At 30.1% G+C, this 57,671-nt stretch carries 50 protein-coding genes, 2 tRNA genes, 3 rRNA genes and 1 other annotated feature (2 of these 56 only partly in view); of the genes, 32 read left to right on the top strand and 23 right to left on the bottom strand.

What is annotated here, in order from left to right:
- On the bottom strand, positions 1-670 hold the 5' portion of the coding sequence (argF, locus tag ACZ41D_RS01405) for an ornithine carbamoyltransferase (protein ID WP_464152147.1). Its footprint begins 377 nt before the window's first position; only the first 670 of its 1,047 coding nucleotides appear in the window; its start codon is at positions 668-670; the stop codon falls past the left edge of the window.
- Positions 671-792: 122 nt separating this feature from the next.
- Positions 793-2,277, bottom strand: coding sequence for a sodium:solute symporter family transporter (locus tag ACZ41D_RS01400; protein WP_464152146.1), 1,485 nt, complete (start codon positions 2,275-2,277; stop codon positions 793-795).
- Positions 2,278-2,737: 460 nt separating this feature from the next.
- Here ACZ41D_RS01400 and ACZ41D_RS01395 point away from each other — a divergent pair, with 460 nt between their 5' ends.
- On the top strand, positions 2,738-3,220 hold the full coding sequence (locus ACZ41D_RS01395) for an Lrp/AsnC family transcriptional regulator (protein ID WP_464152145.1): 483 nt from the start codon (positions 2,738-2,740) through the stop codon (positions 3,218-3,220).
- Between the two features lie 683 nt (positions 3,221-3,903).
- Entirely contained in the window at positions 3,904-4,509 is a 606-nt protein-coding gene (yyaC, locus tag ACZ41D_RS01390; RefSeq protein ID WP_464152144.1) for a spore protease YyaC, read from the top strand.
- A gap of 121 nt (positions 4,510-4,630) precedes the next feature.
- Here the strand turns inward: yyaC and ACZ41D_RS01385 are convergent, their stop codons facing one another.
- From ACZ41D_RS01385 to rpmH, 20 genes are all read right to left on the bottom strand, one after another.
- Positions 4,631-4,912 carry a YkuS family protein gene (locus ACZ41D_RS01385; RefSeq protein WP_464152143.1) on the bottom strand — a complete coding sequence of 94 codons (282 nt, stop codon included), beginning with the start codon at positions 4,910-4,912 and terminating at the stop codon, positions 4,631-4,633.
- A 93-nt stretch (positions 4,913-5,005) separates the two neighbouring features.
- A complete protein-coding gene (locus ACZ41D_RS01380) occupies positions 5,006-5,890 on the bottom strand; it encodes a diacylglycerol/lipid kinase family protein (RefSeq protein ID WP_464152142.1) in 885 nt (294 codons plus the stop codon).
- A gap of 75 nt (positions 5,891-5,965) precedes the next feature.
- Entirely contained in the window at positions 5,966-6,478 is a 513-nt protein-coding gene (locus tag ACZ41D_RS01375) for a DUF4446 family protein (RefSeq protein WP_464152141.1), read from the bottom strand.
- Between the two features lie 143 nt (positions 6,479-6,621).
- Positions 6,622-7,764, bottom strand: a complete 1,143-nt coding sequence (locus ACZ41D_RS01370; protein ID WP_464152140.1) for an aminotransferase class V-fold PLP-dependent enzyme — start codon at positions 7,762-7,764, stop codon at positions 6,622-6,624.
- A 203-nt stretch (positions 7,765-7,967) separates the two neighbouring features.
- Positions 7,968-8,750, bottom strand: coding sequence for a formate/nitrite transporter family protein (locus ACZ41D_RS01365; protein ID WP_464152139.1), 783 nt, complete (start codon positions 8,748-8,750; stop codon positions 7,968-7,970).
- 148 nt (positions 8,751-8,898) lie between these two features.
- Positions 8,899-10,650 (bottom strand): NADH-dependent [FeFe] hydrogenase, group A6, encoded by a 1,752-nt coding sequence (locus tag ACZ41D_RS01360; RefSeq protein ID WP_464152138.1) that lies wholly within the window; start codon positions 10,648-10,650, stop codon positions 8,899-8,901.
- Between the two features lie 22 nt (positions 10,651-10,672).
- Positions 10,673-12,493 carry an NADH-quinone oxidoreductase subunit NuoF gene (gene nuoF / locus ACZ41D_RS01355; RefSeq protein WP_464152137.1) on the bottom strand — a complete coding sequence of 607 codons (1,821 nt, stop codon included), beginning with the start codon at positions 12,491-12,493 and terminating at the stop codon, positions 10,673-10,675.
- Positions 12,494-12,620: 127 nt separating this feature from the next.
- Entirely contained in the window at positions 12,621-12,986 is a 366-nt protein-coding gene (locus tag ACZ41D_RS01350) for a (2Fe-2S) ferredoxin domain-containing protein (RefSeq protein ID WP_464152136.1), read from the bottom strand.
- Positions 12,987-13,000: 14 nt separating this feature from the next.
- Positions 13,001-13,489, bottom strand: a complete 489-nt coding sequence (gene nuoE / locus ACZ41D_RS01345) for an NADH-quinone oxidoreductase subunit NuoE (RefSeq protein WP_464152135.1) — start codon at positions 13,487-13,489, stop codon at positions 13,001-13,003.
- 824 nt (positions 13,490-14,313) lie between these two features.
- Positions 14,314-15,189, bottom strand: a complete 876-nt coding sequence (locus ACZ41D_RS01340; protein ID WP_464152134.1) for a ParB/RepB/Spo0J family partition protein — start codon at positions 15,187-15,189, stop codon at positions 14,314-14,316.
- Positions 15,190-15,194: 5 nt separating this feature from the next.
- Positions 15,195-15,962, bottom strand: coding sequence for a ParA family protein (locus tag ACZ41D_RS01335; RefSeq protein ID WP_464152133.1), 768 nt, complete (start codon positions 15,960-15,962; stop codon positions 15,195-15,197).
- 230 nt (positions 15,963-16,192) lie between these two features.
- Positions 16,193-16,996, bottom strand: a complete 804-nt coding sequence (noc, locus tag ACZ41D_RS01330) for a nucleoid occlusion protein (protein WP_464152132.1) — start codon at positions 16,994-16,996, stop codon at positions 16,193-16,195.
- A 138-nt stretch (positions 16,997-17,134) separates the two neighbouring features.
- Complete coding sequence (gene rsmG, locus ACZ41D_RS01325) at positions 17,135-17,851, bottom strand: 16S rRNA (guanine(527)-N(7))-methyltransferase RsmG (protein ID WP_464152131.1); 717 nt, start codon at positions 17,849-17,851, stop codon at positions 17,135-17,137.
- Positions 17,841-19,754 (bottom strand): tRNA uridine-5-carboxymethylaminomethyl(34) synthesis enzyme MnmG, encoded by a 1,914-nt coding sequence (gene mnmG / locus ACZ41D_RS01320; protein WP_464152130.1) that lies wholly within the window; start codon positions 19,752-19,754, stop codon positions 17,841-17,843. Before mnmG ends, rsmG begins: the two co-directional genes overlap by 11 nt.
- A gap of 20 nt (positions 19,755-19,774) precedes the next feature.
- A complete protein-coding gene (mnmE, locus tag ACZ41D_RS01315) occupies positions 19,775-21,157 on the bottom strand; it encodes a tRNA uridine-5-carboxymethylaminomethyl(34) synthesis GTPase MnmE (RefSeq protein WP_464152129.1) in 1,383 nt (460 codons plus the stop codon).
- Between the two features lie 148 nt (positions 21,158-21,305).
- Positions 21,306-21,932: an RNA-binding cell elongation regulator Jag/EloR gene (jag, locus tag ACZ41D_RS01310; protein ID WP_464152128.1), complete on the bottom strand. Its 627-nt coding sequence runs from the start codon at positions 21,930-21,932 to the stop codon at positions 21,306-21,308.
- 2 nt (positions 21,933-21,934) lie between these two features.
- Positions 21,935-22,654: a YidC/Oxa1 family membrane protein insertase gene (locus tag ACZ41D_RS01305; RefSeq protein ID WP_464152127.1), complete on the bottom strand. Its 720-nt coding sequence runs from the start codon at positions 22,652-22,654 to the stop codon at positions 21,935-21,937.
- Between the two features lie 15 nt (positions 22,655-22,669).
- Positions 22,670-22,879, bottom strand: coding sequence for a membrane protein insertion efficiency factor YidD (gene yidD, locus ACZ41D_RS01300; RefSeq protein WP_464152126.1), 210 nt, complete (start codon positions 22,877-22,879; stop codon positions 22,670-22,672).
- Between the two features lies 1 nt (position 22,880).
- On the bottom strand, positions 22,881-23,225 hold the full coding sequence (gene rnpA, locus ACZ41D_RS01295; protein WP_464152125.1) for a ribonuclease P protein component: 345 nt from the start codon (positions 23,223-23,225) through the stop codon (positions 22,881-22,883).
- 51 nt (positions 23,226-23,276) lie between these two features.
- On the bottom strand, positions 23,277-23,411 hold the full coding sequence (rpmH, locus tag ACZ41D_RS01290; protein ID WP_464152124.1) for a 50S ribosomal protein L34: 135 nt from the start codon (positions 23,409-23,411) through the stop codon (positions 23,277-23,279).
- Between the two features lie 603 nt (positions 23,412-24,014).
- Between rpmH and dnaA the strand changes: the two genes are divergently transcribed.
- The 20 genes from dnaA to ACZ41D_RS01190 all read left to right on the top strand — a co-directional run bounded on the left by dnaA (position 24,015) and on the right by ACZ41D_RS01190 (position 48,108).
- On the top strand, positions 24,015-25,352 hold the full coding sequence (gene dnaA, locus ACZ41D_RS01285; RefSeq protein WP_464152123.1) for a chromosomal replication initiator protein DnaA: 1,338 nt from the start codon (positions 24,015-24,017) through the stop codon (positions 25,350-25,352).
- Positions 25,353-25,597: 245 nt separating this feature from the next.
- The gene (gene dnaN, locus ACZ41D_RS01280) at positions 25,598-26,704 is read left to right on the top strand and encodes a DNA polymerase III subunit beta (RefSeq protein WP_464152122.1); all 1,107 of its coding nucleotides are present in this window, start codon (positions 25,598-25,600) and stop codon (positions 26,702-26,704) included.
- A gap of 60 nt (positions 26,705-26,764) precedes the next feature.
- A complete protein-coding gene (locus ACZ41D_RS01275; protein ID WP_464152121.1) occupies positions 26,765-26,977 on the top strand; it encodes an RNA-binding S4 domain-containing protein in 213 nt (70 codons plus the stop codon).
- A gap of 87 nt (positions 26,978-27,064) precedes the next feature.
- Positions 27,065-28,174 (top strand): DNA replication/repair protein RecF, encoded by a 1,110-nt coding sequence (gene recF / locus ACZ41D_RS01270; protein WP_464152120.1) that lies wholly within the window; start codon positions 27,065-27,067, stop codon positions 28,172-28,174.
- 12 nt (positions 28,175-28,186) lie between these two features.
- Entirely contained in the window at positions 28,187-28,483 is a 297-nt protein-coding gene (gene remB, locus ACZ41D_RS01265) for an extracellular matrix regulator RemB (protein ID WP_464152119.1), read from the top strand.
- 20 nt (positions 28,484-28,503) lie between these two features.
- Positions 28,504-30,408 (top strand): DNA topoisomerase (ATP-hydrolyzing) subunit B, encoded by a 1,905-nt coding sequence (gene gyrB, locus ACZ41D_RS01260; protein ID WP_464152118.1) that lies wholly within the window; start codon positions 28,504-28,506, stop codon positions 30,406-30,408.
- A 39-nt stretch (positions 30,409-30,447) separates the two neighbouring features.
- Positions 30,448-32,877 (top strand): DNA gyrase subunit A, encoded by a 2,430-nt coding sequence (gene gyrA / locus ACZ41D_RS01255; RefSeq protein WP_464152117.1) that lies wholly within the window; start codon positions 30,448-30,450, stop codon positions 32,875-32,877.
- Positions 32,878-33,076: 199 nt separating this feature from the next.
- Positions 33,077-33,394: an STAS domain-containing protein gene (locus ACZ41D_RS01250; protein WP_464152116.1), complete on the top strand. Its 318-nt coding sequence runs from the start codon at positions 33,077-33,079 to the stop codon at positions 33,392-33,394.
- A 7-nt stretch (positions 33,395-33,401) separates the two neighbouring features.
- The gene (locus ACZ41D_RS01245; protein ID WP_464152115.1) at positions 33,402-33,830 is read left to right on the top strand and encodes an ATP-binding protein; all 429 of its coding nucleotides are present in this window, start codon (positions 33,402-33,404) and stop codon (positions 33,828-33,830) included.
- A 6-nt stretch (positions 33,831-33,836) separates the two neighbouring features.
- Complete coding sequence (locus ACZ41D_RS01240; RefSeq protein ID WP_464152114.1) at positions 33,837-34,625, top strand: SigB/SigF/SigG family RNA polymerase sigma factor; 789 nt, start codon at positions 33,837-33,839, stop codon at positions 34,623-34,625.
- 231 nt (positions 34,626-34,856) lie between these two features.
- A 16S ribosomal RNA gene (locus ACZ41D_RS01235) occupies positions 34,857-36,387 on the top strand.
- 173 nt (positions 36,388-36,560) lie between these two features.
- A 23S ribosomal RNA gene (locus ACZ41D_RS01230) occupies positions 36,561-39,501 on the top strand.
- A gap of 43 nt (positions 39,502-39,544) precedes the next feature.
- Positions 39,545-39,661: ribosomal RNA gene (gene rrf / locus ACZ41D_RS01225) — 5S ribosomal RNA — on the top strand.
- Together the 16S, 23S and 5S rRNA genes form the textbook arrangement of a ribosomal RNA operon.
- 251 nt (positions 39,662-39,912) lie before the next feature.
- Complete coding sequence (locus tag ACZ41D_RS01220) at positions 39,913-40,170, top strand: TM1266 family iron-only hydrogenase system putative regulator (RefSeq protein ID WP_464152113.1); 258 nt, start codon at positions 39,913-39,915, stop codon at positions 40,168-40,170.
- Complete coding sequence (hydE, locus tag ACZ41D_RS01215; RefSeq protein WP_464152112.1) at positions 40,170-41,201, top strand: [FeFe] hydrogenase H-cluster radical SAM maturase HydE; 1,032 nt, start codon at positions 40,170-40,172, stop codon at positions 41,199-41,201. Before ACZ41D_RS01220 ends, hydE begins: the two co-directional genes overlap by 1 nt.
- 22 nt (positions 41,202-41,223) lie before the next feature.
- Positions 41,224-42,429, top strand: coding sequence for a [FeFe] hydrogenase H-cluster maturation GTPase HydF (gene hydF / locus ACZ41D_RS01210; RefSeq protein ID WP_464152111.1), 1,206 nt, complete (start codon positions 41,224-41,226; stop codon positions 42,427-42,429).
- Positions 42,430-42,466: 37 nt separating this feature from the next.
- On the top strand, positions 42,467-43,297 hold the full coding sequence (locus ACZ41D_RS01205) for a deoxyribonuclease IV (protein ID WP_464152110.1): 831 nt from the start codon (positions 42,467-42,469) through the stop codon (positions 43,295-43,297).
- A gap of 86 nt (positions 43,298-43,383) precedes the next feature.
- A complete protein-coding gene (locus ACZ41D_RS01200) occupies positions 43,384-43,908 on the top strand; it encodes a 3H domain-containing protein (protein WP_464152109.1) in 525 nt (174 codons plus the stop codon).
- A 109-nt stretch (positions 43,909-44,017) separates the two neighbouring features.
- Positions 44,018-45,031 carry a PTS sugar transporter subunit IIC gene (locus tag ACZ41D_RS01195; protein WP_464152108.1) on the top strand — a complete coding sequence of 338 codons (1,014 nt, stop codon included), beginning with the start codon at positions 44,018-44,020 and terminating at the stop codon, positions 45,029-45,031.
- 296 nt (positions 45,032-45,327) lie between these two features.
- Positions 45,328-48,108, top strand: a complete 2,781-nt coding sequence (locus tag ACZ41D_RS01190) for a UPF0182 family membrane protein (protein ID WP_464152107.1) — start codon at positions 45,328-45,330, stop codon at positions 48,106-48,108.
- A 36-nt stretch (positions 48,109-48,144) separates the two neighbouring features.
- On the opposite strand, the gene ACZ41D_RS01185 is transcribed toward ACZ41D_RS01190, so the two are convergent.
- Positions 48,145-48,345: a hypothetical protein gene (locus ACZ41D_RS01185; RefSeq protein ID WP_464152106.1), complete on the bottom strand. Its 201-nt coding sequence runs from the start codon at positions 48,343-48,345 to the stop codon at positions 48,145-48,147.
- 130 nt (positions 48,346-48,475) lie between these two features.
- Positions 48,476-48,674 (top strand) — a binding site (T-box leader).
- 67 nt (positions 48,675-48,741) lie between these two features.
- Here ACZ41D_RS01185 and serS point away from each other — a divergent pair.
- The 10 genes from serS to ACZ41D_RS01135 all read left to right on the top strand — a co-directional run.
- The gene (gene serS / locus ACZ41D_RS01180; RefSeq protein WP_464152105.1) at positions 48,742-50,013 is read left to right on the top strand and encodes a serine--tRNA ligase; all 1,272 of its coding nucleotides are present in this window, start codon (positions 48,742-48,744) and stop codon (positions 50,011-50,013) included.
- Between the two features lie 182 nt (positions 50,014-50,195).
- Positions 50,196-51,746: a M1 family metallopeptidase gene (locus ACZ41D_RS01175; protein ID WP_464152104.1), complete on the top strand. Its 1,551-nt coding sequence runs from the start codon at positions 50,196-50,198 to the stop codon at positions 51,744-51,746.
- Positions 51,747-51,774: 28 nt separating this feature from the next.
- Positions 51,775-52,977, top strand: coding sequence for a D-alanyl-D-alanine carboxypeptidase family protein (locus ACZ41D_RS01170; RefSeq protein ID WP_464152103.1), 1,203 nt, complete (start codon positions 51,775-51,777; stop codon positions 52,975-52,977).
- A gap of 23 nt (positions 52,978-53,000) precedes the next feature.
- Positions 53,001-53,077, top strand: a tRNA-Arg gene (locus ACZ41D_RS01165).
- Between the two features lie 22 nt (positions 53,078-53,099).
- Complete coding sequence (gene tadA / locus ACZ41D_RS01160; RefSeq protein ID WP_464152102.1) at positions 53,100-53,561, top strand: tRNA adenosine(34) deaminase TadA; 462 nt, start codon at positions 53,100-53,102, stop codon at positions 53,559-53,561.
- 44 nt (positions 53,562-53,605) lie between these two features.
- Positions 53,606-53,700, top strand: a tRNA-Ser gene (locus ACZ41D_RS01155).
- Between the two features lie 1,009 nt (positions 53,701-54,709).
- Positions 54,710-56,203, top strand: coding sequence for a spore germination protein (locus ACZ41D_RS01150; RefSeq protein ID WP_464153101.1), 1,494 nt, complete (start codon positions 54,710-54,712; stop codon positions 56,201-56,203).
- Between the two features lie 19 nt (positions 56,204-56,222).
- Positions 56,223-57,416, top strand: a complete 1,194-nt coding sequence (locus ACZ41D_RS01145; protein WP_464152101.1) for a Ger(x)C family spore germination protein — start codon at positions 56,223-56,225, stop codon at positions 57,414-57,416.
- Positions 57,416-57,622 carry a hypothetical protein gene (locus tag ACZ41D_RS01140; protein WP_464152100.1) on the top strand — a complete coding sequence of 69 codons (207 nt, stop codon included), beginning with the start codon at positions 57,416-57,418 and terminating at the stop codon, positions 57,620-57,622. Before ACZ41D_RS01145 ends, ACZ41D_RS01140 begins: the two co-directional genes overlap by 1 nt.
- Before the next feature lie 10 nt (positions 57,623-57,632).
- On the top strand, positions 57,633-57,671 hold the 5' portion of the coding sequence (locus ACZ41D_RS01135) for a GerAB/ArcD/ProY family transporter (protein WP_464152099.1). Its footprint extends 1,050 nt past the window's final position; only the first 39 of its 1,089 coding nucleotides appear in the window; the start codon lies at positions 57,633-57,635; the stop codon falls past the right edge of the window.

Raw genomic sequence — 57,671 nt, 5'->3', positions numbered from 1 at the left:
CATAAGAAGCACCAGTTTCAGCACAGTTTTTGTCAGCAAGTTTCAACCATTCTTCCTGCATTTGATACTTTTTGGGTCCTATTTGTTTAAAATTCATACCGTACTTGGTACATGTCAACAATAATGAACGGCACACATCTGTAGCATCACCCATAAAAGCTACTGTTAAATCAGATAATTCTTTGCCTTCTGGTAAATGTTCTTTCATTGTAAAAATATCAGCTAACATTTGAGTTGGATGATATACAGTATCTAATCCATTAATAACTGGTACAGTTGACATTTTAGTTAATGCTTTAGTAGTTTCTCCACTGTTAGTACGAGCCATTATAATATCACACATTCTTGATAATACACGTGCAGTATCATCAATTGATTCCTTTGCTCCTAAGTGAATATCCCTAGGTGATAAAAATAATGCATGCCCACCTAATAATGTTGCAGCTGTTTCAAAAGATACTCTAGTACGTGTTGAACCAGCTTCAAAGATCATTGCTACTGATTTATTCTTAAATAATTGTGGAATAGCATTATCTTTTCTTGCTTCCTTTAAATATTTCATTAGTTCTAGCATGTCATCCATTTCTTTTCTCGTAAAATCATTCATAGTAACCATATGTTTCATGTTTTCTTTGTTTAGATTAGTCGCACTTGATGATGGTAGTTTCATTAAAAATCTCCTCCTATTATCTTTTAAAATATTGTTTATTATGTCTTATAATCATACGTTTAATCATACGTTTTTAAAAAATTATATAATTATTACTAATTTAAATTTGATATTTTTCTGTTTTATTTTTCTATATACAATGTTTCTAGTGGCGTTGCTTTATTCTTATTTCTAGTAATATACGAAACTGTAACTATTAGAAAATAGTTAACCAGAGCTGGAACAATAGTGTAAAACTCCCATGGTTCAGGTATGACCGAAAGCTGAGATACACATCCTATTACATTGACTAAGAGCCCTCCAACCATACCAGCTATAATTCCATAAGTATTTACTTTTTTGGATTTTAAAGCCATAACAAAAGGAAAAAATAGCACTCCAAATTGTAGTGTAAATGCAAATATAGTTAAATCATATATATTGTTGCTAGCCAATCCACAAATCCCAGCTAAAATGCCAACCATGATTACAAATAGTCTTGTAACTTTCAATATCCTATCATCATTGTTAGTGTTTTTCTTACCTTTTGATATCACAATGGGCTTGTAAATATCATTTGAAAAAAGAACTGCTGTAGCAAAAAGCGATGTGCTAGCACTTGACAAAATAGCTGATATAAGGGAAGAAACAAAAATACCCAAGCCTACAGGCCCTAAAAGCAGTTTTGCTAAAAATGGAATCAACAACTCACTATCTTCTATAAATAAATTAGCTTCTAAAACTCCTTCATTAACTAAAGTTATACCAACAAGTGCAAGGATAATTGGTATAAACCCTATAGTCCAATATAATCCACCGGCAATTATCATTCCATTTTTTGCTGTCTTTTCATCCTTAGCCATAAAAGCTCTTTGTGCAATATCTGGACTTGGTATATTTCCTAAACCCATTCCTACCCACATAGCAATATATCCAACCCAAGGTCTAAAACCTTTTTCAGAAGGCAAGAAATTCCAGTATCCTTTTGGTGTATTATTTATAACAGTTTCTATACCTCCTACAGTATTAATTCCAATAATTAAAATTGAAACTAAACCAATCAAAATAATTATCATTTGAATAAAATCTGTCCAGACTACTGCTACGATACCACCCATATAGGTAAATGTTACAACAACGAGTATAGACACTATATAACTCAAAGTAAAATTAATGTCAAACAGAACATTAAGTATTTTACTAATTGCTAAGAATTGTACAGCTGTCCATATAACATAAGTTGGTATCATTACAGCAGACGCTAAATAACCTGTAATTGGGCCAAACCTATAATTATAGAGTTCTCCAATTGATCTAATTTTAAGTTTCCTTAAAATTTTCACAAAAAAAACACCAATAAGAATCAATGCTAATCCTGCAGCAAAAGGATCTTCTATTACACCAAAAATTCCATTATTATAGGCTGAACCTGTTGCACCAATTATTGTGCCTCCTCCCCAAAATGTCGCAAAAACAGTGCCAACTATAAGAAATAGAGGAGCTCCTCTTCCTGCTATCAAATAATCATCTGAATTTGATACTTTTTTACTTGCTATTTTCCCCACTATAATTATTCCAATAAAAAATAATCCAATAATAATAAGTGGGATAAGGTTATCAGAATTCACAAAATCTGTCCTTTCAATTTTTATAACTAGCTTTTTATAATAACGCGCGTTAACATTATAAAAACATTATACTATCATGTGTATATTACGTCAAGAAAAAATGTAAATTTTATATTAATAATATGTAAATTTTATATTTTTAAAGTCAAAATCGGACATATTAATATGGTATTTGCAGCTATTCTTTATTATTTTATTGGATTCATGTGTTAAATTATTCTACATATTACCCATATAAAATCAATAAATTACAGTATTACATTATTAATATATTTGTTTATTAATATTATTGTAAATTTTATATTTAATTATGTTGTAAATGTTACATTGTTATGTCCAAAATTATATTTTATATGTAAATATCGGTCATGTTTAATATCATTTATGATTAATACTTGTCTATTTAATGCAAAAGTGATAAACTAAATATATAATTTAATAATAGAAGGAGATAGTTAGTATGACTAAAAAAATAAAGTCTTATGACAAAATTGATTTTAAAATTATAAATGAATTATGCAAAAATGCCAGAGCTTCTGCTGCTAAAATTGCAAAAGCTATTAATGTCAATGAAAGAACTGTAAGAAGAAGAATTGATAAACTTATTGAAACTAATGCTATTCGTATTACTACTATAGTAGAGCCTAGTGTATTTGGCTACAACTCAATAGCTGATATAAATCTTAAAGTAGATGAATCAGTTTTCGACGACTTCGTAGAATCATGTAAAAAAAACCCAAATGTATGCTATATTGCTTTTGGTTGGGGAGAAGCTAATTTAGCAATAGAAACAAGATTTTTGGATAATGAAGAAATGTATAATTTTATTAATCATACTCTTCCTGAAACTGAAGGAGTTGAAGTAGTCAATTTCTTTATTATACCAAAAATAATTTATAACATTGACGAATGGCTCCCTGTCGAAAGTGATTTTAAAGATTGATTGTATAATAATTTTAATTCAAAATTTTTACAATATCTTATATAGTTAAATGTATTTAATCTTAAAACAGACTTATAAAAAAATCAGTCCAAAACTAAAAGAATTATCTTCTTTGCATACATGATAGCTTTTATCCTCATTCGAATTTTAGATCAGGCTCATTAAATCCTATACGTCCATTTCTTCCTATGTCAAGCACTAGAAAATCTATCCCTCCTACTTCTTCTATTTTTCATATTTTTCACATTCCTTTTCTATACTTTCTAACTTTCCATTAGAAATGTTTATATGTTGTATAATATACTAATTTTTATTTATTATATCCATTAAATAACTATATTATTTTGGTAAAATATATATTTAAATCTCCTTTTAATTACCTGTCCCTTTATGTCATTTTTTTCTTTTATAAAAATTAATTATTCAGTTATCTCATGTATTAAAACCATTATCATTGGAAAAAATTATTGTTATAGCAATATATAATTTATAGGAATTTTTCATAATTACTATAGGATTTAATAAAATATTTTATTATTCAATTTTCTCTCATAATGTTTTAATATCTAGAATACAAAATATAATAGAACTATTTTTAATATACTATAATATAAAATCTTTAAGTTTTATATATTTTTGAATATGTAATAATTCAGTAATTTCTAGTAATTTAGGAGGTATATATGCTTTCTCTAAATGATAAAATATGTCACTCTATTAGCCATAATTGTGATTTTGCATCAATTAAATTTGGAAACATTTTATCAAAATACTTAAATGCTTACTATGATTATTTAAAAAATGATTTAGTCATTCTGTGTATTGGTACAGACAGGTCTACTGGTGATTGTCTTGGTCCATTAGTAGGTCATAAACTTTCTTATTCCGTAAAAAAATATGACCATGTCCACATTTTTGGAACTTTAGCAACACCAGTACACGCTAAAAACCTAGAAACATCAATTAATACAATACATACATTATTTAAAAATCCGTTTATAGTTGCAATAGACGCTTGTTTAGGTGATATAGAAAGAATAGGATATATTAATATTGGACTAGGTCCATTAAAACCTGGAACAGGAGTAAAAAAAACTCTCCCTGAGGTAGGCGATATATATATTACCGGAGTAGTAAATATGGGAGGTTTTATGGAATATGTAACATTACAAAATACACGTCTTTATACTGTTATGAAAATGGCCGATATAATTTCCTTTGGTTTCTTATCATCTTTAAGAAATTTATTTAAAAATTATGATATAGAAAAACATAATAATAAACATTAATTAAAAATTTTATGATATAATATATTTACTCAAAGACCTGTTCCTTTATTAAAATAGAACCAAACTGCCCCCAAATAGCAGCTCGTATACGAGCTGCTATTTGGGTTATCAATACATATTCTTAAAATAGTCTTTCATAAATTCTATTTTTTATAATTGTATCAATTTCACTTGCGTCCTTACCATTAGCATTTATAAGCAATGCCCCTCTATTAATATCAACTTCTTCTCCGCTTATCATATCAATAATTTGATTTTGGTATAAAGTTTCATATTCTCCAGACATATAAATTATAGCCTCTACATTGCTACCTACTTCCATATCCACTACATCATACCCTAAGTCAATCAGTTGTGATTTTAAACTGTCTAATCCTCTTTGAATAGCTATTTTTTTTATCAAAAAAACACCTCCAATGAAATACAATATTATCAATTTAATAAAATTAAATAAATCTAAATAATATTATTTTCATCAGAAGTGTTTTTTACTCTTTTAAGATACAATTACATTTAGACCTCTTTTTAATATAGAAAATTTAGAGTTAACTTTAAAATCATATATTTCACCATCAACATTTAAATATGCTCTGTCTAAAGAGATAATTTCCACATTTTTAGTTTTGTGAATTTCTACATATTTTTTAAATTTTAAATGCTTTCCTTTAAATACCAAAGGAAATAAGAAAAACAGTTTTAACTTTGAAATGTTTTTAATTATGCATACATGAAAAAGCCCGTCATCCATAGACGCCATAGGGCAAATTTTCATTCCACCGCCATAATATTTCCCATTACCTACAGCCAATAATAATATATCTCTTTCTAATTCTTTATTATCAATCTTTATTTTTAGCTTTTTCCCTTTATAAGTTAACAAAGTTTTAAGTAACCCTATAGTATATGCAAATTTACCTTTAATAACTTTTTTGATTGCCTCAGTATTTTTTACAATTTCAGAATCAAAACCAACACTAGCTAAATTAATAAAGAATTTTTCATTTGCAAATCCTATATCTATTGCACTAATTTTATTATTTAAAATAACATTTAATGCCTCTCTAGGATTAAAAGGTATATTTAATGTCCGTGCTAAATCATTACCAGTTCCAGCAGGAATGATTCCAAGTGTACCTTTCCCTAGCATCACCAATCCAGAAGCCACTTCATTTATAGTACCATCTCCACCTATTGCAACTATTGTTGAAAAACCTTCTTTAATACCAGATATTGAAATATTTATTGCATCCTTTGGTTTTTTTGTTTTTACTATCTTATATTTTTTTTTACTTTTCTCCATAACTTCATTGATTATTGGTATTACTTCTTCAGCTTTGCCTTTCCCGGCAATTGGATTTATGATGAAAAGTATCTTGTCCATTTTATCTCCTTTTCTATTTTTAAATAAAATTTATATTTGAATCTGCAAAAATATCGTTAATTACTTATTTATCCATTAAAATTTATGAATGTAATTATTTTTAGCTCTATCAATAGCTTGAATTTCTTCGACAGATAAAGAATATTTTGATTTTCCATTAATTATAGGTTTACCATATGTAGTTGATTCATCACGTCCATAAATACTAGTCAAAACAAATCCATCTAAATTGTCATTTAGTAGTGCAACAGAAAAACTCAAATCACTTCCCATATCACTAAACGCATTATATCTAATAATTCCAACTTTTGTTATAGCTAAAGAAAGTTTTCTGTCTAAATCTTTGCAATATTTATTTATATCTTCTAACTTTCTTTTTACTTCCTTAACATCTTCTAAATGTTGCATAAGTATTCCTTCAAGTGAATCATGATCTGTCCCTTCAATTAATTTATTATATCTTTTATTAATAGAAGAAACTCTAATTTGTAATATTATTATAAAAAATAAAAATAGTAGAACTAGTATAATAAGTGCTAAAATTATTTCTATGTTATTTTTAAGTATAAATTGTTTAATAAATTCCATGATTTTCCTCCTTTTATCTTTGTACTGCTTTGGATTACTTAAATATACCAGAAAATTGCATAATTAAATTTTTAACTTTAAAATAATTATGCAATTTCCTCATATTATAAATAAAAAAACTCAATAATAAGACAAATTTTAATTTACATATCTTTAGAAATTGCTTTGATAGCCTTTATTGCTCTTTCTATATCTTCATGAGTATTAAATAATCCTATACTAAACCTTACAGTTCCTTGTTCAAATGTTCCAATTGTTTTATGAGCTAATGGTGCACAATGTAAACCAGGTCTAACTGCAATATCAAACTCCTGATCTAATATATAGCTTATCTCAGAAGAATCTTCTTCTCCTATATTTAAAGAAACAACTGGAGCTTGTTTTTTTATATCACATGGACCATATAGTTTTACATTCGGTATTTTCTTTAATTCATCCATAAAATGCTTAGTTAATTCTTCTTCATGTGCTCTTATTTCATGTATTCCTCTCTCTAAAATATATTTAACCCCTGAACCAAGCCCAACTATACCAGGCGTATTTGGTGTACCACTTTCAAACCTATCAGGCAAAATATCAGGCTGCTCTAAAAGATTAGATTGGCTTCCAGTTCCACCTTCTTTTAACGGTTTTATATCGAGTCCATCTTTTATATAAATTCCACCCGTACCTTGCGGCCCTAAAAGACTTTTATGCCCCGGAAATGCTAATATGTCTATATTCATTGCTTTAACATCAATATCATATACTCCTGCACTTTGAGCAGCATCAACCATATATATAATACCTTTCTCTTTAGCTATATATCCTATTTCATCTATTGGAAATATTGTCCCTGTTAAATTTGAGGCATGAGTTGTGACTATTAACTTAGTATTACTTTTAATACTTTTTTTGATATCTTCAATATTTATGGTTCCATCTTTACTACATTGAATAATAGTAACCTCAATTCCTGATTCTTCTAAAGTTTTCAAAGGCCTTAATACAGAATTATGCTCCATACTCGATGTTATTACATGATCTCCTGGGTTTAATATTCCTTTTAATCCTAAGTTTAGACTATCTGTACAATTAGATGTAAAAATTATATTCATTGGATCATCAATATTAAATAACTTACTAAGTAATTCCCTTGTATTAAACAAAGCCCTACCTGCTTTAAGAGCCAACTTATGTCCTGATCTTCCCGGATTTGCACCGTACTCCTTCATCGCTTGTAATATTGAATCGTAAACTATATCTGGTTTTGGAAAAGATGTAGCTGCATTATCTAAATAAATCAACTTTTTACCCCCTTATGAAAGTTTACAACCTTCTAGAAATTAAATCATTTAAACTAAAATCTTAATGACTACTTTTTTATTATAGCACATTATATAAAAATGATAGATCGGTATTAAAATTTTTTATCTTCTCTTATTTATTATATGATAACTATGTATCTATCTTAACCAAAAAATAAAATAGAAGCTTATAAGCTTCTATTTTATTTTTTCTCTGAAGGAGCTAAGTAACATAAATAATAAACTAATGGAACAACAATCCCTCCTCCTATTATATTACCTATAGTTACTGGTATTAAATTGTTAAACCAAATTTGCCCCCAAGTAATATTAGCTCCCAGCATCTTGCCTAAAGGAATAAAAAACATATTCGCAACACTATGCTCATATCCCACTAGAACAAAAAGCATTATTGGAAACCAACAAGCAAATATTTTAGATATTATATCTTTAGCACCTGTTGAAATCCATACTGCAAGTACAACAACCATATTACACAGTGCTCCTCTAATTATTGCTTGTTCAATAGAAATAGAAACTTTTCCTTTTGCAATTCCTATCGCCAATTCACTTGCTTGTCCTGTAACTAATCCAGATTTTGATACAAAATATGCTAGAAGTAATGATCCTATAAAATTACCTAAATATACAAAACACCAATTCTTTGTTAACTCTTTCAATGATATTTTCTTGTTCATTAGAGCTAAAGTCATTAAATTATTCCCTGTAAACAACTCTCCTCCTGCAATAACAACTAGCATAAGACCAACAGGGAAAACCATTGCACCAAAAAATTTCATCATCCCAACATCGATGTTTTTCATTGTTTGCATTATAGTTATATCAGCATGTGCTCCAAAACCTATAAATATTCCAGCAAAAATTCCTAATAAAATCATTTTATAAATTGGTAATCTTGCTTTATTAATTGCTGAATTCACCGTAGATTGAGCTATTTCTGCTGGTAAAAGCATCCTCTTATCCATATTTATCCCCTTTCTTATAAAAAGAATAAAGTATTTTTATATCTTTGTAATATAATACTAGATCTATTACTCTAATTCAACTATGAAATAAAAGGATTCTAATGAAACATTAGAATCCTTTTATTTAAATATCTATTTTTATAAATATTTATTTTTCTATAGGATAAATTTCTCTTTTTACATAATGAGTATGAAGAAGTTCGTGTGCTTTATGACTGTTTGGCTCACCAAAGTATTCATCATATACTTTTTTAATCATTGGATTTTTATGAGATTTTCTTATTGTTTTTGCTTCATCTTCTTCATACAAAGCTTTAGCTCTTTCAGTTTTTACATCAACTTTCATCCTTACATCATCACTTACATGAGGCTGTCCACCACCAGTTACACATCCTCCAGGACATCCCATAATCTCTATAAAATGATATTCTTTTTCTCCAGATTTAACTTTTTCTAATAATTCTTTAGCATATCCTGTACTATGAGCAACAGCAACTTTAACCTTTGTTCCTGCCAAATCAATTTCAGCCTCTTTTATTCCTTCAATTCCTCTTACTTGCTCAAATTCAATTTTTTCTAATTCCTTTCCAGTTACAACTTCCGCAACTGTTCTTAATGCTGCTTCCATAACCCCACCAGTAGCACCAAATATAACTCCAGCTCCTGTCGATTCTCCTAATACTTCATCAAAGTCTTCATTTGGAAGATTAACAAAGTCCAATCCTGCCTGCTTTATCATTTTAGCTAATTCTCTCGTTGTCAATACAACATCAACATCTGGATAGCCACTTGAAGCTAGTTCTTCTCTTTGTGCTTCAAATTTTTTTGCAGTACATGGCATTATAGAAACAACGTAGATATCTTTAGGATCTATGTTATTCTTTTCTGCATAGTAACTTTTAACTACTGCGCCCATCATTTCATGTGGTGATTTGCAAGTTGATAAATTATCTAAAAATTCAGGATAATAATGTTCACAGTATTTTATCCATCCAGGTGAACACGAAGTAATCATAGGTAATTTACCATTGTTTTTCAATCTTCCTAATAATTCATAACCTTCTTCCATTATCGTAAGATCAGCAGCAAAATCTGTGTCAAATACTTTATCAAATCCAAGTCTTCTAAGAGCTGCTACCATCTTACCAGTAACTCTTGTTCCTATTGGTAACCCAAATTCCTCTCCAAGAGCAGCCCTAACTGCAGGAGCAGTCTGAACTACTACATGTTTATTTGGATCATCTAATGCTTCCCATACATAGTCTATTGACTCTTTTTCTTTTAATGCACCAACTGGGCAAACAGCTATACATTGACCACAATTTATACAAGGTGAATCAGCGAGACTTAAATCAAAAACAGGTCCAATTGTCGTAGCAAAGCCTCTATCTCTAAACCCTATTACTCCTACTTTTTGTACTTTTTCACATACATTAACACATCTTCCACAAAGAATACATTTCGATTGATCTCTTACAATAGAAGGTGAAATATCATCTACAGTTGTATGAGTTTTTTCCCCTTCATACCTTATTTCCTTTACCCCTAAATCTTCTGATAATTTTTGAAGTTCACAACTTCCACTTCTTGAACACATTGTACATTCTCTATTATGGTTAGATAAAAGCAATTCTAAATTTATTTTCCTAGCTTCTCTTACTCTTTTAGTATTAGTTCTTACAACCATCCCTTCTGAAACAGGTAGTACACACGAAGCCTTAAGTGTTCTTTGTTTTTCAACCTCAACTAAGCACATTCTACAAGCTCCAACTTCATTTATTCCAGCCAAATAACATAATGTTGGAATTTTTATTCCTATTTCCCTAGCTGCCTCTAAAACTGTATAATTTTCTGGTACTTGTATAGTTTGACCATCTATAGTAATAGTAACTTTTCTCAACTCTTACACCCCTTCCTTAATTTTATTCCTTGATAATCGCGTCAAATGGACATTTGCTCATACAAACACCACATTTTATACATTTATTTATATCAATAACATGAGGTTTTTTAATTTCACCTGATATAGCTCCTGCTGGACAATTTTTAGCACATAATCCGCATCCTTTACATAAATCTGATTTGATTTTGTAAGTTAGTAGTTTGTGACAATGTCCTGCAGGACATTTCTTATCATAAATATGAGCTTCATATTCATCCCTAAAATATTGTATGGTTGACAATACTGGATTTGGGGCAGTTTGTCCTAAGCCACAAAGTGCCGAATCTTTTATAGTATTAGCTAGTTCTTCAAGTTTCTCTATGTCTCCAGGTTCACCTTTACCCTCAGTTATTCTCTCTAGTATTTCTAACATTCTCTTTGTTCCAACTCTACAAGCTGTACATTTACCACATGACTCGTCTACAGTAAAATCAAGGAAAAATCTAGCTATATCCACCATACAATTATCTTCATCCATTACTATCATTCCACCTGACCCCATTATTGACCCAAGTTTAGATAATGATTCATAATCAACAGGGGTATCTAAATATTCTTTTGGTATACATCCACCTGATGGTCCTCCAGTTTGAACAGCTTTAAATTCTTTTCCGTTAGGTATTCCACCGCCTATATCATAAATAATTTCTCTTAAAGTAGTACCCATTGGTATTTCTACTAATCCTGTGTTTTCTATTTTTCCTCCAAGAGCAAATACTTTTGTTCCTGGTGATTTTTCTGTTCCGATACTTCTAAACCATTCAACACCATTTTGGAATATAGCAGGAATATTTGCATATGTTTCAACATTATTTATCAAGGTTGGTTTTCCCCAAACTCCTTTATTAGCTGGGAATGGTGGTTTATTTCTAGGCATTCCCCTTTCGCCTTCAATAGAAGCAATTAAAGCAGTTTCTTCACCACATACAAATGCTCCAGCTCCTAACCTTATTTCTATGTCAAAATTAAAACCTAAACCAAATATATTTTCCCCTAATAAATTATACTCTCTAGCTTGATTTATTGCAGTTTCTAATCTTTTAACAGCAACAGGATACTCTGCTCTTATGTATATGTATCCTTGATTTGCACCTACTGCATATCCTGCTAATGCCATTGCTTCAAGAACCGAATGTGGATCCCCTTCTAATATACTCCTGTCCATAAATGCACCCGGATCCCCTTCGTCTGCATTACATATTACATATTTTTGATCTCCTTCAGCCTTAGCAGTGAATTCCCATTTCAGACCTGTTGGGAATCCAGCTCCACCTCTTCCTCTTAACCCTGAATCTTTAACAACTTTAATTACTTCTTCAGGAGTCATTTCTGTAACAGCTTTTCCTAGTGCTTCGTATCCATTATATGCAATATATTCATCTATTTGTTCAGGATCAATTACTCCACAATTTCTTAAAGCAATCCTAGTCTGTTTACTATAAAAGTCAACTTGGTTTACTGATATAATTTTATCCTCTTCAATCGCTTCTTTATATAATAATCTTTTAACTATTCTACCTTTTAATAAATGCTCTTCAACTATTTCATCAATATCACTTAATTTAACATGGCTATAGAAGGCACCTTCTGGATAAACCACAATGTTTGGACCAACTTCACACAACCCAAAACATCCAGTCATTACTACTTTAATCTCATTTTCTAAGCCCTTTTCTTTTATTTTATCTTCCAAAGCATTTTTTATTTCTATCGAATTGGAAGATTGACATCCAGTACCACCACATACGAGTACGTGGGCTCTATAAATATTCATTTCTTTAACCTCCTTTACAAAGTACATATTATAAGTGCAGTTTTAAGTAAATCTTATTCTTTCAATAATTTATTTAACATTTTATTTCTGTGTAAGAATATAAATGTTTCACGTGAAACATTTATATGTTTATGGAAACGATTTCATAATATAATTACTCATAAGCCCCTATAGTAAATTCTTTAACAACTCTACCATTAACAATATGTTCAGCAATTATTCTTCTTGCTTTCTCAGGATCTACATGAACATAAGTTACTTTTTCTTCCCCAGGTTTATACACTTCAACAATAGGTTCAAATTTACACATTCCAATGCAACCAGTTTGCCCTACTACTACACCATCTAATCCTCTTTTGTCTACTTCTTCAAGCAAAGTTGTCAAAACAGGTCTAGCTCCAGCTGCAATTCCACAAGTAGCCATACCCACAACTATCCTAGTCCCTTCAGTTTCTTTCCTTAATGCCATCTTTTTTAAAGTTCTTTCTCTTATCTCTCTTAATTCTTCTAAGGATTTCATTTTGACACCCCCATCTATTCTTTATATTTACTTAATATGCCATCCACATCTGATGGTTTTAATTTACCATAAACGTCTTCATTAACTGTCATCACAGGTGCCAATCCACAAGCACCTAGACACCTAGTAGCTTGTAAAGAATATAATCTATCTTCAGTAGTTTGTCCAACATCAATATTGAGTTTTTCTTTAACTCTCTCTAAGATCTCTTTTGAACCTTTAACATAACAAGCAGTACCTAAACATACACCAATTCTATATTTTCCCTTTGGAATTAGTGAAAATTGGGAATAAAATGTTGCAACCCCATATACTTCTGATAAAGAAATATTTAGAGTTTCAGAAATCATTTTTTGAATCTCAATAGGAAGATAACCAAATAAATCCTGTGCTTCGTGCAAAATTGGCATTAAAGCACCTTTTTTATCCTTATGTTCGTCCATAAATCGTTTAAATTTTTCAACATTTTCTTTATTACCTTCCCAATCAAATTTGAAACCCATATGTTAACCTCCTTTAATATTAAAATTTAGCCTTTTAGAAAACCTTAAAATAACTTAATTAAATAATTCTATTTATGTAAGTAAGCAGGATTTTCCTTTCTTTTGTTAATAACTTACTATCCTCTATATCTAGATCTAATATAGTCGAAAGGATAACCTGCAAGATAACACATTATGTTTTTATCTTTTAATTTGCAAATAAATTATTAACAATTCGTTAAATATATATTGTTAATAATTTAACTATCAATATAAAATAACATTGAGGACTGTTAAATTTTTCCTGCTAAAACACTTGAATTATACCCCTTAATTTATATAAATTATATATTCACTAGTATGATATGTCAATAAAATATATTGCAGTCTAAAATATAATAAAATACAAAAACAAATTTAATAAATGTTTATATTTTCTATTTTTTTGCCAAACAATTAACTATATATTAATTCAATTTAAACATTTTTTAATAAAATGTAATGATTTTTGTTATTTTTTCGAAACAAATCAATTATAAAACTAATGTTAACAAATTAATTATACTAAAAGTTATTCTACTCAATTTTTTTGAACAAAGAAATTTCATAATAAAATATAATATTAAATTTTACTAATTTTAGTTTTATATTTCTTTTTTGATATTTATTTCCTTACGTGATTAATTAAAATTAAAAAAGTTAAAAATAATGCATAAATAACTCACTTAAAACTTTATATTTAAAGATATAATAATTAAAATATTGAATTGTTTCACAATATATAATTCCTATAATTTACTTTCAAGTTTTGATCCTAAATAAAAAGTAATGTTTCATGTGAAAAATTACTTTTTATTTAGAATTTCAATTATTTTCTGTAAATCATCATTACTATAATATTCTATTTCAATTATTCCTTTATTTTTCCTTTTTGTTACTTGGACTTTAGTTCCCAATGATTTACTCAATATTTCTTCTATCTCCAACAAAGCAGCGTCTTTAGTTTGTTTAATTTTACTTTTAGTAGTTTTTTTCTTTTTAGATAAAATATCTTTAACAATCTTTTCAGTCTGTCTAACATTTAATCCTCTTTTAATAATCCTTTCAGCCACATCTAATTGTATATTCTTATCTTTAATACTTAAAAGTGCTCTACCATGACCAGGTGAAATTATGCCTTCTTTTATATAATCTATGATTTTTTCATTTAATTTTAATAATCTAATAGTATTAGCAATATAAGTTCTGCTTTTTCCGATAACTTCGGCAATTTTTTCTTGTGTTATATTATACTTATCCATCATATTTTTATAAGCAAAAGCTTCTTCAATTGGATTTAAGTCTTCTCTTTGTATATTTTCAATAAGTGCTACTTCAATTGCAGCATTTTTTTTATAATCTCTTATTAAACAGGGTATCTTCTTTAAACCAATTTCTTTTGAAGCTCTCCACCTTCGTTCACCAGCAACTATTTGATATCCTTTTCCATGTTTTCTTACAATTATAGGTTGAATAATCCCATATTTTTTTATAGATTCTTTAAGTTCATTCAAGGAATCATCATCAAAGTTTGTCCTTGGCTGTTCAGTATTAGGTTCTATCATATAAGTATCTATTTCAATAACATTATCAGAATTAACAAAAACATCATTTTTATCTATAATATCATCATCAGGTATTAAAGCGGATAATCCCTTACCCAGTCCCCTCTTTTTAGTCATTCTCATCATTCCTCCTCGTATTCGATGAATTCTTTAGCAAGCTCTAAATAAGCTTCAGCACCTTTAGATTTAGGATCATAATCAATTATAGATAAACCATGGCTTGGTGCCTCTGCCAATCTAACATTTCTTGGAATAATTGTAGTATATACCTTCCCTCTAAAAAATTTCTTTACTTCATCAACAACCTGAATTGATAAATTAGTTCTTCCATCAAACATACTCAAAACTACTCCTTCGATTTCAAGGAAAGGATTTAAATTTTTTTTAACCAACTTAATCGTATCCATAAGCTGACTAACTCCTTCTAAAGCATAGTACTCACATTGAATAGGAATAATAACACTATCTGCAGCAACTAGTGAATTGATTGTAAGTAATCCTAAAGATGGAGGACAGTCAATAAATATATAATCAAATTTAGGCTTAACATTAGTCAGTATTTTCCTTAATATTATCTCCCTTTCTTCTTTTTTAGTTAATTCAATCTCTGCTCCAGCTAATTCAACATTTGAAGGTACCAAAAATAAGCCACTAATATTTGTTTTTAAAATAATTTTATTTATATCAACATTATTAATCAAAGAATCATATATAGATTCATCAATAGCATTTTTATTAAAACCAAATCCACTAGTCGTATTTCCTTGAGGATCAATATCGATAACTAAAACTTTTTTTCCTAGTTTAGCCAAACAAGCACTTAAATTTACATTAGTAGTCGTTTTACCCACTCCGCCTTTTTGATTAAAAATGGCTATTATTTTAGACATCTATCAGCCCTCCTCCAATATTATTATAATCTATATTTCTTTAATAGTACAAATTATTCCTTCAAAACTAAATATTTTTATGAATCAAAATTGTCAAACAAATTCAAACTTAATATGAAAATACATTTCTTCACTTTAGTTACATTTCACAAGTTCATATCAAAATTTAAATTCAAAAAAACAAAAAAAAGAGGAAATATTTCCTCTTAACTATTATAAATGAAAACAACTTATTTGATATTAGACTTAGGGATTTTAACAACTACTTCAACAAATTCACCCATATCTCTCTGCTCATATTTCGCATTTACCCCACTATCTTTTATAGCATTATAAGCGTTCCTTAATGTATTTAAATATATCTTAAAATTAATAAGACTTTTTATATTTTGCTTTTTTTCTTGTACTTTATCAGCAACTAAATCATTTAACATATCCTTTATAAGTTTTTCTGTCTTTTTAACTGTCAAATCATTTTTAATTATTTTTTCCAAAACAACATGCTGTAATTCTTCATCTGGTAGCTTTAACAAAGCTCTAGCATGTCTTTCGGTAAGATTATTTTCAATAAGAGCTTTTTTTATGTCCTTGGGTAATCTTAATATTCTAAGCTTATTAGCAATTGTTGACTGATTTTTACCTAACTTTTCAGCCAATTGTTGTTGAGTAAATCCATGGTCATTAATCAAATTATAATATCCTTCAGCTTCTTCAATAAAATTCAAATCTTCTCTTTGAAGATTTTCAATAAGTGCAATTACTGCAGAATCTCTGTCTTTAAAATCTACAACTATGGCAGGGATTGAATCTATTTTAGCCATTTCAGTTGCTCTTAATCTTCTTTCACCTGACACTAATTCAAAACTCTCTTCATTTATTTGCCTCACACTAATCGGTTGAATAACCCCATAAGTTTTTATTGATTGACTCAATTCTTCAAGAGCTCTTAAATCAAATTTTTTTCTAGGCTGATAAGGATTAGGTTTTATATTTTTAACTGGTATATACTTTACTTCATTATTAAAGTTTTTCATAATACCATTCCTCTCCCAATGGACTTAGACCTTTTATAACTTGTCCATTAATTAATTTCTCTAAAAAATCTTTTCTTCCTTCTTTAAATATTAATTTTTTTTATTTTCGTACTACAAAAAACACTAAAATAACATACATTATAAAGGTTTCTTTTTAGGTTTACCAGAACTTCTAGGGTATTTTGTAGATGTTTGTCTTATTTTTTTTATAATTATCAACCTATGTTTTATATCAGTATTAGGTATCAAAATATCCAAACTATCAGTTAATACTCCACCCAATATTTTTATAGCATTATTCGCTTGTTTTAACTCATCGTCAGTATTAATACTCTTCATTGCTATAAAATATCCTCCAACTTTTACAAAAGGAAGGCAATACTCACATAAAATATTTAATGGTGCAACTGCTCTAGATACTGATATATCGAATTTTTCCCTATACTCTGACATTTTACCAAATTCCTCAGCTCTCCCATGTACAGCAAACACACTAGTTAATCCTATTTTATCTATTACATCATTCAAAAAAATTATTCTCTTATTTAAGCTATCCAACAAGGTAACGTTAGTTCTAGGATTTATTATTTTTATAGGTAGTCCTGGAAAACCTCCACCTGTACCTATATCAATAATATCAATACCATCTTTTATCAATTCAGTCTTAAATATTGTTGCACTATCTAGAAAATGTTTAATATATATATCTTGATCTTCAGTTATCGAAGTTATATTTACTTTTTTATTCCAGTCTTTAATTAGCTCTTTATATTTTTCAAACATATCAATTTGTTCTTTACTTATTGATAATCCAAGTTTGTGAAGTCCATTAACTAATGTTGAATTATTCTTCATCTACTTCACCTCTATTATATAGACGTCTTTGTTGTTCTAAATAAATTAATAATACATTTATATCCGCTGGCGAAACTCCAGAAATTCTTGAAGCTTGCCCAACAGACTCAGGTTTAATATCATTAAGCTTCTGTCTGGCTTCTAATCTTAAACCTTTTATAGTACTATAATCTAAATCTCTTGATAGTTTTTTTCCTTCAAGTTTTTTAAACTGTTCAATTTGCCTTAATTGTTTTGCAATATATCCTTCATACTTTATATGTGTCTCAACCTGCATTCTAATTTCTCTAGGCAATTCAGTTCTAGCACTGTCAAGTATTTTAGTTTGATCGTATTTAATTTCAGGTCGTTTAATAAGATCATAAATTGTTGTCGGTGTTTTTAAAGGAGCACTATTTAATTTTGTAAGATAATCATTTATTTCTTTATTAGGATTTAATTTTATTTCTTTTAATCTATTTAATTCTTTCTCGATCATTCTTTTTTTCTTTATGACCTTTTCATATCTCTCCTTGCTTGCTAAACCTATTTTATACGATTTTTCAGTTAACCTTAAATCTGCATTATCTTGTCTAAGGATTAACCTATATTCAGCCCTAGAAGTCATCATTCTATAAGGTTCATTTGTTCCCTTGGTAACCAAATCATCTATTAATACACCAATATAGGCTTCTGATCTATCTAAAATAAAAGGTTCTTGTCCCTTTATTTTCAAAGCAGCATTAATACCAGCAATAATTCCTTGGGCAGCAGCTTCTTCATACCCTGAAGAACCATTTATCTGCCCTGCAAAAAACAAATTATCAATTTCTTTATATTCCAATGTTCTTTTAAGTTGAGTTGGATCAATACAATCATATTCTATAGCATAAGCTGGTCTCATAAATTTAACTTTTTCCATACCTTTAACAGTCCTATACATATTTATTTGAACCTCTTCAGGTAATGCAGTTGACATTCCCTGTACATACATTTCCTTAGTATTTAACCCTTCAGGCTCAATAAAAATTTGATGTTTATCCTTATCTGCAAATCGAACTACCTTATCTTCAATAGAAGGACAATACCTTGGTCCAACACCTTCAATCTGACCAGCATACATTGGTGATCTATTAAGGTTATCTCTTATAATTCTATGAGTCTCTGAATTAGTATAAGTAAGATAACAAGGAACTTGTTCTTTATAAAGTCCTTCATTTAAAAATGAAAATGGAACTATTTCTTTATCTCCCTCTTGAATAATCATTTTACTAAAATCAAGGCTATCTCTATGGACTCTAGCAGGAGTACCAGTTTTAAACCTTCTCAATTTAATACCTAATTTTTGTAAAGAATCAGAAAGGTAATTAGCAGGAAATAATCCATTAGGACCTCCTTCAAAATTTAATTCTCCAATATATATCCTTCCTTTTAAATAAGTTCCTGTAGCTAATATAACAGCTTTAGATAAATATTTAGCTCCTGTTCTAGTAATTATTCCTTTTACAGATTGATTTTCAACTAAAATCTCTTGTGCTTCTCCTTGAACTAAATCAAGATTCTTTTCGTTTTCCAAAGTTTTCTTCATCTCAATATGATATTGCTTTTTATCTGCTTGTGCTCTAAGGGAATGAACAGCTGGCCCTTTAGATGTATTCAACATTCTGCTTTGAATAAAAGTTTTATCTATATTTATGCCCATCTCACCACCTAAGGCATCTATTTCTCTGACAAGATGTCCTTTTCCTGTTCCCCCAATATTTGGATTGCAAGGCATAAGTGCTATAGAGTCTAATGTCATAGTAAGAATAAGAGTTTTCATTCCAAGTCTAGCTGCTGCCAAAGCAGCTTCACATCCTGCATGTCCTGCACCTATAACTATCACATCATATTGATCTCTAAAATATCGGATATCCTTTTTCATAATGAATATTTCCTCCCTAATTATTTCCCTATGCAAAAATTCTCAAATATCTTATCTATAATATTTTCTGCTACAGTATCACCAGTAATCTCACCTAAATTACTCCAGCAATTCTTTAAATCTACTTCTATACAATCAATAGGCATCTTCATGTTTAAAGAGTTCAAAGCATCTAAAATATTAGATTTCGCTTTAATTAGCTGATTTTTATGACGAACATTATTAACAATTACATCTTCATTAATTTTAACCTTTCCAATTAAAAACATTTCCTCAATTGCTTTTTCAAGAGTATCTAAGCCTACACCATTAATTATCGATGATTTTATAATTTTTTTATCTGGAAGAAGTTTTTCTAAATCATTAATATTAAATTTATTTGGTAAATCAGTTTTATTGAACAATATTATAGCATTTTTATTCTTAATAATTTTGATTATATTTAAATCATCTTTTGAAATTTCTTTTGAAGCATCAAAAACTGCAATAACTAATTCTGCCTTATCTACAGAATCTTTAGCTTTTTCCACTCCTATTTTTTCAACTAAATCACTTGTTTCTCTTATTCCAGCAGTATCAATTATTTTTAGTGGTATTCCATTAATATTAACATATTCTTCAATTATATCTCTAGTAGTACCAGGTATGTCTGTTACTATAGCTCTATTTTCCCTTAAAATAGCATTCATTAAAGATGATTTACCTACATTTGGTTTACCTAGGATAACTGTTTTTAAACCTTCACGTAATATTTTTCCAGTATCTGCAGTTGAAATCAGTTTTTCTATTCTATTTAATACATTTTTAGCTTTATTAATAAAATCTTCATACTGTAATTCATCAACTTCATCTTCAGGAAAATCTATAGCTGCTTCTATATGTGCAAGCATATTTAATAAAATATCTCTAATTTGATTTACCTCAGAAGATAATCTACCATCTAATTGATTTAAAGAAATATCATAACTTTTATCTGTCTTAGCTCTTATTAAATCCATAACAGCTTCTGCTTGAGCTAAATCTAATCTTCCATTTAAAAATGCCCGTTTTGTAAATTCTCCTGGTTCAGCTAAACGTGCCCCATTTTTTAATACTAACTCTAATATTTTTCTTGAAGGTATAATACCACCATGACAATTAATCTCAACTATATCTTCTCTAGTGTAAGTATGTGGGCCTTTCATATATACAATCAGCACTTCATCAATTTTACTATTATTAGAAGGATCAATTATATAACCATATGTCATTTTTCTTTCTTCAGCAAACTTTAAATTGTTAACTTTTTTACCTTTAAAAATCTTGCTTGCTATATCTATAGCATCACTACCACTTAACCTTATAATCCCAATCCCTGCTTCTCCTGGTGCAGTAGATATGGCAGCTATAGTGTCAATATCCACTATCCCACCTCCAATATATTATAAATATAAAAATACATCTATTTAAATATTATACCAAATAATAAAAAACAAAACACAAACCCAGTAATATTACTGGGTTTTATTAACTGAGTAAACTTTATGAAAATTTTTGATCAAATTTACTCAACTATTTAAGTTCTATTACTACTCTTCTATAAGGTTCATCACCTTCACTATAAGTTTTAACATAAGAACTTTCCTGCAAAGCAGAATGAATTATCCTTCTTTCATATGGATTCATAGGCTCAAGTTTTATAGCTTTTTTTTGATTCTTAACTTTTATAGCCATTTTTTCTGCTAATCGTATAAGTGTCTCTTCTCTTTTTCTTCTATAATCTTCAGTATCAACTATAACCTTTATATGATTTTCCCTACCTTTGTTAACAACCAAATTTAATAAAAATTGTAAAGAATCCAAAGTATTTCCTCTTTTACCTATCAGTATTCCCATATCTGAACTATTGCTTCCTTTAATATTAACATATAAATAATTAGATTTTCTTTTTATAATATTTTCAGCTTTTATATGCATTTTACTAAGAACATCATTTAAAAATTTATCAGCAATTTCAACCGGGTCATTTGTTAAAGTAACTTTAACTCTAGCGTCCTTAGCACCAATAAATCCAAATAAACCTTTACTCGGTTCATCCAAAACCTCCACAGTAACATCATCTTTATCTGCATTCATCTCGTCTAAAGCTAATTTTAAAGCTTCTTCAACCGTCTTAGATGTCTTTATAATAGACTTCATGATTATTTCGTCTCCTCCCTAACTTTGACTAAAGACCTATTCGTTATATATTGTTGAACAATCTGGAAAATATTACCCATAACCCAATATAAAGCTAATCCAGCCGGGAAAGATTTAGAAAACCAAAAAATCATTATCGGAAAAAAGTAATTCATAGTTTTTTGAGTTCTTTGAGCTTGTTCATTTCCAGCATCAGCCTGTTGTACATTCATCATCTTACTCTGTATAAATGTTGTTACAGCAGCAATCAAAGGTAATCCCCACAAAAATGGATCTGCTAATTCTAAATTAGGTATCCATAAAAATACTTTACTTATTTCGTTATATAACACTTCATTTTTAAAAACATATTGTACTGGATCTTGCAAGACTCTAAAAAATGCAATAATTATAGGCATTTGTATAAGGAGAGGTAAACACCCACCAAAAGGATTTACTTTATTTTCTTTATAAAGCTCCATAGTTTTTGCTTGTAAAGTCTGTGGGTCATTCTTGTACTTTTTCTGAAGTTCTGCTAATTTAGGTTGAATTTCTTGTATTTTTTTCATAGAATTCGTTTGTTTTAAAGATAATGGAAGTAGAATAAGCTTAAATATAATTGTTGTAATAATTATTGCTACAGCATATGCAGATATATGCACAGATTCCAGACCAATATTCATAGCAAAATTAAAAATCAATTTCAATAAAGCCCCTAAGGGACGAGCAAAAATATCTATCATTAACTAACCCCCTTATTATTTTAAAGGATCGTATCCTCCGGGATTAAAGGGATTACATCTTAAAATTCGCTTTACACTTAAGAATAAACCCTTTAATAAACCATATTTATCTAAAGCTTGTATACAATATTCTGAACATGTAGGGTAAAATCTACAACTTCTCACTGTAAATCTAGAAATATATTTTTGATAAATCCTTACTAAAAAAATTAGTAATTTTTTCACATTATCCACCTTTTTTCAAACCAGATATTCTTATTAAATGCAATAAAGCACTCTCAATCTCTTTATAACCAACATTCTTAGCATTTACCCTAGCTAGTAATATTATATCATAACCAGTTTTTATATCGTTTTTATTTAATCTATATGCTTCTTTTATTCTCCTTTTAACTTTGTTTCTTACTACACTATTTCCTAACTTTTTACTAATGGAAAAACCTACTCTATTATATGATAAATTATTTTTAATTAAAAATAGCACTAAAAATTTATTACCATACGATTTACCTAAATTGTATACTTTTCTAAAATCTCTATTGTTTTTTAATCTTTCATCTTTTTTAATCATTAAAAAGCCCCTTAATTTCCTATATTGAATAAAAAGGCCACATATGCGGCCTTATGCTGTCAATCTAACTCTGCCCTTTCTTCTACGTCTTTTTAACACTTCTCTCCCAGATTTAGTCATCATTCTTTTACGGAAACCGTGCTCTTTACTTCTTTGTCTTTTTTTTGGTTGATAAGTTCTTTTCACGATAACACACCCCCTTCAGATAGCATGAAAATATATAACAAGTAAAAATTCTCTTTCAAAAAAAGTAGACACTACTATTGATTATAGTTATATTCTAATGTATTGTCAAGAAATTATATGATAATCGTGATTATTAACATTAATAAACAGGTTGTTAATTTTGTGGATATCTTTATATGTTATGTTGATAATTTATATTAAATTTGCTATTATTAAATAAGCATGTGGATTAAATATAAACAATATTAAGATTTATACACAGTTTGTGGATAAATTGTGTATAAGTTGCTAGTTATTTATATATTTTATCTTCCTTTCTTACAAATCAAATAATTAGTTTTTCACATTTATGTGTTATATTAATTCACAATCATGTTAATATGTACAGATAAAAAATAAATTAACAATCAAAACAATGTATTATTAACAGCTTATCCACAATTTTTATCTTATCCCATTTATATAAATTTATTCATTATTATAATTTATTTTTGTGGATAATTCTGTTTATATCAATCATTTTATTTTTAGCTTTAATAAAAAAGGTTATAATTTTACCTAATATTGGATATAATCAAACATTGAATAGGAGGTTTAATAGAGATGGGGCTTAATTTAGAGAATATATGGAATGAATCTCTAAAATTAATAAAAACTGAATTAACTGAAGTAAGCTTTAATACTTGGTTAAAAACTATAGAACCACTTTCGTTAACAGATAATATTATTCTTTTAGGAGTACCTAATGAATTTACTAAAGGTATTCTTGAAGCTAGATATCAAACACTAATAAAAAATGCTTTAAAGCAAGTAACAAATATAGATTTTGAAATAAAATTTCTAATACCTGGAGAAGAAATAAATAACTATTTTGGACAAACTACACAAACCTCAATAATAGAAAACAACTCCCCAAGAGCTCAACTTAATCCAAAATATACATTTGATACATTTGTAATAGGAAATAGCAATAGATTTGCTCATGCAGCCTCTCTAGCAGTTGCAGAAGCTCCTGCTAAAGCGTATAATCCTTTATTCATATATGGAGGTGTTGGACTAGGTAAAACACATCTAATGCACGCTATTGGACATTACATATTAAATCAAAATCCAAAAGCAAGCGTTGTTTATGTTTCTTCGGAAAAATTCACAAATGAATTGATTAATTCAATAAGAGATGATAGAAATGTAGAATTTAGAAACAAATACAGAAATGTAGATGTACTTTTAGTAGATGATATACAATTTATAGCTGGAAAAGAAAGAACGCAAGAAGAATTTTTCCATACTTTTAATGCTCTTCATGAAGCAAATAAACAAATAATAATATCTAGTGATAGACCACCAAAAGAAATTCCTACTCTAGAGGATAGACTAAGGTCTAGATTCGAGTGGGGACTTATAGCAGATATACAACCTCCTGATTTAGAAACAAGAATTGCTATACTAAGAAAGAAAGCTAAAGTTGAAAATATTGATGTATCAAATGATGTAATGCTCTACATTGCTACTAAAATACAATCAAACATAAGAGAACTAGAAGGAGCTCTAATCAGGATAGTAGCTTATTCATCTCTAACCAATAAAAAAGTCACAGTAGATTTAGCTACAGAAGCACTAAAAGATATAATATCGAATACAAAACCTAGAGAAATAACTCCTGAACTCATTAAAGAAATTGTTGCAAAGAATTTTAATATTAAAATTGAAGATTTTAATTCCAAAAAAAGGTCTAGATCAATTTCGTATCCTCGCCAAATAGCCATGTACTTGTGTAGAGAACTTACTGATTTATCTCTTCCTAAGATTGGTGACGAGTTTGGTGGCAGAGACCACACAACAGTTATACATGCATATGACAAAATATCATCTGATATAAAAAATAATAATGAAATCAATATAAAAATCCAAAACCTAATTAAAGAAATAAAAGGAAATTAATCTACAATTATATGTTAATATATATGTTAATATTTTGTTAATAAGTTATAATAAATAAAAAATTTATAAAAATCTCTTAATATGTGTATAACTAGTGTAGGGTTTTAAACATTTTATTAACATGTTTTTTTCTTTAAATTTCAACTTTGAAATTACTTATCCACATATTAACAACAACTATTACTATTACTACTAATGTTTAGTATTATTATTATAATTTTTATCAAAAAGGAGGTTATCCACAGTTGAAAATAAATATATCACAAGAAGAGCTATCAAAATGTGTTAATATAGTTCAAAAAGGAATAACAAATAAAACAACACTTCCAATACTTAGCGGTATTCTTTTAGAAGCTTATAATGGTAAACTAAATCTAACAGGAACAGATTTGGAAATTGGAATAAAAGTATCTGTTGATTGTGAAGTTATTGATGAAGGTGAAATTGTTATATCATCAAAAATATTTGGCGATATAATAAGAAAACTTCCAAATTTACCAATAATTATAGAAAGTAAACAAAATAATAATATTGACATAAGGTGCGGAAATTCAAGATTTAGTTTAATTGGACAACCAGCTTTAGAATACCCAGATCTTCCTAAGATAGATAACGAAGTAAATTTTAAAATTCCAAAAGATTTATTAAAAACTATGATAAGGCAAACTATTTTTGCTACCGCACAAGATGAAACAAGACCAATATTAACAGGATGTTTACTTGAGGTTAATCATAATAAAGCAGCATTAGTTGCATTGGACGGATATAGGCTTACATTAAAAAATATAAATGTTGATTGTGATAGTGATATTAAAGTAGTTATACCGGGTAAAACTTTAAATGATTTATATAAAATTTTAGATGATGAGGATTCTTTAGTTACTGTTTCTGTCGCAAAAAGTCACATAATTTTTGATTTAGATAATTCAATTATTGTATCTAGATTACTAGAAGGTCAATTTCTTAATTATAAAGATATTATTAGAAATGAATATAAATCTAAAGTTAAGGTTAAAACTAAGGATATACGAGAAAGCATTGAAAGGGCTTCATTATTAGCAAGAGAAGGAAAAAACAATTTAATTAAACTTGATATAACTGACGAAAATATGATAATAACTTCAAATTCTGAAATTGGAAATGTACATGAAGAAATACCAATAGAATTAGAAGGAAACGACATAAAAATTGCATTTAACTCTAAATATATTTTAGAAGGCATAAGAGTAATAGATACTGAAGAAATAATGATGCATTTTATAAGTAATGTAAACCCATGTATTATAAATCCGTACGGTGATAATACATATACTTATCTAGTATTACCTGTAAGATTAGCAGCTGAAGATTAAATCTTGAGGGCACCTAAAATAATATGTAGGTGCCTTACTAATTGTTAAGGAGATGATTAAATGTTGAGTGAAATAAAAATAAAAACTGAATATATAAAACTAGATCAATTACTTAAATATATTGGTATATCTCAAACTGGAGGAGAAAGTAAGATATATATAAAAAAAGGAATGGTAAAAGTTAATGGAAAAATAACTTATGAGAGAGGCAAAAAAATAAAGAGTGGGGATAAGATTTATATAGAAGGTAAAGGTAGTTATTTAGTTAAATAAATATATTTATTGATAATGATAAAATGATATAATAAATAATAAATAGGATATGGTTATAAAACTTCTGAAATAGAAGGAGTGCTATTAGTGCATGTAAAGAATGTTAAGCTAATAAATTTTAGAAATTATAAAGTACTTAATTTAGATTTAAATGATAATATAAATATTTTTTTTGGAGATAATGCTCAGGGAAAAACAAATCTTTTAGAAGCTATTTATATCTGTTCAAATGGAAAATCTTATAGGACAAGTAATGATAAAGATTTGATTAATATAGGTAAAAATAAAGCATATATTGGTATTCAATTTAGAAAAGGATCTTTTAATAAACTTATAGAGATAAAGTACGACAAAGAGAATTCAAAAAAAGCAAGATTAAATAAAATACAATTAAATAGAATATCAGAATTAGTTGGGGAACTAAAAACAGTGATTTTTTCACCAGAAGATTTAAAACTTATTAAAGAAGGTCCTAGTCAAAGAAGAAATTTTTTAGATACTGAGATAAGCCAAATAAAGCCTAGATATAGATATAATATTAGTAAGTATCATAGGGTTTTATATCAAAGAAATAATATGTTAAAGAATTTTAAGTTTAAAAAGAGCAATAGTAATATGATAGATGTATGGGATGAACAGTTATCAGATTATGGTTCACAAATTATTGAAGATAGAATAAATTTTTTAAATAATTTGTTAGAAATATCCAAAGATATACATAGCAAAATTACCGGATATAAAGAAGAATTAAGCATAAAATATGTATCTTTTGAAAACTTTAAAGAAATAAGCAAAAGTTTTTTGAGAAAAAGTTTATATAAAAAGCTTAAAGAAAACTTGAAAAGAGATATAGATAAAGGAATAACAGAAATTGGTCCTCATAGGGACGATATGTATGTATATATAAATGGAATAAATTGTAGATCTTTTGGCTCCCAAGGCCAACAGAGAACAGCAGCTTTATCATTAAAACTTGCAGAGGTTGAACTTATAAAATCAATTACTGGAGAATATCCAGTTTTACTTTTAGATGATGTCCTATCTGAACTTGATCCAAATAGAAGAAAATATCTTGTATCTACATTTAAAAATATGCAAACTATAATAACTTCTACAGATAATATAGATATTGAAGGTTTAGATTCTAAAAATAAGAGTGTTTTTTATATAAAAGAAGGAAATGTACTAAAAAAATAAGGAGGCAAAGAGATGTTTTTACATTTAGGCAATGATATTATTATTCCATTAAAAGATATTATAGCAATAATAGATAAAAAAACTGCGTTTGAATCTAAAGATACTATTAATTTTTTCCATACAGCAGAGGAAGAAGGATTTATTAAAAATATAGTAGATGGTGATATTAAATCTTATATAGTAACTGAAAAACTTATTAATCAGAAAAAAGAAAAGAAAAAGGTTAGAAAAAGTATAATATATAGCTCAAATATATCATCTGGCACTTTATTTAAGAGGGCTGGACTAATAAACGAAAATGAATTATAAAAGGAATTGAGGTGTATTAAATGGTTGCAAACAAAAGAAACTATGGCGCAGAACAAATACAAGTGTTAGAAGGATTAGAACCTGTTAGAAAGAGACCAGGAATGTACATAGGAAGTACTGGTACAAAAGGATTACATCATCTTGTTTATGAAGTTGTAGATAATAGTATAGATGAAGCTCTTGCAGGTGTATGTGATAGGATATACGTATCTATGAATGAAGATGGATCTGTAACAGTTATCGATAATGGTAGTGGTATACCAGTAGAAATACACCCAAAAACAGGAAAATCTACTGTTGAAACGGTTTTAACGGTACTTCATGCAGGAGGTAAATTTGATAATAGTGCATATAAAGTTTCTGGTGGATTACATGGTGTTGGTGTTTCAGTAGTAAATGCATTATCTGAAAGACTTGAAGTTAAAATAAAGAGAAATGGGAAAGAATATAAACAAGTATATGAAAGAGGAAAACCAAAAACGAGTTTAGAAGTTATAGGAGAAGCTGAAGATACTGGTACATCAATAACATTTAAACCTGATAAACAAATATTCGATGAAGTTGATTTTAAATTTGAAGTACTTGAACATAGATTAAGAGAATTGGCTTTTTTAAACAAAGGTGTAAGAATAATTTTAGAAGATAAAATAGGTGGTAAAAAAAGAGATTTTCACTATGAAGGTGGAATTAAGGCATTTGTAAAACATTTAAACAGAAATAGAAATCCTATACAGAAAGATATTATTTATTTTGAAGTTGAAAAAGACAATCATATAGTAGAATTGTCTATGCAATATACTGACAGTTATAGTGAAAACATATTTACTTTTGCTAATAACATAAATACTCAAGAAGGTGGTACTCATTTAAGTGGATTAAAATCAGCATTAACTAGAGTTGTAAATGATTATTGTAGAAAAAATAATATATTAAAAGAAAAGGATGAAAATCTCACAGGTGAGGATATAAGAGAAGGGTTAACAGCAGTTCTTTCTGTTAAACTTTCAAATCCTCAATTTGAAGGCCAGACAAAGACTAAATTAGGCAATAGTGAAACTAGGGGTATAGTAGATAATGTCGTTTCTGAATATATATCCAGATACCTAGAAGAAAATCCAAAAGAAGCTAGGATTATAATAGATAAAGCTATTAGAGCTTCAAGAGCAAGAGAAGCTGCGAGAAAAGCTAGAGAGCTAACTAGAAGAAAAAATGCTTTAGATAGTATGACTTTACCTGGAAAACTAGCTGATTGTGCAGAACAAGATGCTTCAAAAACTGAGGTTTTTTTAGTAGAGGGTGATTCAGCAGGTGGTTCTGCTAAACAAGGAAGGGATAGAAATATACAAGCTATTTTACCATTAAGAGGTAAAATAATGAACGTAGAGAAAGCTAGACTTGATAGAATTTTAAACTATGAAGAGATAAAAGCTATGATAACCGCTTTTGGTTGTGGCATAGGTGACGAATTTGATGAAAAGAAATTAAGATACGGAAAAATAGTAATTATGACAGATGCTGATGTGGACGGTGCTCATATTAGAACTCTACTTTTAACATTCTTTTATAGATACATGAAGCCTCTAATTGAAAAAGGACATGTATATATAGCTCAACCTCCTCTTTATAAAATAAAAAAAGGAAAGTCAGAATACTATGCTTATAGCGATAAAGAACTTGATGATATTTTAAACGAAATAGGCAGAAGTGGATATTCAATCCAAAGATATAAAGGTCTTGGAGAGATGAATCCTGAACAATTATGGGAAACAACTATGGACCCAGAAAAAAGAATACTATTTCAAGTTACAGTCGAAAATGCAATGGCAGCAGACGAAATATTTACTACGCTTATGGGAGATAAAGTTGCTCCAAGGAGAAATTTTATTCAAGAAAATGCTAAGTATGTAAAAAATCTAGACATATAATTATAAAGTTTGAACAACTAGTCGGTAAGGAGGAAAAAGATGAATAACGAAGAACGTAGAATTAAGCCAATAGATATAGAAGATGAAATGAAAAAATCATATCTTGACTATGCTATGAGTGTAATAATTAGTAGAGCTTTACCAGATGTTAGAGATGGCTTAAAGCCTGTTCACAGAAGAATTTTATATGCGATGAACGAATTAAATCTTACACCAGATAAACCACACAGAAAATCTGCTCGTATAGTAGGTGATGTATTAGGTAAATATCATCCTCACGGTGATAGTGCAGTATATGATGCAATGGTAAGAATGGCTCAAGATTTTTCTACTAGATATCTTTTAGTAGATGGACATGGAAACTTTGGATCTATCGATGGTGACGGAGCTGCAGCAATGCGTTATACTGAAGCGAGAATGTCTAAGATTGCAACTGAAATGCTTAGAGATATTGATAAAGATACGGTTGATTATAGACCAAATTTTGATGAAACATTAAAAGAACCTAAGGTATTGCCAAGTAGATTTCCTAACCTATTAGTTAATGGTTCTTCAGGAATAGCTGTAGGAATGGCTACTTCAATACCTCCACATAATTTAGGTGAAGTAATAGATGGAATAATAAAAATGATAGATAATCCTGAAATAACTGTTGATGATTTAATAGAAGAAATAAAAGGCCCAGATTTTCCTACTGGGGCTATTATAATGGGAACTGATGCGATAAAATCAGCATATAGAACAGGAAAAGGAAAAATTATAGTTCGAGCAAAAACAGAAATAGAACAGACGGATAAGGGAAAAAGCAGGATAATAGTTAAAGAAATACCATATCAAGTTAATAAAGCAAGGCTTATTGAGAAAATTGCTGAACTTGTAAAGAACAAAAAAATTGAAGGAATATCTGGGTTAAGGGATGAATCTGATAGAAATGGTATGAGAATAGTAATAGAATTAAAAAGGGATTCAAATCCTAATGTTGTGTTAAATAATTTGTTTAAACATACTCAACTTCAGGATACTTTTAGTATAATAATGATTGCATTAGTTAATGATACACCTAAAGTTCTAAATTTAAAACAAATAATAAGATATTATTTGGATCATCAAAAAGAAGTTATAACTAGAAGAACTACATATGATTTAAATAAAGCAGAAGAAAAAGCGCATATATTAGAAGGTTTAAAAATAGCATTGGATAATATAGACGCTGTAATTAAATTAATAAGAAGTTCTAGGAATGCAAAAGAAGCAAAAGATGGATTAATGGAAAATTTTGCTTTATCTGAAAAACAAGCTCAAGCAATACTTGATATGAGATTACAGAAGCTTACTGGTTTAGAAAGGGAAAAGATTGAACAAGAATATGAAGAATTGATAAAATTGATAAATAAATATAGAGAAATACTTGCAAATGAAAGATTAATATACAAGATCATTAGAGATGAATTATTAGAAATAAAAGAAAAATATAATGATGAAAGAAAAACTCAGATAGTACCTTCAGTAGATGAAATAAATATTGAAGATATGATAGAAGAACAAAATGTAGTTATTACTTTAACTCATTACGGATATATAAAGCGAATACCTGAGAACACATATAAGATACAAAATAGAGGTGGCAAGGGGGTTACTGGGCTTACAACTAGGGATAATGATTTTGTTGAAAGCTTGTTTATTACCTCTACTCACGATACTCTTTTATTTTTTACCAGTTTAGGAAAGGTATATAGCTTAAAAACCTATGAAATACCTGAAGCAAAGAGACAAGCAAAAGGTACAGCTATAATTAATCTTCTTGAACTAAATTCAAATGAAAAAATAACTGCAGTAATACCTATAAAAGAATATGTACCTCATTATAACTTAGTTTTAGTGACTAAAAATGGTATAATAAAAAAAACAAAGCTTGATCAATTTAAGTCTATAAGAAAAAGTGGTCTTATTGCAATAAAGCTAAAAGAAAATGATGAATTAATAGGTGTTAAACTTACTAAAGGAGAATCAGAGCTAATATTAGTTACACAAAAAGGAATGGCAATAAGATTTAATGAAAAAGATGTAAGAGATATGGGAAGAAATGCAATGGGTGTAAAAGCTATTAATTTAGATAATGATGATATTCTAGTAAGTATGAATCTTGTGGAAGAAGGGAAAGATTTACTTGTTATTAGTGAATTTGGATATGGTAAAAGAACTCCTATCGATGAATATAGGGTTCAATCAAGAGCAGGCAAGGGTATAAAAACTTACAATATAAAAGATAGGACAGGTAAAGTAGTTGGAGCAAAAGTAGTTAATGATGATGATGAGATTATGATAATTAGCTTATCTGGTATTATTATTAGATTAAGGGTTTCTGGAATATCAGAAATGGGAAGAAATACCCAAGGTGTAACTCTTATGAAGATGGTAGAACAAGATAAAGTTGTAGCATTAGCTAAAGTTATACCGGAAGAAGTATAGAATATAGCAATAAAAAATCCCTTTTTTAGGGATTTTTTTGTTATTAAATTTTGAGCCTTTTATGCCTGTAGTAATTATGTAATTTTTTAATTTTATATATTTTTGATTATTATTTTGAAGGATTTGCATTTTTTTTATTGAAATATATAAACAATAGTAGTAAAGTGTATGTAAAATACAAGGGAATAGGAGGATGATTATGGCTTTAGAAGTAATTAAAAGTTTTAGTGAGGATAATTCTAGCTGGATTATAAGGCCAATAGGCGAAGTAGATATATATAGTTCTCCTCAATTTAAAAAAATTCTAAATGATATTGTTGATGAGAAAATGGCAGACATTATTATAAATGGAGAGGATTTAGATTATATAGATAGTACTGGATTAGGTGTACTGATTGGAATTTTAAAAAAAGTTAAGCAAAACGAGAAAAATGTCATCATTGAAAAAATTAAACCTAACATCATGAAACTTTTTGATATAACTGGTTTAAACAAGGTATTTATTATTAAGGAGTGATATTAAGGTGTCTAATAGTAATATTCAAGATAATAAAATTGATCGTATATATCTTACTATACCAGATAAGCCTGAATATGTAAGTGTTGTAAGACTTACTGCTTCAGCGGTAGCAAATAGAATAGGTTTTAATGTTGAAGATATTGAGGATATAAAGGTTGCTATAGCTGAAGCGTGTACTTGTGTTTTAAAAAATGATATGGGAGTTAATAATTTAGATATTGAATTTAGTATTTATAATGATAGGTTAGAAATGAAAGTAAAAAATTCTTCAATTTCATCTGAAAATCAAAAATCTTTTGAAATTAACTCTGAGAAATCTAAAGAAAAAGAACTGGGATTATTTATTATTAAATCTCTTATGGATGAAGTTGAAATAATAATTAATAACGAAAGACAAAAAGAAATCAAAATGATAAAAAATAATAGAGGATGATTCTAAATGACAGTGAAAGATCAGGTTATTAGAAATCAAATAAACAATTTAAAAAACATTGAAACTAAAGCTTTGTTTAAAGAATTTAGCCATAATAAAAGAAAAGATATTAGAGATGAATTAGTAAGAAGACATTTATATATTGCTGAAATATTATCTAAAAAGTATGCAAATAGAGGTATAGAATACGATGATATTTATCAAGTTGCTTGTATTGGTCTAATTTATGCAATTGATAGGTATGATATAGAAAAAGGATATGAATTTTCAAGTTTTGCTACTCCTACTATAATTGGTGAAATAAAAAAATATTTTAGGGATAAAGGTTGGACAATTAGAGTTCCAAGAAGAATACAAGAACTTTCTAAAAAAATTAATAATTCAAAAATTTTGCTTACTCAAAAATTACAAAGAACACCGACTGTAAAAGATATTGCAGAATATTTGGATTGTACTTCTGAAGAAGTATTAGAAGCTATGGAAGCAAGTAAAGTTTATAATCCAAAATCTTTAGATTTATCTATTGAAGGTGATGGAGATGATAAAGATATAAATCTTGGAGAGTTAATAGGTGAAGACGATGAGTATTTTAATAAAATTGAAAATATTGACTTTTTAACTAGTACTATAGACAAGTTAGATGATACTGAAAAGAAGGTTCTTAAAGATAGGTATTTTAAACAAAAAACTCAAGATAGTATTGCGAAAGAATTGGGTGTTTCACAGATGACAGTTTCTAGAATAGAAAAAAGAATAATACAAAAATTTAGAAAAGAGCTAATTAGAGAATCCTAAATGATAATTTTGTTTAGGATTTTTTATTTTCAAATAAGGTTAATAGTTGACAATTAATAAAAATAATAAAAAAATCTAAAAATGGTGTTGACAGAACTAAATTAATCTGCTATAGTATTAAGAGTCGTCATTAGTGAGTTTAACGGCGACTAAATAGTTCTTTGAAAACTAAACAGTACAGAACCTGTTAATTCTGAAGAGTAAAAGCTTAGGTTTTTAGATAAAATTTTTTAATGCGAGAGTTTGATCCTGGCTCAGGACAAACGCTGGCGGCGTGCCTAACACATGCAAGTCGAACGAAGCTTTAATTAGGAAGTCTTCGGATGGAATAGTTAAAGCTTAGTGGCGGACGGGTGAGTAACGCGTGGGAAACCTGCCCTATACTGGGGGATAGCCTCGGGAAACCGGGATTAATACCCCATGAAACTCTAATACCGCATGGTATGTGAGTCAAAGTGTTAGCGGTATAGGATGGTCCCGCGTCCCATTAGCTAGTTGGTGAGGTAACGGCTCACCAAGGCGACGATGGGTAGCCGGCCTGAGAGGGTGAACGGCCACACTGGAACTGAGACACGGTCCAGACTCCTACGGGAGGCAGCAGTGGGGAATATTGCACAATGGGGGAAACCCTGATGCAGCGACGCCGCGTGAGCGATGAAGGCCTTCGGGTCGTAAAGCTCTGTCCTAAGGGAAGATAATGACGGTACCTTAGGAGGAAGCCCCGGCTAACTACGTGCCAGCAGCCGCGGTAATACGTAGGGGGCGAGCGTTGTCCGGAATTACTGGGCGTAAAGGGTGCGTAGGCGGTCATGTAAGTCAGATGTGAAAGCCCTCGGCTTAACCGAGGTAAGCATTTGAAACTGCATAACTTGAGTGCAGGAGAGGAGAGTGGAATTCCTAGTGTAGCGGTGAAATGCGTAGATATTAGGAAGAATACCAGTGGCGAAGGCGACTCTCTGGACTGTAACTGACGCTGAGGCACGAAAGCGTGGGGAGCGAACAGGATTAGATACCCTGGTAGTCCACGCCGTAAACGATGAGTGCTAGGTGTTGGGGGAGACATCCTTCAGTGCCGCAGTTAACACAATAAGCACTCCGCCTGGGGAGTACGGTCGCAAGACTGAAACTCAAAGGAATTGACGGGGGCCCGCACAAGCAGCGGAGCATGTGGTTTAATTCGACGCAACGCGAAGAACCTTACCAGGGCTTGACATCCCTCGGACCGTCCTAGAGATAGGACTTTCCCTTCGGGGACTGAGGTGACAGGTGGTGCATGGTTGTCGTCAGCTCGTGTCGTGAGATGTTGGGTTAAGTCCCGCAACGAGCGCAACCCTTGTCTTTAGTTGCCATCAGGTAATGCTGGGCACTCTAGAGAGACTGCCGGTGACAAACCGGAGGAAGGTGGGGATGACGTCAAATCATCATGCCCTTTATGTCCTGGGCTACACACGTGCTACAATGGCCGGTACAACGGGCTGCGAGCTCGTAAGAGTGAGCGAATCCCAATAAGCCGGTCCCAGTTCGGATTGTGGGCTGCAACTCGCCCACATGAAGTCGGAGTTGCTAGTAATCGCGAATCAGCATGTCGCGGTGAATGCGTTCCCGGGCCTTGTACACACCGCCCGTCACACCATGGGAGTTGGTAATACCCGAAGCCAGTGAGCTAACCTTTTGGGGGCAGCTGTCGAAGGTAGGACCGATGACTGGGGTGAAGTCGTAACAAGGTAGCCGTATCGGAAGGTGCGGCTGGATCACCTCCTTTCTAAGGAGTAACACTTTAATTTAGACTATTTTAGGGTTCTGTACTGTTTTGTTTTTAATATATATTGCACCTTGAAAATTGCACAGTGAATATAGTAAGTACTAGATACATGGATAGATACTAGCAATTTAATTGCTGGTAACTACTAAGAGTAACTAAGTACTACAATTTCTGGTCAAGTTATTAAGAGCATAGGGTGGATGCCTTGGCACCAGGAGCCGATGAAGGACGGGATAAGCACCGATATGCCTCGGGTAGCCGCAAGTAGGCTTTGATCCGGGGATTTCCGAATGGGGAAACCCACCTAGAGCAAACTCTAGGTATCAACTACTGAATACATAGGTAGTTGAGGGGACACCGGGGGAACTGAAACATCTAAGTACCCCGAGGAAGAGAAAGAAAAATCGATTCCCTAAGTAGCGGCGAGCGAACGGGGAAGAGCCCAAACCAGTAGAGGTTTCCTTTACTGGGGTTGTGGATGCAGCATAAAAGAAGGATTATCGTAGCTGAAGAGTTCTGGAAAGTACCACCATAGAAGGTGAAAGTCCTGTAAGTTAAACGATATGATTTCTAGCTGTATTCCAGAGTACCACGGGACACGTGAAACCCTGTGGGAAGCTGGGGGGACCACCCCCCAAGGCTAAATACTACCTGGTGACCGATAGCGAAGTAGTACCGTGAGGGAAAGGTGAAAAGAACCCCGGGAGGGGAGTGAAATAGAACCTGAAACCCTATGTTTACAAGCAGTGGAAGTACTTTTTATGTACGACCGCGTACTTTTTGTAGAACGGGCCAGCGAGTTACGATATGCAGCAAGGTTAAGTTGCTATGCAATGGAGCCGTAGGGAAAGCGAGTCTTAATAGGGCGTTTTAGTTGCATGTCGTAGACCCGAAACCGGGTGACCTACCCATGGGCAGAGTGAAGCGGAAGTAAAATTTCGTGGAGGCTCGAACCGTTTAGCGTTTAAAAGCTATCGGATGACCTGTGGGTAGCGGTGAAATTCCAATCGAACCCGGATATAGCTGGTTCTCCTCGAAATAGCTTTAGGGCTAGCCTCAAGTAATAGTGACGTGGAGGTAGAGCACTGAATGGTCTAGGGGCGTTCATACGCTACCAAAACCTATCAAACTCCGAATGCCACAGTCATGTTTCTTGGGAGTCAGACTACGTGAGATAAGTTTCGTAGTCAAAAGGGAAACAGCCCAGATCACCAGCTAAGGTCCCTAAGTACAGGTTAAGTGGAAAAGGATGTAAGACTACACAGACAACCAGGATGTTGGCTTAGAAGCAGCCATTCATTTAAAGAGTGCGTAATAGCTCACTGGTCGAGTGGTCTTGCGCCGAAAATTTCCGGGGCTCAAACCTGTCACCGAAGCTGTGGGATACGTATGTATCGGTAGAGGAGCATTCTGTATGGACTGAAGCTATACCGTAAGGAATGGTGGACTATACAGAAGAGAGAATGCTGGCATGAGTAGCGAAAGGTAGGTGAGAATCCTACCCATCGAAAGCCTAAGGTTTCCTGAGGAAGGCTCGTCCTCTCAGGGTTAGTCGGGACCTAAGCCGAGGCCGAATGGCGTAGGCGATGGACAACAGGTTGAGATTCCTGTACTACCTGTAAGCGTTTGAGAAATGGGGTGACACAGGAGGATAGGTTATGCACACCGTTGGTTGAGTGTGTCTAAGCCAGTAGGGAGCTTCTATAGGCAAATCCGTAGAAGTAATCCTAAGAGGTGATGGGGAGCGAAAAATAAGTAGCGAACTAACTGATTCCACACTGTCGAGAAAAGCCTCTATCGAGCGAGCAGGTACCCGTACCGCAAACCGACACAGGTAGGCGAGGAGAGAATCCTAAGATGAGCGGAAGAACCCTTGTTAAGGAACTCGGCAAAATGACCCCGTAACTTCGGGATAAGGGGTGCTAAAAGAGGTTAATACACTAGCTGTATGAAGCCTTATTTAGCCGCAGTGAAGAGGCCCAAGCGACTGTTTACCAAAAACATAGGTCTCTGCTAAGTCGAAAGACGATGTATAGGGGCTGACACCTGCCCGGTGCTGGAAGGTTAAGGGGAACGCTTAGCGAAAGCGAAGGTGTGAACTTAAGCCCCAGTAAACGGCGGCCGTAACTATAACGGTCCTAAGGTAGCGAAATTCCTTGTCGGGTAAGTTCCGACCCGCACGAAAGGTGTAACGATTTGGGCACTGTCTCAACAAGGGATCCGGTGAAATTGTAGTACTCGTGAAGATGCGAGTTACCCGCGACAGGACGGAAAGACCCCGTGGAGCTTTACTGCAGGCTGACATTGGATTTTGGTATCGTATGTACAGGATAGGTGGGAGACTTAGAAGCCGGGGCGCCAGCTTCGGTGGAGTCGACCTTGGGATACCACTCTTATGATGCCGAAATTCTAACCAGAGGCCGTGAAACCGGTCTTGGGACACTGTCAGTTGGGCAGTTTGACTGGGGCGGTCGCCTCCTAAAGAGTAACGGAGGCGCTCAAAGGTTCCCTCAGCACGGTCGGAAATCGTGCGTAGAGTGTAAAGGCAGAAGGGAGCTTGACTGCGAGAGATACATCTCGAGCAGGAACGAAAGTTGGACTTAGTGATCCGGTGGCACCGAGTGGAAGGGCCATCGCTCAACGGATAAAAGCTACCCCGGGGATAACAGGCTTATCTCCCCCAAGAGTCCACATCGACGGGGAGGTTTGGCACCTCGATGTCGGCTCGTCTCATCCTGGGGCTGGAGTAGGTCCCAAGGGTTGGGCTGTTCGCCCATTAAAGAGGCACGCGAGCTGGGTTCAGAACGTCGTGAGACAGTTCGGTCCCTATCCGTCGTGGGCGTAGGAAATTTGAGAGGAGCTGTCCCTAGTACGAGAGGACCGGGATGGACAGACCACTGGTGTATCAGTTGTTCCGCCAGGAGCATGGCTGAGTAGCTAAGTCTGGAAAGGATAAGCGCTGAAGGCATCTAAGCGCGAAGCCACCCTCAAGATAAGATTTCCCATCTTTTTAAAGAGTAAGACCCCAGGTAGACTACCTGGTTGATAGGTCACAGGTGTAAGGATAGTGATATCTTTAGCTTAGTGATACTAATAGGTCGAGGACTTGACCAGGAAAATTCACTGTGCAGTTTTGAAGGCGCAAGCCTTAAAAATATCCGGTGACGATAGCGAGAGGGTCACACCTGTTCCCATACCGAACACAGAAGTTAAGCCTCTCAGCGCTGATGGTACTTGGACGGAGACGTCCTGGGAGAGTAGGTCGTTGCCGGTTTTTTTATTTAACACAAGAGGATGGTTCTCTTGTGTTTTTTTGTTTTACTTGACTATTTTAATTAATATTGTTAATCTAATATCATAAATATAAAATGTCAAATTCTTTGAGGACATCCTTAAGAATTTGATTAAACAATATAACAAATACCTGACATGTATAGAAAATTCTATCTTGAAAGGAAATTGGAATACTTTTAAATACCAACTTCCTTATTAGGAAGTTTTTTTAGTATAGAAAGGAGGAAAAAAATGAAAAAAAGGATTGCTGTTATAAGTGCTATACTTGAAGATCCTCAGAAAGTTCAACATGAATTTAATAAAATAGTATCAGATTATAGATCACTTATAAAAGGTAGAATGGGTATTCCTTTTAAAGAAGAGGAAGTTTCAATAATATCTATTATTGTAATAGGATCTTTAGATGATATAAATAGTTTAACTGGAAAACTTGGGAATTTAAAAAATGTTATAGTGAAAACTTCTATTTCTAAAAAGGAGTTAGATTAATGAATAGCCTTTTAGAAGAATTATATAAGAATAATAACTTATCTAAAAAGGATTTAATCTATATATTAGATAATATAGATGATATGTCAAGATCATATTTATTTAAATTAGCTAGAAAAACATTGATAAATGTTTATGGTAATAAAATATATATACGTGGATTGCTAGAATTTACTAATTACTGTAAAAATAATTGCGCTTATTGTGGTATTAGAAGAGATAATAAAGATTTAAGCAGATATAGACTAAGTAATGAAGAAATATTTTTATCTTTAGAAGAAGGTAATAAATTAGGATACAAGACTTTTGTTTTACAAGGTGGAGAAGATTCTTATTTTACTGATGAATTACTTGTAAATATCATTAAAGAGATAAAAAATAGATATCCAGATACTGCATTAACACTATCTATTGGAGAAAGAAGTTATGAAAGCTATGAAAAATTATATGAAGCTGGAGCAGATAGATTTTTACTTAGGCATGAAATAGCAGTACCTCATTTATATAATGAGATTCATCCTGGTATGAGTTTTGATAACAGAGTGAAATGTTTATATAATTTAAAAAAAATAGGATATCAGCACGGAGCAGGATTTATTGTTGGTTTACCTAAAGAGAATAATGAAGTACTAGCTGAAAATCTAATTTTTTTAAAAAAATTAAATCCTGCAATGGTAGGAATAGGTCCTTTAATTCCACATCCAAATACACCATTGAAAAATGAAAAAGTAGGATCAGCAGAGAAGACAATTATACTTATAGCTTTAATAAGACTATTATTACCGCAAGCATTAATACCTGTTACTACAGCCTTAAATACTATATGTAAAGATAGTTTAGAAAGAGGTTTTATGGCGGGAGCTAATGTAGTTATGCTAAATCTTTCTCCAAAATATGTGAGAAGAAAATATGAAATTTATAAAAATAAAGAAACAAGAGATATTTATGATATAGATATAATTAAAGAAAAAGCAAAAAGTGTTGGGTTTCAAATTGATATGGGTAGGGGAGATAATATAAATTGGAAATAATATAAACAGTGGTGGTGAAAAGATGAATAATACTCCAAATTCAAATAGGATAGTGATATCTATTTATGGAAAGAGGAATTCAGGAAAATCATCTTTATTGAATTCTTTAACAAATCAAGAAATATCAATTGTCAGTTCAATAAAAGGAACTACTACAGATCCAGTAAAAAAAGCAATGGAATTAAATCCAGTAGGTCCTGTGTTATTTATTGATACTGCAGGTATTGATGATGAAGGAAGTTTAGGAGAGCTAAGGATAAGAAAAAGTTTAGATACAGCAAGAAGAACTAATATAGGGTTATATGTTATGGATGCCAATGATATTGATAACGAAGCTTATGAGAAAATGAAAAGTATATTTAAAAAGTATAATATACCTTATATTCTTGTTATAAACAAAATAGATCTTATTAATGAAAAGAAATTTAAAGAATTAAAATTAGAATATCCTGAAGCTATATTTGTTTCTTCAACTAAAAATGTAAATATAGAAGAACTAAAAAGAAAATTAATAAAAGATATTGAAGCATTAGGTGAAGATTTACCTATTGTGGGGGATTTGGTTGGATATGGTGGGAAAGTTATTCTTGTAGTTCCTATTGATAAGGAAGCACCAAAAGGTAGGCTTATTTTACCTCAAGTTCAAGTTATAAGAGATTGTCTTGATAATGGAATTAAAAGCTATGTTGTTAGAGATACAGAACTTAAAAGTGCTATTGAGGATTTGAAGGATATAGATTTAGTAATCACTGATTCTCAAGTGTTTAAAAAAGTGGATGAAATAGTGCCAAAAGATATTAAACTTACTTCTTTTTCTATTTTATTTGCTAGACATAAAGGTGATTTAAAAGAATTAGTTAAAGGAGTAAAAGCAGTACAATCGTTAGAAAACGGTGCAAATATTCTTATAGCTGAAAATTGTACCCACAATACGACTCACGAAGATATAGGTCGAATAAAAATACCTACTTTGCTTGAGAAAAAAACTGGCAAAAAATTTAATTTTGATTTTGAAACGGGGTATAATTTTACCGAAGATTTGAGTAAATATAGCCTTGTTATCCATTGTGGTGGTTGCATGGTAAATAGAAAGGAAATAGAAAATAGAATTAATATTTGTAGGAACAATAATATTCCTATAACTAACTATGGTATAATATTAGCATATTTAAATGGTATATTAGATAGAAGTATAGAAGTATTTAATATAATAAAAAGTGAAAACTAAAGCAATAATGAGTTGGGAAAATAAAAGGAGCGATTATATGTACATAGGGTGTCACATAAATATTGGAAAAGGATTTAAATCTGCAGGAGAGGCTGCTTTAAGTATAGATGCAAATACATTTCAATTTTTTACAAGAAACCCTAGAGGAGGTAAAGCAAAAGATTTAGATATTGAAGATATTAAAGGATTAGAGAATATTATGAAAAATAATAATTTTGGACCTTTGTTAGCCCATGCGCCTTACACACTAAATTTAGCCTCTTATAAAGAAAACGTTTGGAATTTTGGGAAAATGATATTTAACGACGACTTAAAGAGATTAAAAAATATACCGTGTAATCTTTATAATTTTCATCCAGGAAGTCATATTGGTAAGGGATTAGTATATGGGATTCAGAGAGTAGCTAATGCATTAAATGAAATAATTACAGGCAATGAAAATACTATGATTTTGTTAGAAACTATGTCTGGAAAAGGTACAGAGATTGGATATACTTTTGAACAATTAAAATCAATAATTGATAAAATTAAATATTCTGAGCTAATAGGAGTGTGTTTAGATACTTGCCATGTGTATTCTGCAGGATACGATATAGTAAACGATTTGGATAATGTTTTAGAACATTTTGATAATGTAATAGGAATTGAAAAATTGAAAGCTATACATTTAAATGATAGTATGAAAGAGTTTAACTCAAAAAAAGATAGGCATGAGACAATTGGGAAAGGATCAATTGGTTTAAATGGAATAAAAAATATTATAAATCACCCTCAACTTAAAAATTTACCATTTATTTTAGAAACTCCTAATAATTTAGAAGGACATAAAGAAGAAATTAAAATTATCAAAGGTATAATAGATGATTAAAGAGGTTATTTATCATAACTGTTGAGATATACAAGTTTATATGATATAAATTAATTAGATGACTATTGTACAAAGGAAGTGATTTTATGGATTCAAAAAGTAGAAGGAAATGTATAGTTAAATCATTAAAGGAAAGTGAAGAACCTATAAAGGGAACGGAATTGGCTAATATATATAATGTAAGTAGACAGGTTATAGTTCAAGATATAGCAATACTAAGGGCAGCTGGAGAAAAAATAATTGCAACTCCTCAAGGTTATATGATGATGAATGAAAAGAAAGATAATAAGATCATAAAAGCTATAGTATGTAAACACTTTGGATATGATGAAATAGAAGATGAACTTAAAACTATTGTAGATTTAGGAGGGAAGGTATTGGATGTAATAGTTGATCATCCACTTTATGGAGAAATTAAAAGCTCCCTTATGATTAATTCTAGAATTGATATACAAAAATTTATGGATAATTTATACAAAGAAAAAGCAGAACCTTTAGCTTCTTTAACTGAAGGTGTTCACATACATAATATTGAATTACCAAATGAAGAAACATACGAAAGAATAAAAGATGAACTTTTTAAAAAAGGGTACTTGATTAACACTAAATAAAGTGTTATATTTTTTTATATACAGATGACAAGACAGATGTATATACAGAAAAATCAATAAAGATTTTTATTTCAATAATAATATACATTAAACAGAGAGGAGAATATTAATGACAGAAAAAAAGGGAAAGATTAGGGAGTATTTTATTAAAGTTTTAAATGGAATGGCTTTAGGATTATTTGCTTCTTTAATAATTGGACTTATATTAAAACAAATAGGTAGTTTATTAAATATTGATTTATTAGTAAATTTTGGACAAATTGCCCAATATCTTATGGGTCCTGCTATAGGTGCTGGAGTTGCTTATAGTGTTGGAGCTTCACCACTTGGAATATTTGCATCGTTGATAACTGGAGCTTTAGGGGCTCAAACAGTGTCTATTGTAGATGGCGTAGCTATAATGAAAATAGGTGAGCCTGTAGGAGCATTGGTAGCATCTCTTGTTGGAGCAGAAATTTCTAAATTGATACAAGGTAAGACTAAAGTAGATATAGTATTAGTACCTGCAGGTACAATAATAGCAGGAGGGTTAGCAGGATACTATGTTGGTCCAATTGTGTCTCATATGATGACTTCTTTAGGTGCACTTATTAATCTTGCTACAAGGCTAAGACCTATTCCTATGGGGATATTAGTTTCGGTATTAATGGGTATGATATTAACTTTACCTATAAGTAGTGCTGCTTTAGCTATATCATTAGGGTTAAATGGATTAGCTGCTGGAGCTGCAACTGTAGGGTGTTGTGCTCAAATGATAGGATTTGCAGTAGCTTCTTATAGAGAAAACAAGGTAGGAGGATTAATAGCTCAAGGATTAGGAACATCTATGCTTCAAATACCTAATATCATAAGAAATCCACGAATATGGATACCACCAATTATTACTTCAGCTATACTTGGGCCTATTTCTACAAAGATATTTGAAATGGAAAATAATAAAATAGGAGCAGGTATGGGTACAAGTGGTCTTGTAGGACAATTTGGTACTTTTGAGGTTATGGGTACTAAAGGATTTTTAGGAATCATACTATTGCATTTTATATTGCCTGCAGTAATTACTCTCATAATATCAGAATATATGAGAAAAAAGGGGTATATCAAATATGGAGATATGAAGCTTTAATATATTAGAAATAAAAAACTCTATGTGCATTTAATAGACACATTAGAGTTTTTTATTAGTTGAGGAAATTGCATAATTACTTTAAAGTAATTATGCAATTTCCTTAAATAACAAAATGATGATTAATTGAAAAAATAGGGAAGTAATAGTATAATAAATAGTACAATAAATTTTAAGATATATATGAGAAAATTGCGTAATTACTATTGGGTATTGGGTCATAGTTTTAATTTTACATAATATAAAAATAAACAATTAATCATTTTTTGATTAGTTGTATTGAAAGAGGTGCTATTTTGAAAAAAAAATCTAATTATTTTATAACTATATTAATAGTGGTAATATTTATTATCATATCTTCATTTACCAAAATAATAGATTTTGTTACAGATTACAAATGGTTTAGAGAATTAGGATATACTAAAACTTTTTTTACAAAACTATTTGCTCAATTGAAAATAGGTGTTCCAACATTTGTTGTGGTATTTTTCTTAATAATGCTGTATTTTATCACTATTAAGAAAAACTATTATAAGTTAGGTAATATTACTGTTGATAAAAAAAATGAAAAGAGATTTAATGGTATATTAGGAGTCATATCAGCAATTATTTCTTTGTTTGTAGCTAGAGTTTTTGCAGGAGATTTATGGTTTACTATATTGCAATTTTTAAATTCTACTGATTATGGTACTAAAGATCCTATATTTAATAAAGATATATCTTTTTATATTTTTAAATTGCCATTGATAAGTATAATAGTTAATTTATTATTATCGCTTGCTTTTTTACTAATAATATTAACCGTAGTATTTTACTTTACACTACTTGCTATAAGAAGACCACAGAGTGAGAATTCTAATGTATTTGAATTTAATGATTTTAACAATACTAAGGATAGATATAGACAAGTAAGTAAAAAAATATTTAATACAGCTTTAATACAGATAGCTGCAATAGGTTTTTCAATATTTATTATTATAGCAATTAATTATGTGTTAAAAACTTATTATTTAGTTTATTCTCCTAGAGGAGTTGCATATGGTGCTAGTTATACAGATGTTCATGTTACATTGATTTTGTACAAAATTATGGCTGCTGTTGCTGCAATATCTTCAATAGGAGTATTGATAGGACTGATAAAGAGAAAGGTAAAAATAGCATTGGCAGGACCTATATTGTTGATAGCTATTGGCTTAATAGGTAATATTGCTACAGGTGTGGTTCAAAAATTTGTAGTAGAACCTGATGAAATATCTAAGGAACAAGAATATTTAAAGTACAATATAGAGCTTACACAAAAAGCTTACGGATTAGATGACGTTACAAATAAGGAGTATTCTGTTGAACAAAATCTTACTAAAGAAGATATACTTAACAATCCAGAAACTATTGAAAATATAAAAATAAATGATTATAGGCCTGCTATAAAAGTATATAATCAACTCCAAGCTATGAGATTATACTACCAATTTAATGATATCGATGTAGATAGATATATTATAGACGGGAAATACACTCAAGTATTTTTATCAGCTAGAGAATTGGATCAAGAAAAACTAAATGATCAAGCTAAAACATGGATAAATAAGCATTTAAAATATACTCATGGATATGGTTTTGTATTATCACCTGTTAATTCTGTTACAAGTGAGGGCCAGCCAAGAATGTTGGTAAAAAACATACCACCTTTAACAGATACAGACTTAAAAATTGAAAGGCCTGAAATATATTTTGGAGAATCTACTGATGATTATGTTATATTGAATACTGATGAAGAAGAATTTGATTATCCGCAAGGAGAGGATAATGCTTATACAATTTATGAAGGTGATGCGGGAATAAAACTTAATGGAATAAATAAACTATTATTTGCTATAAGGGAAAGAAGTTTTAAACTATTAGTATCAGATAATATTAATTCAGATAGTAGGATTGCTATTTATAGAAATATCAATGAAAGAGTGAGAAAGATAGCTTCTTTTATAGAATATGATTCAGACCCATATCTAGTTTTAAATCAAGATAATGGGAAACTTTATTGGATAATAGATGGATATACCATGAGTAATAGATATCCTTACTCACAACCATATACATATATGGGTTCTGAAATAAATTATATTAGAAATTCTGTAAAAGTTGTTATAGATGCGTATAATGGGGATGTAAAATATTATATATTTGATGAAAATGACCCTATTATTATGACATATAAAAAAATATTTCCAGACTTATTTTTAGATAAAGATGAACTACCAGATGGACTAAAAACACATATAAGATACCCAATAACCTATTTTAATATTCAAGCTAATATATATAAGGAATACCATATGGACAATCCAAGGGTATTTTACAATATGGAAGACGCATGGGATATAGCAAAAGAAAAATATCTTGAAGGTATACAAAATGTAGAGCCAAGTTATCTTATGTTTAAGCTTCCTGATGAAGAAAAGGCAGAGTTTTTATTGACTATACCGTATACTCCTAAGACTAAACAAAACATGACTTCTCTATTAGTTGCTAGAAATGATGGGGACAATTATGGAAAATTGTTTATATATAAATTCCCTAAAAATAAAACTATAGATGGGCCTATGATTATTGAATCAAAGATAGACCAAGATTCAGAAATTTCACCACAACTTTCTCTTTGGAGTCAAAAAGGCTCTGCTGTACTTAGAGGGAATATTATGGTTGTTCCAGTAGAAAATTCACTGTTATATGTTGAACCAATTTATATTCAAGCAGATAACGAAAACAGTTTACCAGAGGTAAAAAGAGTGATTGTTGCATATAAGGATAATATAGTTATGGAAGAATCATTAGAAGAGGCTTTAAATAAAATATTTGGTATCATTGAAGAACCAGAAATTCCTGAAGAGCCTGATATAGATATAGAAATAACAGATGATAATATAAAGGAAATCATAAAACAAGCTAATGATTTATTTAATAAAGCTAAAGAAGCTTCGCAAAAAGGTAACTGGGCTGAATATGGAGAATATCTAGAAAAACTTGAGGACGTTCTTAATAAATTAAATAGTTTTTATGATAGCGAAGTTACTGAATAATATAATCCCTCACAAAATTAATGTGAGGGATTATATTTAAAAACAGTGTGATTTTTTAAATGCTTTCATTTCTTCGATTGGCATAGAATCTAATTCTCTAGCTTTTATTGCTATATCGTGCCTATTTATTATTCCTCTATCTACTAGTATCTCTATGATACTTGCTATTGCTAGGGTGTTTCTATAATCTATTTCTTTCATATCTGAAAGTTGAGATAAGATATCTAAATCATTCATGCATATTCCCTCCAAATATAATGTGATATTTATATTATCGACTGTTTTAGGAAAAATATACCTTTTAGAAAAAATTAAAATTATTGAATATAATGTTTAAATATGTTATAATATAAATTAAAAATTAATACAGTATACTATGAAGGGAAATAGTAAATAATTGATACCTTTTAGAGAGCCAATGGGTGGTGGGAATTGGCAGGTTAGATTATTGAATCCAGCCCTGAGTGATTTACTTATAAAGTAAACCCTGCACGGGATAAAGTGCATTAAAGTGAGCCGTTAGGCTAACTAGGGTGGCAACGCGGGAGTAACCTCTCGTCCCTATTTATAAAAATAGGGATGAGAGGTTTTTTATATAAAAGTTTTTCTTATTTTAATATAGGAGGGATAAAGATGTTAGATATTAAAAGAATTAGAAATAATCCTGAAGAAGTAAATACATTGCTTAAAAAAAGAGATAAGAGTCTTACTATTGATGAGGTACTTAAATTAGATGAGAAGAGAAGAGAGCTTTTAGTAAATGTTGAAGAAATGAAGGCAAAACAAAATCAAGTATCTAAAGAAATTCCAAAGCTAAAAAAAGAAGGGAAAGATGCTACACCAATACTGAAAGAAATGAAAGAACTATCACAAAAAATAAAAGATATGGATGGTAAAGTAAAAGAAGTAGAAAATCAACTAAGGGATATGCTGCTTAGAATCCCCAATACACCAAACCCAGAAGTTGTAGTAGGAGAAAGTGATGAAGATAACGTTGAAATAAGGAAATGGGGAGAGCCTACAAAATTTGATTTTGAAGCTAAAGCCCATTGGGACATAGGTAAAGATTTGGATATATTAGATTTTGAGAGAGCTGCAAAAGTAACTGGTACTAGATTTGCTATGTTTAAAGGATATGGTGCATTGCTAGAAAGAGCAGTAATCAATTTTATGCTTAATTTACATACAGTAAAACACGGGTATAAGGAGATATTACCTCCTTTTATGGTAAATAGAGATAGCATGACTGGTACAGGACAACTTCCTAAGTTTGAAGAAGATGCTTTTTATTTACCAAGCAAAGACTACTTTTTAGTTCCTACTGCAGAAGTTCCTGTGACCAATATTCACAGGGATGAAATACTAGAAGAAGACAAGTTACCAATATACTACACTGCATATACTCCATGTTTTAGACAAGAAGCTGGGTCTGCTGGTAGAGATACCAGAGGATTAATAAGAAACCATCAGTTTAACAAAGTAGAGCTTGTAAAGTTTGCTAATCCAAAAAATTCTTATGAAGAGCTTGAAAAACTTACAAATGATGCTGAAGAAGTTCTTCAATTGTTAAACATACCATATAGAGTAGTAATGCTTTGCACAGGTGATTTAGGATTTTCATCTGCAAAGACTTATGATATTGAAGTTTGGATGCCAAGCTACAATAGGTACGTAGAGATATCTTCTTGTAGTAACTTTGAAGATTATCAAGCTAGAAGGGCAAATATAAGGTATAGAGATAAGGATACTGGAAAGTTAGAATATGTTCATACATTAAATGGATCAGGATTAGCAGTAGGAAGAACAACTGCAGCTATACTTGAAAATTTCCAGCAAGCTGATGGTACAGTAGTAGTGCCAGAGGTATTAAGACCATATATGGGTGGCTTAGAAGTAATTAAATAAGAAATAGAAAGCCTTGACTGATATGTCGAGGCTTTCTAAATTTTTTAAAGTAATTATGTAATTTTCACAAGTAATTTCTCCAATGTAAAATAAAAATATGTAGTATAATAAAATATAAGGGATAGAATATATTTATATCAGTAGTTTTTTTATAATTTTAACTAAAAACAGGGGGGTAGCATGTGAAATTTAAACTAAAGCGTTTAGTACCTATTATTCTTATTATAACAATTATCATTAGCGGATGTACTTACTTAGATGATACAAAAGATGATAGACAAAATGGAGAGATTTATTCTGTTTATGAAAAAAATAAAAGTTACAATACATTAATTGTACAAGATTATAATGGCATTGATATAAACAATATTAATCATTATAAAATTGATGTTCAATTTAACCCAGATGAAAAAATATATATTGGGAATCAAGAGGTTTTATATGTAAATAATGAAAAAGTGCCATTAAATGAAGTGCATTTTCACTTATATCCTAATGCATTTAAAGATAAAGAAACAGCACCGTTTTTATTTGATGATTTTAGCAGAGCATATCCTGATGGTTTTACTCCAGGTTATATTAATATAAATAAGGTGATGATAGATAATAAAAAAGTAAACTACAGTATTAGTGGGAAAGGGAATACAATACTTAAAGTTCCTTTAGAGGAACCTATAAAACCTAATGAAAAGATTTCTATATATATGGAATATGAAGTTAAGATGCCTCCTGCACAAGACAGATTCGGTTATGGGAAGAATACATATAATTTTGGCAACTGGTATCCTGTAGCAGCAGTTTATGATGATGAAGGTTGGAATCTTGACCCTTATTATAGCATTGGTGATCCTTTTTATAGCGATACTAGTATATATAATGTTAAGATTACTGCTCCTAAGGATATAGAGGTAGCTTCTTCTGGAAATATTATATCGGTAGAAACAAAAGATAATAATAAGATTTGGAATATAGAAGCTATACTAATGAGAGATTTTGCATGGGTTGCTAGTGAGAATTTTACCATATTAGAAAAAGAAGTAGATGGTACTCTAGTTAAGAGCTATTGCACAGGAAATAATAAAGAAATGAATGATTATTCTTTAGAGGTTGCTTGTAAAGCTATTGAAATATATAATAAAATGTATGGAAAATATCCTTATGGACAATTGTCTGTAGTTGCAACTAGCTTTCCTAGTGGGATGGAATATCCAGGAATAGTTTTTATAGGAGAACAATATTATGGCAAACTTTCAAAGAGCTATTTAGAAATAGTCATAGCCCATGAAATTGCACATCAATGGTGGTACGGGATAGTAGGGAATGATGAAATAGATGAAGCTTGGTTAGATGAATCACTTGCTTCGTATTCTGAGGCAATATATATCGAAGAAAAATATAATAAAATAGCAGGAAAGGATTATTTTACAAATAACATAAAGAATTATTATAACAGTGTAAAATCTCAATATGAAATTGACGATGTAGTTGTAAAACCTTTGGACCAATTTGAAAATTGGAGTGACTACGGCGCATTAGCTTATAATAAAGGTGCTATATTTATAAATGAAATAAGAAATAAATACGGGGACGAAATCTTTTTTAATATACTACAAGAATACTATAATAGATTTAGATTTAAAAATGCAACAACAGAGGATTTTATAAATGTTTGTGAAGAGGTAACAAATGACAGTTTTGAAGAGATGGTAAATATTTGGTTGTATGGAGAATAAACGAATGAATTAACATTGGAGGAACATTATGAAAAATAAAATTTTAGTAGTAGCCATAATTATATCTTTATTATTTGTATCATCTTTTTCATATGGTGAAGTACCATTTAATGAAGATGAAGCCAAAACTCTTTTATTAGGGGATTGGGAAACAGGTGAAATATTATACCAAAAGAATATAGATAAACAAGTAGAAATAGCTAGTATAACAAAGCTTATGACATATATAATCACGATGGATAAGATAAATGAGGGAAAGATATCATTAGATGATATGGTTCTAGTAAGTCATAATGCAGCTACTATTGGTGGTTCTACTTTTTGGTTAAGGGAAGGTGAAAAGGTAAAATTAGAAACTCTTTTAGAAGCATTACTTATAGTATCTGGAAATGACGCAGCAGTTGCAATTGCAGAACACGTATCAGGAACAGAAGAAGAATTTGTCAAACTTATGAATGAAAAGGCAAAAGATATAGGGCTAAATAATACTAAATACATCAATGCTAGTGGAATGCCAGTAGATGATTTGCAAAATGTTATGACTACAAGAGATATATTTAACCTTTCTAGATATGTAATATCAAAATATCCTCAGATTTTAAAGATAACTTGTAAACCTAGATTAGAAATTGAATCCAGAAATTTTTCTAAGGAGAATACAAATGTTCTAATAGGAAAAATGGAGAATGTGGATGGATTAAAAACAGGATTTACAGACGAAGCGGGATATTGTTTAGTATCTACCATGGAAGTTCCTGCTGAAATAGAAGGTTATCTGCCTTATAGACTTATAGCTATAGAAATGGGAGCTAAAGATAAAAAAACGAGAAAAGAAGTGTCAACAGGTCTTTTAAATTACGGATTAAATAATTTCAGCAAAAAAGAAATATTTTCTGCAAAAGATGCTATAAAAAATATTGAGATTAATAATGCTGATGATATTGAAGTAAAGGTATATCCTAGTGAAGATTATTCAAAAATAATTAAAAAAGGGGATAAAATAAGTATAGATATTGAGATAAATGATAAATTAAAAGCTCCTATTAAAAAAGGAGAAGAAGTTGGGGTTGCATCTGTATTTTTAAATAATAAAAAAATAAAAGAAATGCCTTTGGTAGTCAATAGTGATGTAAAAAAAGCAAGTTTTTTTGAGATTATGAAAAGAAGTATAAAAGATTTAGCAGCAAATTTAAAAAAAGTTGTATTTGACAAATTAGTATTTGTGATGTAAAATATATAAATGTCATATAGTGTGCATCCGTAGCTCAGCAGGATAGAGCAGCGCCCTCCTAAGGCGTGTGTCGGGGGTTCGATTCCTCTCGGGTGCACCATTATTTTATAGGTGAGAATGTAATGAATGAATATTTTATGAAATTAGCCCTGGAGGAAGCTCGCAGGGCTTATTGTTTAGATGAGGTACCTATTGGTGCTGTTATTGTAAAGGATAATAAAATTATTTCAAAAGCGCATAACTTAAAAGAGATTAATAAAGATGCTACAGCACATGCAGAAATTTTAGCGATAAAAAGGGCATCAGAAATTTTAGGAGGGTGGAGGCTTACTGGATGTACTATGTATGTGACAGTAGAGCCATGTCCTATGTGTGCTGGAGCAATAATAAACTCAAGAATTGAAAAATTGGTAATAGGAACTAAAGACACTAAGATGGGAGCTTGTGGTTCAATAGTAAATATAGTTCAAAACAATTCCTTTAATCATCAAGTCGATGTCACTTGGGGAATTCTAGAAGAAGAATGTAGCTGTATTATGAAACAATTTTTTAAAGAATTGAGAAAAAGAAATAAAAATCTTTGAGATAAACAAAAAATATGTTAAAATATTTTAGTAAGTTTCTATATGGAGAGATGGCAGAGTTTGGTCGAATGCGCCCGACTCGAAATCGGGTGTGCTGTGATGAGCAGTACCGTGGGTTCAAATCCCACTCTCTCCGCCATATAAAAGGACTTCAACAAATTTGCTGAAGTCTTTTTATATGATTTCTTTATTATTCCAATAAATCTAATAGAAGGAATTTTTTTGATGTAAAGTATTGTATACATGATTCTAAATCTCCATTTGTATCTTCGTAGTATTTATTATTGAAATTGATACTTTCTTTAACCAAACGTAAATATGATTTTTCTACAAGAGAAAGGAATTCTACAAAGTTATCGATTGGAGTAACAGAAATTGTAACACAAAAAAAATTCTTGCATTTTTCTATATAACCTAAAGAATAGCAAATATGTGCTTGGTTAAAGCAGCATAAACCAAACCTATTTAATATATCTTTAGTATATGAATTTTTTAATGGGAAAATAGAATTATTATCATCTAAACCTACTAACTTTGCAATTATTATTTTTAGTACATGGTTTGACTATCTCTTACTATAAAATTATTTAGATATTCTATGTAATCGTATTCCTCCTGTTCATCTTCACCGTTTTCTTTAGATGAATTAATTTCATTATTTAAAAAATCAACTAAAACATTTATAAATGGTGTTAATTTAGCATAATTGAGTTTATTGAAATAACTTATTCCTTCATCTAAGCATTTTAATCCAAATAGAAACGTAAAAAACCACTTCTTGTAATCTCATGAGCTTCCTCCTTAAATTAAGTATATGTTAACTTATTATATAATACTATAACTCATGAAAACCTACAATTGATTTTTCGAAATTTTTTTGCATATTTCTATTGCCATAAGTAGAATTTGTGATTTTCTTAAAATTTCTCATAAACTCGATTTAAAATAATAATATATTTCATTGGTAATAATATAGTAAAAGATATAAATATGATGAATGAGGAAATTGCATAATTACTATAAGGCTAAAACTCTGCAAGTTATAAATTTTTTAAATTATTTTATTATGCAATTTCATCGAATTTAAATTATAAGTTAAAAATAAATTTATGAAAACTTTTATATAAAAGGAGAAAAATGAAGTGGAAATGCATGATGATAATTTAAAAGGAAAATCTACCACAGAAGATATAGATATAACTACTTCTAACTTGAAAAATATGTTTAAAAATTCTTCTGATATTATATTCAGAAGGATAATGATAAATGCAAATAGTAAATTACAAGTATCATTAATGTTTGTAGATGGCATTGTAGATAATGCTGATATTAGTGAATACGTAATTAAACCATTAGTTGATGGAGATAAATTTGCAAAAGTAAGAACAATAAAGCAAGTACTTAATCTTATAGAAAAAGGAGCAATTTATTATTCTCAACAAAAAATGACTAAGAACATAAATGAAATTGTAAATAGTTTGATGATGGGTAGTGCTGTTTTAATTTTTGATAGTGAAAAAGTTGCTTTAATATTAAATACGATTAATTTTGATAGAAGACAAGTAAATGAACCTACAGAAGAAGGTTCTCTAAAAGGGTCAAAAGATGCATTTGTAGAAACACTTAGAGTAAATACTGGAATAATAAGAAGAAGAATAAGAAATGCTAATCTAGTTATTGAAGAAAAAATTGTTGGGAAACAAACTAATACATGTGTTGCTATAGTATATATCAATGGCATTACAAATGAAACAATAGTAAAAGAAGTAAGAAAACGTATAGATAATATTGATATAGATCAAGTTATAGGTACTAATAATATTGAGAGTTACATAGTAGATAACAAATATACGCCTTTTCCTCTAGTTCATTATACAGAAAAACCCAATGTTTTTTGTTCAAGTATTATTGAAGGAAGGGTCGGGATTATAATTGATGGAATACCGTTTACTATGATTGTTCCAGCAAATTTTTTCTCTTTTTTCAATGTAAGCGATGATCACTCATACAGTTATATGCTTATAAGTTTTTTTAGAATTGTTTCATATTTTTCTTTTTTTATATCTTTATTATTGCCTGGATTTTTTATATCCATTACTACATTTAATGTTGAAATGATACCTAGCTCCCTTGCTGTTTCAATTGCTTCATCACAAAGCAAAGTACCTTTTCCAATATTTATAGAAACTATAACCATGCTAGTATTATTTTATATATTATTGCAATCTGCTGCAAGGCTTTTAAAAAGCATAGGAAATACAGTTGCAGTAGTAGGTGGATTAGTTTTAGGTGAAGCTATTATAGCTGCAGATTTAGTATCACCAAGCGTTATTATAGTAGTATCACTTACGGTAATATGTAGCTTAACATTGTCAAATGCAGACTTAATGGCAAGCGTTTGGGTGTCACAATTTTTGATAATAGCCTTAAGTTCAATTGCAGGTCTTTTTGGATTAACAATGGGAGCATTAATTATTCTTTTTCACTTATCTAAAATAGAAAACTTAGGAGTGCCATATCTTTCTCCTGTTGTAGCAAATGACTATAAACAAATGGAAGATATTTTAATACGATTACCACAAAGTTTGATAAAGAGGCGTCCTGTTTATTTAAAGACAACAAATAAACAAAATCAAAAATAGTTAAACTTCGGAGGTAATAATGAACAGCTTAAAAATAGTTAAAATGTTATTTGTTGTATTTCTTTTATCAACACTTACAGCATGCAAAACTCCAATTGTTAGTAGAGCTGAAATAAAAAATAACACTTTTATTAGAGTAGTAGGAATAGATGTAGCTTCTAACAAAAATGATAGCGTGAAACTTACTATAGTTTCTGAGAAAATTTCACCTAATTCACAAATAGATTCCAACGATAAAAAAGCCAACATAGTATCAGCAGAGGGAAGAACAATTTTTGAAGCAAATAGAAATCTTCATGCACTTACTAATAATATTATATATTGGGGGCACACAGAGACTATACTTATTAGCAAGGAAGCTGCAATGGATAATATTGTAAAATATTTAGATTTTTTTATTAGAGACCACGAACTTAGATTAACATCTAAAGTTTTAATAGTTGAAGGTTCAACTGTAGAAGAATTTTTAAGAATATCAAACTCACCACAATACTTTATCGGTGATAAAATAAACAACTTAGTTTCGGATTCAGGAGCTTTATCATTATCTAAAGAAGTAAAATTATATGAGTTAATTGATGTTTTTGAAAGTGAATATTCCTCTGCGTATATACCTATAATTTATTTAACCAATAAAAATGATATTGGTATTACCAACGACACTAATAATATAGATATGAAACTTGAAGGATATGCTATTTTTAAAGAAAATAAAATGATTGATTCATTACATAATAATAATGCACGAGGATTAAATTGGGCAACAAATAATATAGACTCAGGGGTTATATTAGTAAAAGACAATAGCAATAATGATGTAGCATTAGAGATAATTTCTTCAAATACAAAAATAAAGCCTAAATATGATGAAAATGACTTGTCTGTAGTTATAGAAATATATATAACAAGCAATATCGTAGAACAAGAGGAAGAAGAAAATATTTATACCGAAGAAGCAATTGAAAGGATAAAAAGGCAACAAGAAGATATTATTATACAAGAAGTCCAAGATATAATTAAATATGTTCAAGAAAATAATATAGATACAATAGGTGTAGGTAATGCAGTTTATCATAAATACCCTGTGATTTGGAAAAAAGAAATAGAAGATAAATGGAGTAGCTTATTTCCTCAAATAAGTATTAAAGTAAAAGTAAATTCAAATATTAATAGAGTTTATAATATAAAACAGCCTATAGGAGCAGATGAATGATGAAATATATAATATTCATTCTACTTATTACAGTAATAAGTTTTTTTGAAATTAAAGCATTAGTTAATAAAAAAAGATTCAAAGAATTGACAGTATACATATTATTTACTGTTTTTACTTTTCTATTTGGTATGTTTTATATTTATAATCCATATTCAAAAAGTTTATCATCTATAATTTTAGAAATTATAGGTATAAAGTATTAAGAGGTGTAATATGTTATCAAAAAGCAATAAAATTTCACTTAGACAAGTA

The organism is Brassicibacter thermophilus, from assembly GCF_055378355.1.
Note: the sequence above shows the minus strand (reverse complement) of the source record. Positions and strands in the feature narration are given on the sequence as shown.

Excerpts from the sequence above, each read along its gene's own strand:
- rnpA (WP_464152125.1), bottom strand. The coding sequence starts at position 23,225 with ATGATTAAAAAAGATGAAAGATTAAAAAACAATAGAGATTTTAGAAAA.
- rsmG (WP_464152131.1), bottom strand. The coding sequence starts at position 17,851 with ATGAAGAATAATTCAACATTAGTTAATGGACTTCACAAACTTGGATTA.
- ACZ41D_RS01395 (WP_464152145.1), top strand. The coding sequence starts at position 2,738 with ATGACTAAAAAAATAAAGTCTTATGACAAAATTGATTTTAAAATTATA.
- ACZ41D_RS01340 (WP_464152134.1), bottom strand. The coding sequence starts at position 15,189 with ATGACTAAAAAGAGGGGACTGGGTAAGGGATTATCCGCTTTAATACCT.
- serS (WP_464152105.1), top strand. The coding sequence starts at position 48,742 with ATGTTAGATATTAAAAGAATTAGAAATAATCCTGAAGAAGTAAATACA.
- ACZ41D_RS01240 (WP_464152114.1), top strand. The coding sequence starts at position 33,837 with ATGACAGTGAAAGATCAGGTTATTAGAAATCAAATAAACAATTTAAAA.
- ACZ41D_RS01185 (WP_464152106.1), bottom strand. The coding sequence starts at position 48,345 with ATGAATGATTTAGATATCTTATCTCAACTTTCAGATATGAAAGAAATA.
- hydF (WP_464152111.1), top strand. The coding sequence starts at position 41,224 with ATGAATAATACTCCAAATTCAAATAGGATAGTGATATCTATTTATGGA.
- dnaA (WP_464152123.1), top strand. The coding sequence starts at position 24,015 with ATGGGGCTTAATTTAGAGAATATATGGAATGAATCTCTAAAATTAATA.
- ACZ41D_RS01250 (WP_464152116.1), top strand. The coding sequence starts at position 33,077 with ATGGCTTTAGAAGTAATTAAAAGTTTTAGTGAGGATAATTCTAGCTGG.
- ACZ41D_RS01335 (WP_464152133.1), bottom strand. The coding sequence starts at position 15,962 with ATGTCTAAAATAATAGCCATTTTTAATCAAAAAGGCGGAGTGGGTAAA.
- mnmG (WP_464152130.1), bottom strand. The coding sequence starts at position 19,754 with ATGAAAAAGGATATCCGATATTTTAGAGATCAATATGATGTGATAGTT.
- nuoF (WP_464152137.1), bottom strand. The coding sequence starts at position 12,493 with ATGTACTTTGTAAAGGAGGTTAAAGAAATGAATATTTATAGAGCCCAC.
- ACZ41D_RS01145 (WP_464152101.1), top strand. The coding sequence starts at position 56,223 with ATGAACAGCTTAAAAATAGTTAAAATGTTATTTGTTGTATTTCTTTTA.
- ACZ41D_RS01350 (WP_464152136.1), bottom strand. The coding sequence starts at position 12,986 with ATGAAATCCTTAGAAGAATTAAGAGAGATAAGAGAAAGAACTTTAAAA.
- ACZ41D_RS01220 (WP_464152113.1), top strand. The coding sequence starts at position 39,913 with ATGAAAAAAAGGATTGCTGTTATAAGTGCTATACTTGAAGATCCTCAG.
- ACZ41D_RS01140 (WP_464152100.1), top strand. The coding sequence starts at position 57,416 with ATGAAATATATAATATTCATTCTACTTATTACAGTAATAAGTTTTTTT.
- ACZ41D_RS01150 (WP_464153101.1), top strand. The coding sequence starts at position 54,710 with ATGCATGATGATAATTTAAAAGGAAAATCTACCACAGAAGATATAGAT.
- ACZ41D_RS01305 (WP_464152127.1), bottom strand. The coding sequence starts at position 22,654 with ATGATAGATATTTTTGCTCGTCCCTTAGGGGCTTTATTGAAATTGATT.
- tadA (WP_464152102.1), top strand. The coding sequence starts at position 53,100 with ATGAATGAATATTTTATGAAATTAGCCCTGGAGGAAGCTCGCAGGGCT.
- ACZ41D_RS01205 (WP_464152110.1), top strand. The coding sequence starts at position 42,467 with ATGTACATAGGGTGTCACATAAATATTGGAAAAGGATTTAAATCTGCA.
- ACZ41D_RS01275 (WP_464152121.1), top strand. The coding sequence starts at position 26,765 with ATGTTGAGTGAAATAAAAATAAAAACTGAATATATAAAACTAGATCAA.
- ACZ41D_RS01365 (WP_464152139.1), bottom strand. The coding sequence starts at position 8,750 with ATGGATAAGAGGATGCTTTTACCAGCAGAAATAGCTCAATCTACGGTG.
- ACZ41D_RS01375 (WP_464152141.1), bottom strand. The coding sequence starts at position 6,478 with ATGGAATTTATTAAACAATTTATACTTAAAAATAACATAGAAATAATT.
- ACZ41D_RS01380 (WP_464152142.1), bottom strand. The coding sequence starts at position 5,890 with ATGGACAAGATACTTTTCATCATAAATCCAATTGCCGGGAAAGGCAAA.
- nuoE (WP_464152135.1), bottom strand. The coding sequence starts at position 13,489 with ATGGGTTTCAAATTTGATTGGGAAGGTAATAAAGAAAATGTTGAAAAA.
- ACZ41D_RS01195 (WP_464152108.1), top strand. The coding sequence starts at position 44,018 with ATGACAGAAAAAAAGGGAAAGATTAGGGAGTATTTTATTAAAGTTTTA.
- jag (WP_464152128.1), bottom strand. The coding sequence starts at position 21,932 with ATGAAGTCTATTATAAAGACATCTAAGACGGTTGAAGAAGCTTTAAAA.
- yyaC (WP_464152144.1), top strand. The coding sequence starts at position 3,904 with ATGCTTTCTCTAAATGATAAAATATGTCACTCTATTAGCCATAATTGT.
- gyrB (WP_464152118.1), top strand. The coding sequence starts at position 28,504 with ATGGTTGCAAACAAAAGAAACTATGGCGCAGAACAAATACAAGTGTTA.
- noc (WP_464152132.1), bottom strand. The coding sequence starts at position 16,996 with ATGAAAAACTTTAATAATGAAGTAAAGTATATACCAGTTAAAAATATA.
- ACZ41D_RS01170 (WP_464152103.1), top strand. The coding sequence starts at position 51,775 with ATGAAAAATAAAATTTTAGTAGTAGCCATAATTATATCTTTATTATTT.
- gyrA (WP_464152117.1), top strand. The coding sequence starts at position 30,448 with ATGAATAACGAAGAACGTAGAATTAAGCCAATAGATATAGAAGATGAA.
- ACZ41D_RS01200 (WP_464152109.1), top strand. The coding sequence starts at position 43,384 with ATGGATTCAAAAAGTAGAAGGAAATGTATAGTTAAATCATTAAAGGAA.
- remB (WP_464152119.1), top strand. The coding sequence starts at position 28,187 with ATGTTTTTACATTTAGGCAATGATATTATTATTCCATTAAAAGATATT.
- hydE (WP_464152112.1), top strand. The coding sequence starts at position 40,170 with ATGAATAGCCTTTTAGAAGAATTATATAAGAATAATAACTTATCTAAA.